The organism is Nocardia sp. NPDC049149 (genome assembly GCF_043197455.1).
In the GTDB taxonomy this organism is placed as follows: domain Bacteria; phylum Actinomycetota; class Actinomycetes; order Mycobacteriales; family Mycobacteriaceae; genus Nocardia.
Genome location: NZ_JBICTD010000007.1, coordinates 1 through 57671 on the forward strand (window position 1 = coordinate 1; position 57671 = coordinate 57671).

At 67.3% G+C, this 57671-nt stretch carries 49 protein-coding genes and 1 tRNA gene (1 of these 50 running past the window's edge); 17 read left to right on the forward strand and 33 right to left on the reverse strand.

The annotated features are described in order from the left end of the window. Nucleotides 1–403: 403 nt before the first annotated feature. Entirely contained in the window at nucleotides 404–1804 is a 1401-nt protein-coding gene (locus ACGFNJ_RS27690; RefSeq protein ID WP_393454230.1) for a pentapeptide repeat-containing protein, read from the reverse strand. 156 nt (nucleotides 1805–1960) lie between these two features. Between ACGFNJ_RS27690 and ACGFNJ_RS27695 the strand changes: the two genes are divergently transcribed. Beyond that, nucleotides 1961–2365: a hypothetical protein gene (locus ACGFNJ_RS27695; RefSeq protein ID WP_393454233.1), complete on the forward strand. Its 405-nt coding sequence runs from the start codon at nucleotides 1961–1963 to the stop codon at nucleotides 2363–2365. Between the two features lie 40 nt (nucleotides 2366–2405). Continuing rightward, nucleotides 2406–3341: an FAD-dependent oxidoreductase gene (locus tag ACGFNJ_RS27700; RefSeq protein ID WP_393454236.1), complete on the forward strand. Its 936-nt coding sequence runs from the start codon at nucleotides 2406–2408 to the stop codon at nucleotides 3339–3341. Between the two features lie 44 nt (nucleotides 3342–3385). Here ACGFNJ_RS27700 and ACGFNJ_RS27705 read toward each other — a convergent pair. After that, nucleotides 3386–3460, reverse strand: a tRNA-Gly gene (locus ACGFNJ_RS27705). A 93-nt stretch (nucleotides 3461–3553) separates the two neighbouring features. Continuing rightward, a complete protein-coding gene (locus tag ACGFNJ_RS27710; protein WP_393454239.1) occupies nucleotides 3554–4774 on the reverse strand; it encodes an MFS transporter in 1221 nt (406 codons plus the stop codon). A 93-nt stretch (nucleotides 4775–4867) separates the two neighbouring features. Between ACGFNJ_RS27710 and ACGFNJ_RS27715 the strand changes: the two genes are divergently transcribed. Beyond that, nucleotides 4868–5203: an ArsR/SmtB family transcription factor gene (locus tag ACGFNJ_RS27715; RefSeq protein ID WP_393454242.1), complete on the forward strand. Its 336-nt coding sequence runs from the start codon at nucleotides 4868–4870 to the stop codon at nucleotides 5201–5203. A gap of 45 nt (nucleotides 5204–5248) precedes the next feature. On the opposite strand, the gene ACGFNJ_RS27720 is transcribed toward ACGFNJ_RS27715, so the two are convergent. The 4 genes from ACGFNJ_RS27720 to ACGFNJ_RS27735 form a co-directional block, all read right to left on the reverse strand. After that, a complete protein-coding gene (locus ACGFNJ_RS27720; protein WP_393454245.1) occupies nucleotides 5249–6544 on the reverse strand; it encodes a M16 family metallopeptidase in 1296 nt (431 codons plus the stop codon). 86 nt (nucleotides 6545–6630) lie between these two features. Further along, nucleotides 6631–8910: a polyribonucleotide nucleotidyltransferase gene (locus ACGFNJ_RS27725; protein ID WP_393454248.1), complete on the reverse strand. Its 2280-nt coding sequence runs from the start codon at nucleotides 8908–8910 to the stop codon at nucleotides 6631–6633. 525 nt (nucleotides 8911–9435) lie between these two features. Beyond that, nucleotides 9436–9705, reverse strand: a complete 270-nt coding sequence (gene rpsO / locus ACGFNJ_RS27730) for a 30S ribosomal protein S15 (protein WP_069167715.1) — start codon at nucleotides 9703–9705, stop codon at nucleotides 9436–9438. A gap of 154 nt (nucleotides 9706–9859) precedes the next feature. After that, nucleotides 9860–10831 (reverse strand): bifunctional riboflavin kinase/FAD synthetase, encoded by a 972-nt coding sequence (locus ACGFNJ_RS27735; RefSeq protein WP_393454252.1) that lies wholly within the window; start codon nucleotides 10829–10831, stop codon nucleotides 9860–9862. Between the two features lie 283 nt (nucleotides 10832–11114). Here ACGFNJ_RS27735 and ACGFNJ_RS27740 point away from each other — a divergent pair, with 283 nt between their 5' ends. Continuing rightward, nucleotides 11115–11783, forward strand: a complete 669-nt coding sequence (locus tag ACGFNJ_RS27740) for a metal-dependent transcriptional regulator (RefSeq protein WP_393455325.1) — start codon at nucleotides 11115–11117, stop codon at nucleotides 11781–11783. 126 nt (nucleotides 11784–11909) lie between these two features. Here the strand turns inward: ACGFNJ_RS27740 and ACGFNJ_RS27745 are convergent, their stop codons facing one another. The 6 genes from ACGFNJ_RS27745 to ACGFNJ_RS27770 form a co-directional block, all read right to left on the reverse strand. After that, nucleotides 11910–12356, reverse strand: a complete 447-nt coding sequence (locus tag ACGFNJ_RS27745; protein ID WP_393454255.1) for a hypothetical protein — start codon at nucleotides 12354–12356, stop codon at nucleotides 11910–11912. A 117-nt stretch (nucleotides 12357–12473) separates the two neighbouring features. Then, nucleotides 12474–12896, reverse strand: a complete 423-nt coding sequence (locus tag ACGFNJ_RS27750; protein ID WP_393454258.1) for an EF-hand domain-containing protein — start codon at nucleotides 12894–12896, stop codon at nucleotides 12474–12476. Between the two features lie 93 nt (nucleotides 12897–12989). Beyond that, nucleotides 12990–13394 carry a DUF4345 domain-containing protein gene (locus tag ACGFNJ_RS27755; protein WP_393454261.1) on the reverse strand — a complete coding sequence of 135 codons (405 nt, stop codon included), beginning with the start codon at nucleotides 13392–13394 and terminating at the stop codon, nucleotides 12990–12992. 742 nt (nucleotides 13395–14136) lie between these two features. Next, on the reverse strand, nucleotides 14137–15042 hold the full coding sequence (gene truB / locus ACGFNJ_RS27760) for a tRNA pseudouridine(55) synthase TruB (protein ID WP_393454264.1): 906 nt from the start codon (nucleotides 15040–15042) through the stop codon (nucleotides 14137–14139). Beyond that, nucleotides 15042–15710 (reverse strand): 4'-phosphopantetheinyl transferase Npt, encoded by a 669-nt coding sequence (gene npt, locus ACGFNJ_RS27765; RefSeq protein ID WP_393454267.1) that lies wholly within the window; start codon nucleotides 15708–15710, stop codon nucleotides 15042–15044. Before npt ends, truB begins: the two co-directional genes overlap by 1 nt. A gap of 66 nt (nucleotides 15711–15776) precedes the next feature. Next, nucleotides 15777–16733, reverse strand: a complete 957-nt coding sequence (locus tag ACGFNJ_RS27770; RefSeq protein WP_141718153.1) for a metallophosphoesterase — start codon at nucleotides 16731–16733, stop codon at nucleotides 15777–15779. Nucleotides 16734–16859: 126 nt separating this feature from the next. Here ACGFNJ_RS27770 and ACGFNJ_RS27775 point away from each other — a divergent pair, with 126 nt between their 5' ends. Then, on the forward strand, nucleotides 16860–17279 hold the full coding sequence (locus ACGFNJ_RS27775; protein WP_393454270.1) for a hypothetical protein: 420 nt from the start codon (nucleotides 16860–16862) through the stop codon (nucleotides 17277–17279). 1114 nt (nucleotides 17280–18393) lie between these two features. On the opposite strand, the gene ACGFNJ_RS27780 is transcribed toward ACGFNJ_RS27775, so the two are convergent. The 8 genes from ACGFNJ_RS27780 to rimP form a co-directional block, all read right to left on the reverse strand. Further along, nucleotides 18394–19731 (reverse strand): MATE family efflux transporter, encoded by a 1338-nt coding sequence (locus ACGFNJ_RS27780; protein ID WP_393455329.1) that lies wholly within the window; start codon nucleotides 19729–19731, stop codon nucleotides 18394–18396. Between the two features lie 741 nt (nucleotides 19732–20472). Then, on the reverse strand, nucleotides 20473–21474 hold the full coding sequence (locus tag ACGFNJ_RS27785; RefSeq protein WP_393454272.1) for a bifunctional oligoribonuclease/PAP phosphatase NrnA: 1002 nt from the start codon (nucleotides 21472–21474) through the stop codon (nucleotides 20473–20475). Between the two features lie 13 nt (nucleotides 21475–21487). After that, nucleotides 21488–21928 carry a 30S ribosome-binding factor RbfA gene (gene rbfA, locus ACGFNJ_RS27790; RefSeq protein WP_069167977.1) on the reverse strand — a complete coding sequence of 147 codons (441 nt, stop codon included), beginning with the start codon at nucleotides 21926–21928 and terminating at the stop codon, nucleotides 21488–21490. 74 nt (nucleotides 21929–22002) lie between these two features. Next, on the reverse strand, nucleotides 22003–22293 hold the full coding sequence (locus tag ACGFNJ_RS27795; RefSeq protein WP_069167978.1) for a DUF503 domain-containing protein: 291 nt from the start codon (nucleotides 22291–22293) through the stop codon (nucleotides 22003–22005). A gap of 81 nt (nucleotides 22294–22374) precedes the next feature. After that, the gene (gene infB / locus ACGFNJ_RS27800; protein ID WP_393454276.1) at nucleotides 22375–25419 is read right to left on the reverse strand and encodes a translation initiation factor IF-2; all 3045 of its coding nucleotides are present in this window, start codon (nucleotides 25417–25419) and stop codon (nucleotides 22375–22377) included. A gap of 110 nt (nucleotides 25420–25529) precedes the next feature. After that, entirely contained in the window at nucleotides 25530–25889 is a 360-nt protein-coding gene (locus ACGFNJ_RS27805; protein WP_393455332.1) for a YlxR family protein, read from the reverse strand. A 68-nt stretch (nucleotides 25890–25957) separates the two neighbouring features. Beyond that, complete coding sequence (gene nusA / locus ACGFNJ_RS27810) at nucleotides 25958–26989, reverse strand: transcription termination factor NusA (protein ID WP_069167613.1); 1032 nt, start codon at nucleotides 26987–26989, stop codon at nucleotides 25958–25960. Beyond that, a complete protein-coding gene (rimP, locus tag ACGFNJ_RS27815) occupies nucleotides 26986–27660 on the reverse strand; it encodes a ribosome maturation factor RimP (protein WP_393454280.1) in 675 nt (224 codons plus the stop codon). The genes nusA and rimP overlap by 4 nt, the downstream gene beginning before the upstream one ends. A gap of 262 nt (nucleotides 27661–27922) precedes the next feature. Here rimP and ACGFNJ_RS27820 point away from each other — a divergent pair, with 262 nt between their 5' ends. Both ACGFNJ_RS27820 and ACGFNJ_RS27825 read left to right on the forward strand, forming a co-directional pair. After that, nucleotides 27923–28516 carry a hypothetical protein gene (locus tag ACGFNJ_RS27820; protein ID WP_393454283.1) on the forward strand — a complete coding sequence of 198 codons (594 nt, stop codon included), beginning with the start codon at nucleotides 27923–27925 and terminating at the stop codon, nucleotides 28514–28516. Between the two features lie 76 nt (nucleotides 28517–28592). Beyond that, complete coding sequence (locus ACGFNJ_RS27825) at nucleotides 28593–29027, forward strand: ferritin-like domain-containing protein (protein ID WP_393454286.1); 435 nt, start codon at nucleotides 28593–28595, stop codon at nucleotides 29025–29027. Nucleotides 29028–29124: 97 nt separating this feature from the next. On the opposite strand, the gene ACGFNJ_RS27830 is transcribed toward ACGFNJ_RS27825, so the two are convergent. Both ACGFNJ_RS27830 and ACGFNJ_RS27835 read right to left on the reverse strand, forming a co-directional pair. Continuing rightward, complete coding sequence (locus ACGFNJ_RS27830; RefSeq protein ID WP_393454289.1) at nucleotides 29125–30876, reverse strand: acyl-CoA dehydrogenase family protein; 1752 nt, start codon at nucleotides 30874–30876, stop codon at nucleotides 29125–29127. 312 nt (nucleotides 30877–31188) lie between these two features. Further along, nucleotides 31189–32946, reverse strand: coding sequence for a proline--tRNA ligase (locus tag ACGFNJ_RS27835; RefSeq protein ID WP_393454292.1), 1758 nt, complete (start codon nucleotides 32944–32946; stop codon nucleotides 31189–31191). 58 nt (nucleotides 32947–33004) lie between these two features. Between ACGFNJ_RS27835 and yaaA the strand changes: the two genes are divergently transcribed. After that, the gene (gene yaaA / locus ACGFNJ_RS27840) at nucleotides 33005–33748 is read left to right on the forward strand and encodes a peroxide stress protein YaaA (protein ID WP_393454295.1); all 744 of its coding nucleotides are present in this window, start codon (nucleotides 33005–33007) and stop codon (nucleotides 33746–33748) included. A 112-nt stretch (nucleotides 33749–33860) separates the two neighbouring features. Here the strand turns inward: yaaA and ACGFNJ_RS27845 are convergent, their stop codons facing one another. Then, entirely contained in the window at nucleotides 33861–34493 is a 633-nt protein-coding gene (locus tag ACGFNJ_RS27845; RefSeq protein WP_393454298.1) for a metal-dependent phosphohydrolase, read from the reverse strand. Between the two features lie 216 nt (nucleotides 34494–34709). Here ACGFNJ_RS27845 and ACGFNJ_RS27850 point away from each other — a divergent pair, with 216 nt between their 5' ends. After that, complete coding sequence (locus ACGFNJ_RS27850) at nucleotides 34710–35441, forward strand: hypothetical protein (protein ID WP_393454301.1); 732 nt, start codon at nucleotides 34710–34712, stop codon at nucleotides 35439–35441. Between the two features lie 450 nt (nucleotides 35442–35891). On the opposite strand, the gene ACGFNJ_RS27855 is transcribed toward ACGFNJ_RS27850, so the two are convergent. The 5 genes from ACGFNJ_RS27855 to ACGFNJ_RS27875 all read right to left on the reverse strand — a co-directional run bounded on the left by ACGFNJ_RS27855 (nucleotide 35892) and on the right by ACGFNJ_RS27875 (nucleotide 41876). Continuing rightward, nucleotides 35892–36872, reverse strand: a complete 981-nt coding sequence (locus ACGFNJ_RS27855; protein WP_393454304.1) for a DMT family transporter — start codon at nucleotides 36870–36872, stop codon at nucleotides 35892–35894. Beyond that, nucleotides 36845–37894, reverse strand: coding sequence for a hypothetical protein (locus tag ACGFNJ_RS27860; protein ID WP_393454307.1), 1050 nt, complete (start codon nucleotides 37892–37894; stop codon nucleotides 36845–36847). Before ACGFNJ_RS27860 ends, ACGFNJ_RS27855 begins: the two co-directional genes overlap by 28 nt. Next, complete coding sequence (locus ACGFNJ_RS27865) at nucleotides 37881–38930, reverse strand: hypothetical protein (RefSeq protein WP_393454310.1); 1050 nt, start codon at nucleotides 38928–38930, stop codon at nucleotides 37881–37883. The genes ACGFNJ_RS27860 and ACGFNJ_RS27865 overlap by 14 nt, the downstream gene beginning before the upstream one ends. A gap of 607 nt (nucleotides 38931–39537) precedes the next feature. Beyond that, the gene (locus tag ACGFNJ_RS27870) at nucleotides 39538–40215 is read right to left on the reverse strand and encodes an NADPH-dependent F420 reductase (RefSeq protein WP_393454313.1); all 678 of its coding nucleotides are present in this window, start codon (nucleotides 40213–40215) and stop codon (nucleotides 39538–39540) included. A 71-nt stretch (nucleotides 40216–40286) separates the two neighbouring features. Next, complete coding sequence (locus ACGFNJ_RS27875) at nucleotides 40287–41876, reverse strand: PucR family transcriptional regulator (protein ID WP_393454316.1); 1590 nt, start codon at nucleotides 41874–41876, stop codon at nucleotides 40287–40289. A 142-nt stretch (nucleotides 41877–42018) separates the two neighbouring features. Between ACGFNJ_RS27875 and ACGFNJ_RS27880 the strand changes: the two genes are divergently transcribed. The 3 genes from ACGFNJ_RS27880 (at nucleotide 42019) to ACGFNJ_RS27890 (ending at nucleotide 45411) form a co-directional block, all read left to right on the forward strand. Next, complete coding sequence (locus ACGFNJ_RS27880; RefSeq protein ID WP_393454319.1) at nucleotides 42019–43509, forward strand: CoA-acylating methylmalonate-semialdehyde dehydrogenase; 1491 nt, start codon at nucleotides 42019–42021, stop codon at nucleotides 43507–43509. Nucleotides 43510–43566: 57 nt separating this feature from the next. Further along, nucleotides 43567–44931, forward strand: coding sequence for an aspartate aminotransferase family protein (locus ACGFNJ_RS27885; protein ID WP_393454321.1), 1365 nt, complete (start codon nucleotides 43567–43569; stop codon nucleotides 44929–44931). A gap of 66 nt (nucleotides 44932–44997) precedes the next feature. Continuing rightward, nucleotides 44998–45411, forward strand: coding sequence for a PPOX class F420-dependent oxidoreductase (locus ACGFNJ_RS27890; protein WP_393454324.1), 414 nt, complete (start codon nucleotides 44998–45000; stop codon nucleotides 45409–45411). A 17-nt stretch (nucleotides 45412–45428) separates the two neighbouring features. Here the strand turns inward: ACGFNJ_RS27890 and ACGFNJ_RS27895 are convergent, their stop codons facing one another. Continuing rightward, entirely contained in the window at nucleotides 45429–46889 is a 1461-nt protein-coding gene (locus ACGFNJ_RS27895; RefSeq protein WP_393455335.1) for an MFS transporter, read from the reverse strand. Between the two features lie 74 nt (nucleotides 46890–46963). Then, entirely contained in the window at nucleotides 46964–48238 is a 1275-nt protein-coding gene (gene cobA / locus ACGFNJ_RS27900) for a uroporphyrinogen-III C-methyltransferase (protein ID WP_393454326.1), read from the reverse strand. Nucleotides 48239–48416: 178 nt separating this feature from the next. On the opposite strand from cobA, the gene ACGFNJ_RS27905 reads away from it, so the two are divergent. Further along, a complete protein-coding gene (locus ACGFNJ_RS27905) occupies nucleotides 48417–49385 on the forward strand; it encodes a hypothetical protein (RefSeq protein WP_393454329.1) in 969 nt (322 codons plus the stop codon). A 91-nt stretch (nucleotides 49386–49476) separates the two neighbouring features. Continuing rightward, a complete protein-coding gene (locus ACGFNJ_RS27910) occupies nucleotides 49477–50865 on the forward strand; it encodes a purine-cytosine permease family protein (protein ID WP_393454332.1) in 1389 nt (462 codons plus the stop codon). A gap of 1583 nt (nucleotides 50866–52448) precedes the next feature. Here ACGFNJ_RS27910 and ACGFNJ_RS27915 read toward each other — a convergent pair. Then, complete coding sequence (locus tag ACGFNJ_RS27915; RefSeq protein ID WP_393454335.1) at nucleotides 52449–53984, reverse strand: PucR family transcriptional regulator; 1536 nt, start codon at nucleotides 53982–53984, stop codon at nucleotides 52449–52451. A gap of 84 nt (nucleotides 53985–54068) precedes the next feature. On the opposite strand from ACGFNJ_RS27915, the gene ACGFNJ_RS27920 reads away from it, so the two are divergent. Together ACGFNJ_RS27920 and ACGFNJ_RS27925 are read left to right on the forward strand one after the other, a co-directional pair. After that, on the forward strand, nucleotides 54069–54542 hold the full coding sequence (locus ACGFNJ_RS27920; RefSeq protein ID WP_393454338.1) for a nucleoside deaminase: 474 nt from the start codon (nucleotides 54069–54071) through the stop codon (nucleotides 54540–54542). Continuing rightward, nucleotides 54539–55498, forward strand: a complete 960-nt coding sequence (locus tag ACGFNJ_RS27925) for an isopenicillin N synthase family dioxygenase (protein ID WP_393454341.1) — start codon at nucleotides 54539–54541, stop codon at nucleotides 55496–55498. Before ACGFNJ_RS27920 ends, ACGFNJ_RS27925 begins: the two co-directional genes overlap by 4 nt. Before the next feature lie 6 nt (nucleotides 55499–55504). On the opposite strand, the gene ACGFNJ_RS27930 is transcribed toward ACGFNJ_RS27925, so the two are convergent. After that, nucleotides 55505–56893, reverse strand: a complete 1389-nt coding sequence (locus ACGFNJ_RS27930) for a DoxX family protein (protein WP_393454344.1) — start codon at nucleotides 56891–56893, stop codon at nucleotides 55505–55507. Nucleotides 56894–57227: 334 nt separating this feature from the next. On the opposite strand from ACGFNJ_RS27930, the gene ACGFNJ_RS27935 reads away from it, so the two are divergent. Beyond that, on the forward strand, nucleotides 57228–57671 hold the start of the coding sequence (locus ACGFNJ_RS27935; protein WP_393454347.1) for a phosphotransferase family protein. The gene runs 687 nt beyond the window's last position; only the first 444 of its 1131 coding nucleotides appear in the window; the start codon lies at nucleotides 57228–57230; its stop codon lies beyond the right edge, outside the window.

The window sequence follows — 57671 nt, forward strand, 5'->3', positions numbered from 1 at the left end:
GGTTGAGCCGGGGCTGCCGGTCTCGCAGGTGCCAGTGATCCCGGTATGTGGGATCGAAAGGGGTGGCTTCGGGCCGAGGGGGTAATGGTGCAGGTGGCTTCTCGGGCGATGCCTACACCAGTACTCCCTGATCAACCGACCAACTCCACAACCGGTGCGCATGCACGGTAGGTGTGCGGATTTCGGGGTGGCGGCACGGCGAGCCCACGGGTGCCGGTCTCATGGAGACCTGCGGTCCCGGCATGTGGGAGCACAGAGGGTGGTTTCGTGCTGAGAAGACATTGGCGGCGGGGGCTTCTCGGGCGGTGCCGCCACCAGTTCCCACTGATCAACCGACCAACTCCAGACCGGTGCGGATCTACGGCGAGGGGCGGATTTGGCTCGTGGGGTGGGGGCGGAATCCCTAGTCGTCGGGGGGTTCTGGGGGCCAGGGGTTGGGTTTGATGTTGGCTGGTTTGCGGGTGGGGATGTCGTCCCAGTCGAAGTGGGTGCCGACCCAGGCTTTGGGGCGGTCGAAGGTGATTTCGGCGGCGGTGAAGCGGGTGCCGACGAAGGTGATGTCGCCGAAGAAGTCGGCTTCGGTGAAGTCGACCGAGCGGCCGGCGAGGGTGGTGCCCGCGAAGCTGACGGTGCCGTGGAATTCGGCGCCACGGAAGTCGGTTTCGCGGGTGCCGCGGCTGCGCATGCGCGGCTGGGAGCCGATTTTGGTTTCGTCGAAGGCGACGGTGCCTGCCTCGAACTGGGTGCCTGCGAAGGTGATTCGCGGACTGGAAATGTCGGCGCCGGTGAACGCGAGGTGCTGGCCGTCGAGGGTGGCGCGTTCGAACGAGGTGAGGTCGGCTTGGAAGCTGGTGTCTTGGAAGGAGGTTCGGGCGCCGGTGCAGCGGGTTTCGATGAAGGTGGTACGCGGGCCGACGAAGGTGGCCTGCTCGAAGGACACCGAGCAGTCGAAGTGTGCGCCGTCGAAGGTGGTGCCGTAGCCGATGCGCTCGACCTTCTCGACCCGGGTCGAGCCGAAGAGTGCGTGGTCGAACAGCGCTGGGCCGCCTTCGAACCGCGCCTCCCGGAAGGTCAGGTGCGGTCCGGCGAAGATCGCGTGCTCGAAGGTGGTGCGCCCGATGAACACCGCGCGGGCGAACGAGGTGTGTTTGCCCGCGAACACCGCCGACCGGAAGTCGGCGCGCTCGAACACGGCGTTGTTGAGGTTGAAATCGTAGTAGGACCAGGAGATGTCGGCCGAACGGTTCAGATGGTCGGCGATCACCTTGACGATGGTGCGGCGCACCTCGCGGTCGTTCTGCCGGAACTGGTAGACCCGCTCCACTTTCAGCCCGGAGTCGTCCACGGTCTCCGCCTGCGACACAAGGTGATTGGCGCCGGCGACCGGATCGTAGGGCAGCCGGAGGTAGCCGCACAGCACGTCGATGCACTGCTGGCGCCGAGCAGTGCGGAACTCGTCGGCCAGCCCGGCCATCGCGTACACCCCGGCGATGCGGACCGCGACATCACCGTCACCGAGTTGCCGCGACGCCGACCCGAACAGGTCGGCGAACCGCCCACGTTCGAGGTCGCGCTGCCGTCGATAGGCCACCACCAGCGCGACGACGGCGCCGACACCGGCCGCCACCGCCAGCGCGATCTTGGTGAGGTCCAGCTGATTGGGTGTCTCCGCCTTCGCCCCGAAGGCCAACCACAGCAGCCACCAGGTGAGTGCCGCGATACCGAGTCCGCAGACAACCGCCACCAGCACCGCAAGCAGCAATGCCGCGCGGTGCAGTCGGTCGCCCAACCTCCGCCATCGCATTAGCGCATGGTAGCCGTATAACCGCCCTGCCACTACCGGACAAGATCGGCTACTCCTGCGCCCCAAACCATTTCGAATGTCCGCTACCGCTGACCGGAATTGGCCGCCACCGCGTGTCTGAGCTGCGGTGACCTGCCGCTCGAGTACCCTGCGGGCATGCCTGATACCGATGCGCTCGACCCGGAGGCCGAGGTCGTGGCCGTGCACCAGTTGCTGGCGACATGGCTGGGGACCGCCGCGAAACCGGACGTGCTCGAGCGCTTCGCCGCGACCCAGCACGACACGTTCTCGATGGTGACCACGGCAGGCACCCGGATCAGCCAGTCCGAGCTGCTGGCTGGGCTGCGGCGGGCAGGCAATTCCCGGCCCGGCCTCGATATCGAGATCTCCGAAGTCGAGGTGCTGCTCGAGGAAGGGCAGGTCACGGTGGTCCGCTTCCTGGAGCGGCATCACTTCGACGGCAAGCACAGCGATCGCTGGACGACCGCGGTGCTGACCGCGGAGGCAGCGCCACCCCGTTTCCGGTGGCGGGCACTGCACGAGACCCAGACCACCGACTGAAGCTCGCCGTCGCCGCACATTCCTGAGTACCGTCGCGCTCATGGCGAATGATGTGTTGGTGCTCGGGGCCGGGGTGATCGGCCTGACGACGGCGGTGTGTGTAGCGGAGGCGGGTCATCGGGTCCGGGTGTGGGCCGAATTGCTGCCTGCACAAACCACGTCGGCGGTGGCGAGCGGACTGTGGTGGCCGGGTTTCACGCCACGGGATCTGGCCTGGAGCCGGGTGTCGTTCGCCGAGTTGTCCCGGTTGGCCGAGCGGGGCGAAGGGGGCATCCATTTCGAACGCGGCCTGCAGTTTTCGGATCTTTCCACCGAGCCGCCGTCGTGGTTGAACGAGCTGGTGGACGCGCGGATGTGTCCGCCGGACGAGGTGCCGGACGGCATGCTGTCCGGATTGCGGTGCACGGCACCGATGATCGATCTACCGCGCTATCTGCGCTATCTGACGGACCGGCTGGCCGCGGCAAACGTCGAGATCGAGCAGCGCACGGTGCGTGATCTCACCGAGGCGACGGCCGCCGCGCCGGTCGTGGTGAACTGCACGGGTGTTGCCGCGGGCGCCCTGGTCGGCGACGCCGACGTGCAGCCGGTGCGCGGCCAGCATGTGATCGTGCGCAATCCCGGCATCACCGACTTCTACGCCGAGATGGTGTCGAATCCCGAATGGACGGCGTTCTTTCCGCACGGCGACCGGCTGATCCTCGGCGGCGCACGCCATGAAGGACGCTGGGACATGGCACCGGACATGGATCTTGCCGAGCGCATCCTCAGCCGTGCCATCAAGGTGGAGCCGCGGCTCGCCGATGCGGAGGTGATCGGCCACGAGGTCGGCCTGCGCCCAGGCCGCACGGCAGCGCGGCTGGACGAGGAGCGCATCGACGACACGAGGGTCGTGCACAACTACGGCCACGACGGCAAGGGCGTCAGTCTTTCCTGGGGCAGCGCCCGCGAGGTGGTGGATCTTTTGGCCGACTGAGTGCCGGAAATGCGAAACCCCGGCACCGAGGTGCCGGGGTTTCGTGGAGCGGATGACGGGATTTGAACCCGCGACCCTCACCTTGGCAAGGTGATGCGCTACCACTGCGCTACATCCGCATTCGCGTCTCGGGTGATCCGTGGCGCGAGAAGAAACTTTAGCGGATCCCCGACGGAAAATGCTAATCCGTGCGTGTGCAGCGCCGGGCGAGCTCAGCCAGCCTGCCTCGCCGCCGCGCGGTTGCGCCGGATGCCGAGCCCGGCGGCAGCCAAGCAGGCCAGCGCGACCACGACGACGAACCACGGGAACACCGCACTCAGACTCCATGTGGTGGCGGCCCACCCGGCCAAGATGGTCGGCAGCGCCATCGCCGTGTAGGCGAGCAGGTAGTAGGCCGACATGGTCTCGCCTCGTTTGTGTTGCGGCACAACCTCGGACAGGTGCCGCAGCGAGCCGCCGAAGCCGAGGCCGAAGGTCGCGCCGAGCAGCAGGCCCGCCGCCAAGACCAGGACCCAGTTGCCGGTGTGCAGTGCGGGCACGGTGAGCAGCAACGTGATCGCCATGCCGATGTCGCCGACGATCGCCGCGCGCCGGGCGGGGATCGCGGTCGCGAACAGCTGCGAGGTGGCCCCTGCCACCGCGGTCGAGGCGACCACCGCGCCGCCGAAAACCAGGTTGTGGATGCCGGTTTCGGCCGAGGCAAGCGACGGGTACAGCGACAGCAGCACGCCGAGCACCGACCAGGCCGCCATCACACCGAGTGCCGAGAACCAGAAGTCGCCGCGGATCTCTTGCGGTACAGCCGGTTTCGCGATTCGAATGCGACCGGCGATGCGGGCCGTGTGCGGCTCCTCCAGCGCGATGATGCCGATGCCGATGAGCAGGCACACGACGGTGATGACCACGTACGGCGTGCGCAACGGATGCGGCGCGTACTGCGCGAGCAGCGCCGAGCCCAGAATCGCCACCGCCATACCGACATTGAAGGCAACGCCGCTCAGCTGACCGGATCGCGCACCGTGCTTGGGCCGCAGGTCCAGCAGCGCCGCCGCGCCCGCGACCACTGTGGCGCCGACCGCGAATCCGTGCAGCGCTCGCGCGAGCAGCAGCATCGCTACGTTGTCGGCGAGCAGGAACACCGCGAGTCCTGCGATCATCGTCACAAAGGCGCCGAGCAGGACCGGCTTGCGGCCGACCACGTCCGAGATCTTGCCGGACACCACCACCGCGGCCAGCGCCGCGAACGCGTACACCGCGAACACAAAGGTCGTCGTCAACGGCGTGAAGTGCCATTCCTGCTGATACATGCCGTAGAGCGGGGCCGGTACGCCGGACACCCCGAGCGCAACCCCGCTGGCGGCGAGCACCAGCGCGTATGCCCACCGCTGCGTTGTCCGCTCGCTGGTTTCCGGCATCGCTACCGTCGCTGCCATCGAAACTCCGATCGGGTAGGTTTGATACTGATCGAACCGAATCCGACGATACATCCGGTACGAAGATCATCAAACCCCGGAGTGAGGTAGATCATGACTGAAACTAAAGAGGCAGCCACCGACGCCCCACCGGTGGCCGCGCTGCCCGCCGTGCTCGCCGCACTCCAGGACCCCATCCGACTGGAAATGGTGCGCAGGCTGAGCAACGCGGGCGCGGGCACCGCAGTACGCTGCAACTCGCTCTACGACGTGATCAACAAGTCAACGGCGACACACCATTTCAAGATCCTGCGCGAAGCCGGTGTCATCGAACGAGTGATCGTCGACGGCCAGATCTGGCAACGCCTCCGTGCCGCAGACGTCGAGTCGGCACTACCCGGCCTGCTGCCCTCCGTCGTCGAGGCCGCGAACCGCGCCTGCACGGAGTAGCTCACGGCCCCTCGGTAGTGCCCGCGAAGTAGTGCGCGACGCCGCTCAGTCGTCGACCATCCGCCGCACCGCGGCGGGTAGTTCCCGAGTTCGCTTGTACGGCCCCGCAACCGACACCCCGTACGGGCGCGCAAGCAACGTGGCCGCGACCGCGGACACCTCGTCGGTGGTGACGGCATCGATGCGGGCCAGGGTCTCCGACACGCTGCGATGGTTGCCGTAGCTGAGCTCGCTGCGGCCGATCCGATTCATCCGGGACGCGGAATCCTCCAGACCGAGGACCAGGCCGCCACGCAGCGAACCCTTCGCCCTGGCACATTCGGCATCGGAAATACCGTTGGCCGCAACCTCTTCGAGCACGCCACGCGCCAGACTCGCCACCTTGCCGAGGTTTTCGGGCTGGCAGCCGATATACACCGAGAATGCGCCGGTATCGGCGAAGGTGTCCACGCTGGAGTACACCGAGTACGCGAGCCCGCGTTCCTCCCGAATCGCTTGGAACAGACGGGAACTCAGCCCACCACCGACCACGGTGTTGAGCACCGAGAGCGGCCAGCGCCGCTCCCCCTCGTGCCGCCCGAACGCGCGCACCCCGAACGCCAGATGCGCCTGCTCACTGTCGCGGTGACTCCATTGCAGCTCGGGAGGGCTCATCGGCCGAAACCGGCCCTCGCGCCGCTTGGCGGGCGTCGCCGTGGGATCCAGCCGATTCTCGAACGCGCGATGCACCAGCTCCACCGTGTGATCGTGTTCCACATTGCCCGCCACCGCGACCACCATTCGGTCCGGCCGATAACGCCGCAGATGGAAGCCGCGCAACTGCGCCGCCTGCATCGACTCGATCGATTCGATGGAACCGATCACCGGCCGCCCGATCGGATGATCGCCGAACAGCGCGGACAAGAACGCGTCGCCGACCACGTCCTCCGGGTCGTCGTCGCGCATGGCGATCTCTTCGAGCACCACCTGCCGTTCCACGTCGACATCGACCGGACGGCACAGCCCGTTGAGCACCACATCGGAAACCATGTCCACGGCCAACGGCAGATCCTCGTCGAGGACGTGCGCGTAATAGCAGGTCTGCTCCTTCGCGGTGAACGCGTTGAGCTCGCCGCCCACCGCGTCCATCGCCTGCGCGATGTCCAGTGCGGTGCGCGTCGGAGTCGCCTTGAACAGCAAGTGTTCCAAGAAATGCGCAGCGCCGGCGACGGTAGGACCCTCGTCACGGGAGCCGACCCCCACCCAGACGCCGATCGATGCCGACCGCACGCCGGGCACGTGTTCGGTCACCACGCGCAGCCCGCCGGGTAGCACGGTGCGCTGTACGCCAGGATCGGTCATGTTGGCCCGCAGCTCCAGAGACGAACCCCCCTGCTCGCGGCGGAGCAGAGGGGTTGTGGTCTTCTTCGTCGTCACAGAGACAAGTACTACTCTGCCCCCGCCGCGCCCGCATCAACGGTCTCGACTTCGGCAGGCTCTTCGGCGTTCTCCTCCACCGGAACCAGCGAAATCTTGCCGCGGTTGTCGATGTCGGCGATCTCGACGCGCAGCTTGTCGCCGACGTTCACCACGTCTTCGACCTTCGCGACGCGCTTGCCGTTGCCCAGCTTCGAGATGTGCACCAGGCCATCGCGACCCGGCAGCAGCGAGACGAACGCGCCGAAGGCAGTGGTCTTGACGACCGTGCCGAGGAAGCGCTCGCCGACCTTCGGCAGCTGCGGGTTCGCGATGGCGTTGATCTGGTCGATCGCCGCCTGCGCCGCAGGGCCGTTGGTCGCACCGACGTAGACCGTGCCGTCATCCTCGATCGAGATGTTGGCGCCGGTCTCCTCGGTGATCTGGTTGATCACCTTGCCCTTGGGCCCGATCACCTCGCCGATCTTGTCGACCGGGATCTTGATCGCGGTGACGCGCGGCGCGTACTGGCTCATCTCGTCCGGGGTCGAGATGGCCTCGGCCATGACCTCGAGGATGGTCGCGCGTGCGTCGTGCGCCTGGCTCAGCGCGCCGGCCAGCACCTGCGAGGGGATGCCGTCCAGCTTGGTGTCGAGCTGCAGTGCGGTGACGAACTCGCTGGTACCCGCGACCTTGAAGTCCATGTCGCCGAAGGCATCCTCGGCGCCGAGGATGTCGGTCAGCGCGACGTAGCGCACCTCGTCCTCACCCTGCTCGTTGGTCACGGTGTCGGACACGAGGCCCATCGCGATGCCCGCGACCGGCGCCTTCAGCGGCACACCGGCGTTCAGCAGTGACAGCGTCGAGGCGCAGACCGAGCCCATCGAGGTGGAACCGTTGGAGCTCAACGCTTCCGAGACCTGACGGATCGCGTACGGGAACTCTTCCTGGCTCGGCAGCACCGGCATCAGCGCGCGCTCGGCCAGTGCGCCGTGGCCGATTTCGCGGCGCTTGGGCGAACCGACACGACCGGTCTCACCGGTGGAGTACGGCGGGAAGTTGTAGTGGTGCATGTAGCGCTTGCTGGTCTCCGGGCCGAGCGAGTCGACCTGCTGGGCCATCTTCACCATGTCGAGGGTGGTGACGCCGAGGATCTGCGTCTCGCCACGCTCGAACAGCGCCGAACCGTGCGCCCGCGGCACCACGGCAACCTCGGCGGACAGCGCGCGGATGTCAGCGAGGCCACGGCCGTCGATGCGGAAGCCGTCGGTCAGAATGCGCTGGCGCACAAGCTTCTTGGTGACCGAGCGGAACGCGGCACCCAGTTCCTTCTCGCGACCTTCGAAGTCGTCGCCGAGACGGGAGAGCACGTCGACCTTGATCTCGTCGATCTTGGTTTCGCGCTCCTGCTTGTCGGCGATCGACAGCGCCTCGCCCAGCTCACGCTTGGCGGTGCCCTCGACGGCCTCGTAGACATCGGCCTCGTACGGCGGGAACAGCGGGAACTCACCGGTCGGCTTGGCGGCCAGCTCGGCGAGATCGGCCTGCGCCTTGCACAGGCGGGCGATGAACGGCTTGGCGGCCTCCAGACCCTGAGCCACCACGGCCTCGGTCGGCGCCTGCGCGCCACCCTCGATCAGCGCGATGACCTTGTCGGTGGCCTCGGCCTCGACCATCATGATCGCGACGTCACCGGACTCGACCACGCGGCCCGCGACGACCATGTCGAACACGGCGCCCTCGAGCTGCTCGACGGTCGGGAACGCGACCCACTGACCCTCGATCAGCGCGACGCGCACGCCGCCGACCGGGCCGGAGAACGGCAGACCGGCGATCTGGGTGGACGCGGACGCGGCGTTGATGGCCACCACGTCGTACAGGTCGTTGGGATCGAGGCTCATCACCGTGACGACGACCTGGATCTCGTTGCGCAGGCCGTCGACGAACGACGGGCGCAGCGGACGGTCGATCAGGCGGCAGGTCAGGATCGCGTCGGTGGAGGGGCGGCCCTCGCGACGGAAGAACGAGCCGGGGATGCGGCCCGCCGCGTACATGCGCTCTTCGACATCAACCGTCAGCGGGAAGAAGTCGAACTGGTCTTTCGGGTGCTTGCCCGCGGTGGTCGCGGACAGCAGCATGGTCTCGTCGTCCAGGTAGGCCACGACCGAACCGGCGGCCTGACGGGCCAGACGGCCGGTCTCGAAGCGGACCGTGCGGGTGCCGTAGCTGCCGTTGTCGATCAGCGCGACGGATTCGAACACACCGGGCTCGACCTCGACGGCCGAGGACTTGCGTTCAGTTGTTTCGGACATTCTCTTCTCTCAACCTCTCGTCTTCGCCGGATCGAGCGCCCAATGGCGCGATCCGGCTCTTCGTCAGCCGCACCGGGTACGGACATGCGGCAACCCTCGTGGCTGCGGCACGCACACCCGGCCGAATCCCCTTGGATCACGGCGACGCGGAGGCGGTCATCGATCGAAGCCCGCCGGCGGTCTATCCCTGCCGGGAGGCCACTACCGAAGACCGACGCCACGGGGGCGGGTGCTTACGGCTGTGCAATGTTGTCGTGCGGCGGGGGCTCACCCACCGGGCTGTTGCCCATATACACGAATAGCCAACGGGGAGATTGTACGTCTCCCCGTTGGCCGAGCTTCGAGGGCCTCTGGTAACGCGGCAAGATCGATACAAGCCCAACCCGACCGCCACGCGCGAGGCTTTCGAGCGCCGTTCGTGGCCCGTCTCGTGTGGCCGAAGCGCATGCGCCGAAGGCGCGAGTCTCGGCCGCTCGGACACGAGACTAAGGAGGCCACGAACACGCCGCGCCCGCGCGGCCAAAATTACCGCCGCAGGCCGAGGCGCTCGATGAGCGAACGGTAGCGCTGGATGTCGTTGGCGGCCAGGTACTTCGAGAGCCGACGACGACGGCCGATCAGCGCAAGCAGGCCGTGGCGGGTGTGGTGATCGTGCTTGTGCGTCTTCAGGTGCTCGGTGAGGTCGGAGATCCGCTTGGACAGCAGCGCGATCTGGGCCTCCGGCGAGCCGGTGTCCTTCTCGTGCAGGCCGTATTCCTTGAGAATTGCCGACTTCTGCTCAGTGGTCAGAGCCATGGGGCATCCACCTTCTATTTCAGTGCCGCGCTCGAATTTCCGGTTACCCGGGCCGGGTGCCGCCGCGGACCGCAGCAAACCCGAGGATCTACCTTACCGGACCGGGCACGACGAACCGAATCGCGGTCGCCTCGCCCGGTCGGCGGTGGTTTTTCTAGCCGCCGTCGATCGCGGCCAGCACCTTTCTGGCGTTCTCCACATCGCGGCCCATCGTTTCGATGAGCTCGTCGACCGAATCGAATTTGCGTTGGCCGCGGACGTGGTCGACGAAATCGACCGCGACATGCTGGCCGTACAGGTCGGCTTCGCCGTCGAGCACATAGGCCTCGACGGTGCGGGCGCGGCCGGAGAAGGTGGGGTTGGTGCCGACCGAGATCGCGGCCATCGCCCGCTCGCCCGGTGTGACGGTGCCGATGGTCGGGCCGGGCCCGAGCACCGTGAACCAGCCCGCGTACACGCCGTCGGCCGGGATCGCGGCGTGCATCGGCGGTGCGACGTTCGCGGTCGGGAAGCCGAGCTGGCGGCCGCGGCCGTCACCGTGCACCACCACACCCTCGACCCGGTGCGGACGACCGAGCGCTTCGGCCGCCGCGGCCATGTCGCCCGCGTCGACGCAGGCACGGATGTAGGTGGAGGAGAAGGTGACCGCGTGCTCGCCGAGCAGCTTGACGCCGTCGACCTCGAAGCCCCAGCGGGTACCGAGTTCCCGCATGGTGTCGATGGTGCCCGCGGCCTTCTTGCCGAAGGTGAAGTTGTCGCCGACCACGACCTCGGCCACATGCAGTCGCTCGACGAGCAGATCGTGCACATACCGCGCGGGGGTCAGCTTCATGAACGCCTGGGTGAACGGCATGACGCAGAACACGTCGACGCCGAGTTCCTCGGCCAGCTCGGCCCGGCGGGTCAGCGTGGTCAGCTGCGCCGGATGCGAGCCGGGTCGCACCACCTCCATGGGGTGCGGGTCGAAGGTCATCAGCACGGCGGGAACCCCGCGTGCCGCAGCGGACTTCACCGCTCTACTGATCAACTGCGCGTGGCCGCGGTGCACGCCGTCGAACACACCGATCGTGAGGACACATCGGCCCCAGTCCGCGGGTACATCGTCGAGACTTCGCCATCTCTGCACAGTCCGCAGCCTACGCAAATGAGGTTGCGAACAGTATTCGGGCTCGCAACGTCTCTGGGCGGCACACACGGTGCCCCAGCCTGGCGCGCCCGCCGCTGTGTCACGCAACGCTTCCGGAGTTGTGTACGCCTGATGAATCCCTGGTTCCACTGTGCGGCGAGCTGTGTCATTCGGGTGCCATGTGCTTAAGCTCGAGTATGTGCCCGGTAAACGAGACATCGCCACCCGACGCGAGCTAGCCGACGCCACCGCGCCGAGCCAGGCCGGCGGCAGCACCGCGACGATCGCGCCGGTGCTCTCCTCGGTCGCGCAGGACTATCTCAAGGTGATCTGGACCGCGACGGAGTGGTCGCAGGAGAAGGTGTCGACCAAGCTGCTCGCCGAGCGGATCGGGGTGTCGGCGTCCACCGTGTCCGAGGCGGTGCGCAAGCTCGCCGACCAAGGGCTGGTCGAGCACGCCCGCTACGGGTCCATCACCCTCACCGAGGGCGGTCGCCTCGCCGCCATCGCGATGGTGCGCAGGCATCGGCTGATCGAGACGTTCCTGGTGAACGAGCTCGGCTACGGCTGGGACGAGGTGCACGACGAAGCCGAAGTGCTCGAACATGCCGTCTCCGAACTGCTCGTGGCGCGCATCGACGCGAAACTCGGCTACCCGGACCGTGATCCGCACGGCGACCCCATCCCGTCGGTCGACGGCGCGGTGCCGACGCCACCGGCCAGGCAGCTCAGCGACTTCCACGCGAACGAGTCCGGCCGCGTCGCCAGGATCTCCGACTCGGACCCGGACATGCTCCGCTACTTCGACTCGGTCGGCATCGCGCTCGACACCAGCATCACCGTCGTCGAACGCCGAGACTTCGCGGGCACCATCGCGATTCGCATCGGCGCCGCCGAAACGCCGACCGATCTCGGCAGGCCTGCCGCGGAAGCGATCTGGCTCACCACCTGATCCGTCGATCGTGCCGCATTGCTGGACAACCGATTAGTGGGAACTGAGGGCGGAACCCTCTCGGCCGATGCCGCCACCATTCCCACTGATCGACCGACCAACACCGGTGGCGCAACGGGATTCGGCTCAGCAGGCGATGAAGTAGTCCTGGAATCGGGGCGGGGCGCCGTCGGCGGTCGCCTTGATCCAGCAGACGTTGTGTGGGAAGACGACGTAGGTGGACCAGCGGTCGGCGGCCCTGCGCACGAGGCGCATGGTGTCGCCGGGGACATCCCAGGCGATGATCGCCCAGGTGCCGTCACAGTCGGAGACCGTGGCGTTCTCGTTGCCGAGATCGCCGATGTCGTCGAGGTCGCGCACGATCGTCTGCGGCGCACACTCCGGTTGCGGATTTCCGGGCGGCGGGCTGCTCGGCGGATCTCCCGCCGGCGCAACCGAACTCGGCAAACCAGCCGGTGTCGCAACCAAGCTCGGCGAAGGTGTCGTCGGGTCACCACCCCCGCCGCACCCCGAAGCCGTCACCACTACCGAGACCAGAACAGTCGCTCCGAACACGACCGCACGAGCGTTCATCGCCCCACCTCCCAATCAGGCCATCAAGCTACTCCGCCTGTCGCCCAACGTCGCCCATTGTTACCGCAGGTAAACCTGGTTTACCCGCGGCCGCGGCGCGACAGGGCAGGCCGGTGGTCAGCGGGAGAGAAAGTCGAGGAGCGTGCGGAATTCGGGGAGGGAGAGGTAGCCGTCGTTGTCCTGGTCGGCGGCGGCCAGCAGGACCTCGGCGGGCTCCTCGATGCGGCCCGCGCCGACGTGGCGGATGAGGGATTCGAGTTCCTCGACCGAGATGCGGCCGTCCTGGTTGGTGTCGAAGACCTGGAAGGCGGCGTCGGCATCGGTCACTTCGATCTGGCCGCCGACGAGCGCGGCGTCGAATTCGGCGCGGGAGACCAGGAAGTCACCGTTGGTGTCGGCGGCGGCGACCAAGCGCTCGATGGCATCGTCGTCGACGTCCAAGCCGAGGGCGCGGATGCCGCTGGTGATGTCCGCGACCGAGACGAGGCCGTCACCGTCACGGTCCCACAGCTCGAAGGTGTCGATCGGTTGGTCACTCATTGCGCACTGCCTCCCACTGCCGCAGGTTCACGCGGCCAGTGCACACTGTACGGATTCCGTTGTCACCGAGCAGCTCTGAGTCGAAACCGCAGCTCAAACGGTTGCTGTTGCTCCTACGGCGGCGCGCTTCTCGTCGGCGGTGGCGAGCCACAGGTACACGGGCGGGAGGACGATCTCGAGGGCGATCAGGACGATCTGGAACCAGTGCGGCCAGCCGTAGACGGCGATCGAGATGATCCGACCGACAGCGCCGAGGAGAAAGATCCCGGCAAGCCAGCGGATGAGGGTCGCGGGGATCGGGGACTGCCGGGCCGCCCAGATCCAGGCGACGCCGTAGCCGAGGAAGATCGCGCCGAAAAACCGGGTTTGGCTGTCGGCGGTGACGCCGGAGTCGCCCATATCGGGGATGCCGTCAATGCCCGCCGCCAGGTGCAGGATCCCGATCGCCACGCAGGCGTACCCCATCACCAAGGACAACCACTTGAGTGCTACGGCCATGTGTACCTCCCCGGGGTTCGGTGAATCCCACTGGCGCGCTGTCGAATCCAGCGACCGCCGGTTGGTTTGACGCGCTGCCTGCCTGTAGATACTACAACCCATAGTAGACAGACGTCGACCCTCAGCGCAGCATCAAAACGCGGGGTTGTTTGGGTGAGAGGGCACTGGTGTAAGTGGCCTCTCGCGCGATGCCGCCACCAGTGCCTCCTGATCTTGATGTTCGTCTGGTTGCTGCTTGTATTGGGAGGCCCGGTCGCGCAAGCGCGTGGTGCGGCGAGTACCGGCAAGCCGAGCCGCAAACTCAGCGGGCCCGCCCACCGACACTATGGCGCGGCCTATCAAAGCGGGCCGTTCTCGCTGACCGGAAACCGAAAGCCATGGGCGGCAGCGGGAGCGCACGGCTGGCGTGCAGTGCGGCCGGTACCCGCGAACCAAGCCGCAAGCCCGACTGCGCCCGGCCACCGGCACTATCGCGCGAACTATCAGCGGGCCGCTCTCACTGACCGGACAACCGAAAGCCATGGGCGGCTGCGGGAGTGCCCGGCTGGCGTGCCATGCGACCGGTACCGCGAACCGAGCCTGCAAGCTCAACGACACCTGACTCTGCGGGCGGTGCGGGGAGATCGAGCAGTTGCCAGCCGTGATCGCCCGCATATGCACCACGCTCGCACAGTGCATATGCGGGCGAGGCACGACGGGGGATCGGGCTGTTCCCGGCCGTAATCGCCGGGCGAGCGCGGCCTTACAGGTTGGAGGGGCGGACGACCATCACCGATGCGGCACGCTTGCCGCTCTCCTGCAGGAGGGCGATGGCTCGGCCCTGCGGGTCGATGGCCGCGTAGACGCCGCGCAGACCGATGGGCTCCAGCCAGCGACCGTTGCGGAGGTCGTCGGCCTGGGCGTCGTCGATGTCGCGGTGCGGGAACGCGGTTCGGACGGCGTTGTCCATGTCCAAGCTGAGCATGGTGGCATCCGATTCGGCTGCGGTCGCCAATTCGGCAAGGGTGCGGGCATGTTCGAGGGTGAACGGGCCGACTCTGGTGCGGCGCAGGGCCGTCAAGTGTCCGCCGACGCCGAGCGCCGCGCCCAGGTCACGAGCCAGGGCGCGAACGTAAGTGCCGGAAGTACATTCGACGACCACGTCGAGATCGACGAAGGCACCGTCCTCGATGTCGCGGCGCGCAAGAATATCGAAGCGGGAAACGGTGACCGGGCGGGCCGCCAACTGCACCTCTTCGCCGGCACGGTGCCGGGCATAGGCGCGTTCGCCGTCCACCTTGATCGCGCTCACGGTGGCAGGCACCTGCTCGATGTCACCCGTGAGTTTCGCTGTGTGCTCTGCGATATCGGCATCGGTGAGCGACAAGGCCGGTGCCGTCGAGAGGACCTCGCCCTCGGCGTCATCGGTCGTGGTGGCCTGGCCGAGGCGAATGGTCGCGGTGTAGGCCTTCGTGGTCAACGTGAGCAGGCCGAGCAACTTGGTGGCTCGCTCCACGCCGAGCACCAGCACGCCCGTCGCCATCGGGTCGAGCGTGCCCGCATGCCCGATCTTCCTGGTGTGCAGCAGTTTCCGGCACTTCGCGACGACATCGTGGCTGGTCATCCCGCCGTCCTTGTCGACGATCAGCAGTCCGCCGAGACCGTCCATCAGGCGTGCACGATCGCGGTGAGGATGAACCCGTCGGCGATCATCCACCGACCGTCGAACGAAACCAGCGGCGCGCCACCGTCGTTCGTCTGCCCGGGCACCAGCAGCTTGCTGTGGAAAGTGCCGTTGCCGGAATCGGCGGAGCTGCCCTCGATCTCGAAGGTGATGTGCGCATCCTCGAAGCCGAGCCAGCGCGACGTCAACGGCCACCACGCTTTGAACGTGGCTTCCTTGGCGCAGAACAGCAGCCGATCCAGGTGCAGCGACGTCGCGGTGGTCCGCAACCATTCGCGCTCCGGGGGCAGGCTCACCGAATCGAGCACACCTTCGGGTAGCACCGCGTGCGGCTCGGCGTCGATCCCGACCGAACGGAACCGCATCTTGTGCGCCAACGCCGCAGCCCGATACCCGTCGCAGTGCGTCATGCTGCCGACGATCCCGCGCGGCCAGATCGGCGCGCCGCGCTCCCCCTTGCCGATCGCCACCGGCGGCTCGCCGAGCTCTTCCAGCGCGAGCCTGGCGCAATACCTGGCTCCGATGAAGTCCCGACGCCGCTTCTCCACCGACTTCGCGATGAGATGCTCCTCCGCCGGATGCGCCTTCAGGTCCTCCGGGTACTCCAGCAGCTCAGCCGACGCCACACCGGCGGGCAGAATGTTCTCGATCATCAGCGACGAGCCTAGTCGAGGTCGTAATCTCGCCCCACGAGTCCCTGCTCACGCAGGCAACACCGATCACCGGCTGCGGCGACGCTCCGCTTTGGCGCGCATTTCCGCGGCCGCGGCTTCCATTTCCGGGGTGACCTGGAAGTGGCCGCCCCACTTGTTCAAGCTGCCCGGCGGGTACTCCGGGGCCGGGAGGATCTGGCGGAGCAGACGTTCCGGGAGACCGCGCCGCTGCCATTCGCGCGGATAGCCGAGCGAAACCTCTTCGAACCGGACACCGTCGTAATACGACGTGCGCGGAATGTGCAGGTGGCCGTACACCGAGCAGACCACGTTGTAGCGGGTGTGCCAGTCGGCGGTCAGTTCGGTGCCGCACCAGAGCGCGAACTCGGGATAGAACAGCACGTCGGTGGGCTGGCGCACCATCGGGAAATGGTTGATCAGCACCAGCGGCGTGCCTTCGGGCAGCGCGTCGAGTTTGCGCTTGGTCACCTGCACGCGGGCGTGGCACCACGCGTCGCGGGTCAGGTACGGATCCGGGGACAGCAGGTATTCGTCGGTGGCGACCACGTTGCGGTCTCGCGCGATGGCGAGTCCCTCGGCCTTGGTGGTCGCGCCCTCGGGCAGGAACGAGTAGTCGTAGAGCAAGAACAGCGGAGCCAACGTGACCGGCCCGCCGTATTCCTCCGCACCCGCACCGGTCCACACGGGGAACGGATCTTCGGGAGTGAGCACATCGAGATCGCGGCAGATCGACACCAGATAGTCGTAGCGGGCGGCGCCGGTCATCTGCACCGGATCCTTCGCCGTCGTCCACAGTTCGTGGTTGCCCGGCACCCAGATCACCTTCGCGAACCGGCCGCGCAGCAACTCCAGCGCCCACCGGATGTCGTCGGTCTTCTCCCCCACGTCCCCGGCCACGATCAGCCAGTCCTCCGGCGAGTCGGCGTGGATCTGCTCGACGACCGGCCGATTCCCCTGGTGCCCGACATGAATGTCGCTCACCGCCATCAACTTGGGTATCACCACACCCACCTTGGCACAACTGCACCGGTTCGCGCCCGCCACCCCGGCGCGAGCGGCCACTGTGCAGGTGCGCATCGATCCAGAAACCCGGTGAAACCGAGGACACCAGCCGGTAGGTTGCAGCGCATGATCGCACGCAGCACGTTCCGAGGGTTTGTCGCGGCATCATCGACCGCGGCAGCCATTGTCGTCGCTTCCGGCCTCGCCGGAGCAACCATCGTTCCCCCAAGTGGCGCGACCATACAAGTCTCCGGTGAAACGGTCACCGCAACACTGACCCAGATCAGCACCGATCTCGCAGGCGGCACCGTGCAGTGCACGCTGCTGGTCGACGCCGCGAACGCGCTCTCCAGCCGCGAACTCGCCCCGGCGAACTTCACCTTGAACATCAAGGTCCCCGAAGGCGACCACTTCGCCATCACCTACTGCGCCGACTTCCCCGCCGACTCCGACACAGCCAGCTCCTACCCGACGCTGGCGTGCGCCAAAGTGAACGTGCCCGCCGGGACGGTGGAGTCGTTACCGCCCGACAAGTGCTATGCGTAGTAAAGCCGACCACGAAACCCCGGGCGATACCCGGGGTTTCGTGCGCTATCACGTCGCGCGGCCCGGCAGGTCCATCCCCAGACCACCCAACGTTCCATCCCCACCCACCGCCGTGTCCCGTTCGCATGGCCGTCGTCGATGAATAGGCCGCAACCACCGCCATGTCCCGTTCCCTGAGACGCACTCTCACGAGTGGTACATGGTGGAGGCGTTTACGGCGTGTCGCCTCCACCATGTACCACTCGTGAACCGCTATCCGCGCGAACGGGACACGGCTGCAACAACTCTCGACCCATCCACACCCCTGAGCTCCAATCAACTGTCGCCCAATTCGGCGTGAGAGAAATGGTTGCAGAGGCTCGTCGACGTGAGAGAAGTGGTTGCGACGCCCAAGGTCGCGACACGCACCTTCTCTCTCACGCCAACACTTCAAGATCACCGTTCACGGATTCGAGTGGTTGCCGCCTGCGTTGACGGGAGTGAAATGGTTGTTGACCCGTTGACGGGAGTGAAATGGTTGCTGACCGTCGTTGGCGGGAGTCCTATGGTTGCCGTGCGCCTGAAAACGGCCACCATAGGACTCCCGTCAACTTCCCAAGATCACTTCTGAAAGATCTTTGGACCGGACCACAGCCAAGCAACCCGCCCTGGGACGAGAGAACGCGTGAGCGACTGCGGAGGTCAGCCGGGCACGGCACACGACGCCACCACGCTATCCAGTGCAAACCCCGAGATAGTCCCGCTCGCCAGGAAACCGTCCAACCCGCGGATAAACCACCACCCCAAACGCAACACGCCCTGCGAAACCCGCACCAACCCCCAACGCCGCGCCCGTCCAAAGCCGCACCCGTCCGAGGCCGCACCCCACGGGCCGGGTTGGACTGCGCTGGTGCCGCTTTGGGCTTGGCGAAGGCAGAGCTCCTTCGGGTCCACGGTCTCCTGTGAATTCGGCAGCCAAGGGTTTGCACCGGATTAGCGTGGTGGCTTCGCCTGCCGTACCCGGCTGACCTCCGCAGTCGGTCACGGGTTCTCTTGTCCCAGCCGGGTTACTTGGCTGTGCTCCCGTCTCGAGAACTTCGAGATCAAAGACTCTCAGTTGCATACCTTTTAGGGTTTACACCTTTGTTGGTATTTCGGCGCCGACCTGGGCCCAGCGGCCTGATGTGGCGCGCCATGACACGGCTGCTAGGCGTAGCAGCATGAAAGCGACTAGGCCGGACCAGATTCCGGCGATGCCCCAGTCGAAGATGAGGGCGAGCCAGATCGCCGGGAGGAATCCGAGGAGCGCCGCGCCGAGGGTGGTGGTGCGGAGGTAGGCGGCGTCTCCGGCGCCGAGCAGGACGCCGTCGAGGGCGAAGACGATGCCGGCCACCGGAATGAGGCAGACGAAGAACCACCAGGTCACGTGGGTGCGGTTCAGTACGTCGGGGTCGTCGGTGAACAGTCGCGGGATGAGGCCCGCACCGGCGGCGAAGCATGCGGCGAGCCCGAGGGAGAAGATCTCGGACCACTCGGTGACGCGGCGGGCCAGGCGGCGCGCACCTGGCGCGTCACCGGCACCGAGCGCCGCACCGGCCAGTGTCTGCGCCGCGATGGCGAGCGAATCCAAGGCCAGCGAAAGGAAATTCCAGAGTTGGAGGACGAGTTGGTGGGCGGCAACCGACGCGGCCCCGAATCGGGAGGCGACGGCGGCGGCCGAGACGAAGCAGGCTTGGAAGGCGAGGCTGCGCACGATCAGGTCGCGACCGAGCACGAGTTGCGCACGCATCACCGACCAGTGCGGTGCGAGCGAAACGCGCTGCCGAACAAGGGCGTACAGGAACAGTCCGGCCATCACCAGCTGCCCGGCCACGTTCGCGACGGCCGACCCGGGCAACTCCATCCGCGGCGCCCCCAGCAGCCCGTGTACCAGCACCGGACACAGCACACCCGAAACAACCAGCCCCGCAACAACATAGATGAGCGGTCGGCGCGTCTCCTGCACCCCGCGCAGCCACCCGTTGCCCGCCATCGAGATCAGGATCAGCGGCACCCCGAACAACGCGACCCGCACCCACGCCAACGCCTCCGCCGCAATATCCCCACCGCCCGCGATCGCGCTGGTCAACGGCACGGCAAACACCTGAACCAGCACAAGAATCAGCGCACCGACCCCGATCGCCAACCACGTCGCCTGCACTCCCTCGGCGACCGCCCCCGGCTCGTCGCCCGCCCCGTGCCTGCGCGCGGCCCGCGCCGTCGTGCCATACGACAGGAACGTCAACTGCGTACTCGCCTGCGCCAGAATCAATCCTCCGACCGCCAACCCGGCCAGCGCCAGCGCCCCAAGCCTGCCGACCACAGCAAGATCGAACAGCAGATAAACCGGCTCAGCAACCAACACCCCCAACGTCGGCAACGCCAACCCAAGTATCCGCCGCGGCCCCGCACCCGCCGCCGCCCCCGCAGGCAAACCCGCTACCTCACCTGAACCGTCCCCCGCACCCGACACTCCCACGAAGTCCGCCCGCACCGCAGCGCCAGCGCCGCCTCCCTCGCCAGAACCATTTCCCGCACCCGGCACCCCCGTAGCCTTCGCACCCACGAAGTCCACCCTCGCCTCTGCATCCGCGACCTCTCCTTCGCCAGAACCATCCCGCACACCGGAAACCCCCTCCACACCAGCACCCCTCGCACTCACGAAGTCTCCCCGCCCCGCCGCACCAGCGACCCCTCCCTCGCCGAAACCGCCCCCTGCACCCGACCCTCCCGCACCCTTCGCACTGACAAAGTCCGCCCTCGCCCCTGCACCCTCATCGGAACCGTCCCCGTCACCTGAAACCCCCTCTGCACCAGCACCCCTCGCACTGACAAAGTCTCCCTGCGTCGCGGCCGGGTCCTCACAACCTTCGGCCCTCTCCGCACCGCCAGAGGTCCGTACGTCTCCCGAGTTCCCCACACCATCAGCGGTCTCGGCGTGATCGGCGGCGACAGCGTCACCGGAAACCCCCACACCGCGGGAACGCCCTATGTCGCCCGAACCCCTCACGTCCACGAAACCTCGCCTTCACCGCCGCCTGTGAACCTGCTCAGCCAGACCTTGCCATGAGGCACCGACAATTCGGCTTGCCGAAAGCAGCCTGCTCGAACGGTTTCCATCGCACACCGGCGTGACCCGAGACTCGCCCATCGGGGACATCGCCAAGCCTCGCCATCACTCGAGCGCAGCCAGCAATCCAGCGACCAATTCCTCGGGACCCCCGTATGCCGTGTACCCCGCGGCGAATCGGTGCCCACCGCCCCCGAGTGCACTCGCGATCACGGCAACGTCCACCCCGTCCTGCGCCCCGGGTCGGCTGTCTCGCGACCGCAGCGACACCGTCCATCGATCGGCAACCGAGCGAGATTCCTTGAATACCGCGGCAATTCCCGCTTCCGAGGTGGTGCGCACGATATCGATGACGCTTTCCGCTTCCTCGGAGCTCACGTCGAGGGTGTCGGCGCGCCGCACGAACGCGTACACCAGCCCGATCCCACCTCGAACATCCGGTTCGATCCGCGCGGTGGCGAGCACCCGCGACAGCATCGTCAACCATCCGAAAGGGTGTGTGTCCAACAGGGTTCGGGCGATCTCGCCGCTGTCGATGCCGGTGGCGAGCAACCGCTCCGCCAACACGTGTGTACCGGGCCGCACCCAACGAAATGACCCAGTGTCGGTCACCAATCCGGCGTAAAGACAGTGCGCCACTTCGGCATCGATCGGCACACCCCACGCATCGAGCACCCGCACGAGGAGGCTCGTCGTCGACTCTGCCTCCGCGTCGATGACGTTGATATCGCCGAACCGGGTATTCGATCGATGGTGATCGAGCACCAAAGTCGTTGCGGCCCCGGATATCCGATCGACGAGCGCGCCGAGCCGCCCCGCACTCCCGCAGTCGACCGCGATCAGCAGATCGACTTCGGCGGGCACGTCGGCGGGCGCGACCAGATGCTGCGCACCGGGCAGCGACCGCATCGACTCGGGGAGTTCGGCGGGTTCGGCGAACGACACCCACACCGGAATCCCGCGCCGGTGCATGACCAGCGCGAGCGCGAGACCGCTGCCGACCGTGTCGGCGTCCGGTTGCACGTGGCAGACGATGGTGACCGAGCGGGCCGCCTTCAACGCCTCGACTGCACCGTCGAGGTCGACCGCGTCCCGCATCGTCGTCATCGTCTACCGCATGTCACTCGTCGTCGCGTTCGACCTTGTACGGGTCGGAATCGCCTGCATGCCTGGCGTTGGCCGCCACCTTCGCTACCGCTTCGTCCGCGGCCCTTGCCTTGGCCAGCAGTTCTTCCATGTCCCGTGCGACGTCGGGCACCTTGTCGAGCACGAACGCCAGGGTCGGCGTGAACTTCACGCCGGTGCCCGCGCCCACCTTCGAGCGCAGCACCCCCTTGGCCTTTTCCAGACCGAGGGCAGCACCCTCGTAGTCCGGCTCGGTGTCGAGCGTTTCGCCCAGCACCGTGTAGTACACCGTTGCGTCGCGTAGATCCCCGGTGACCTTGGCGTCGGTGATGGTCACGAAACCAAGACGCGGATCTTTGATCTCGTATTCGATCGCGGTGGCCACGATCGAGGAAATCCGCTTGGCGAGTCGGCGTGCCCTGGCTTGATCCACCATGGCTGAACCCTCACTCTCTGTTCAACGGCGGCGGAAACGACGGGCCCGGTCTCGGGCTGTCCTCTCCACCGCAATCAATCTTCGGGTCCGAAGATCCTGCGGCGCACTGCCAGCAACTGTAACTCCGGACGTGCCGCGACGTGCCGCTCACAACGGTCGAGTACCTGTGTCAGATGGTCCATACCCGAACTGACCAGGGCGACACCCACCAGTGAACGGCGATAGCGGTCTTGCTCTCCCCCTTCGGCGGCACTCACGCCGAAACGCTGCAATTCGGCCAGGATCGGCCGGATCACGGAACGTTTTTCTTTCAGCGAGTGCACATCGCCGAGCAGGAGATCGAACTCCAGCGCACCCAAGTACACCTACAACCCCTCCCTCGACACCGAAAGCCGTGACGCGCGTCACGCCGGGCGATTCGCCTGGCGTGACGCGCGGTCGCGAACTCAGTCGCGCGGCTTCTCGCGCAGCTCGTAGGCCTCGATGATGTCGCCTTCCTTGATGTCGTTGTAGGTCAACGTCAAACCGCATTCGAAGCCCTCGCGGACCTCGGTGACGTCGTCCTTCTCGCGCTTCAAGGAAGAGATCGTGACCGTCTCGGCGACCACCACGTTGTCGCGGAGCAAGCGCGCCTTGGCGTTGCGCTTGACCGAACCCGAGGTGACCATGCAACCGGCGATGTTGCCGACCTTCGACGAACGGAAGATCGCGCGGATCTCGGCGCGGCCCAACTCGACCTCTTCGTAGATCGGCTTGAGCATGCCCTTGAGGGCCTTCTCGATCTCGTCGATGGCCTGGTAGATCACCGAGTAGTACCGGATGTCCACGCCTTCGCGGTTGGCCAGCTCGGTCGCCTTGCCCTCGGCACGGACGTTGAACCCGATGATGATCGCGTTCGACGCCGACGCCAGGTTGACGTTGGTCTCGGTGACACCACCGACACCGCGGTCGATGACCCGCAGGCGCACCTCGTCGTCGATCTCGATGCCGAGCAGGGCCTCTTCGAGGGCCTCGACGGTACCGGAGTTGTCGCCCTTGAGGATCAGGTTGAGCTCCGAAGTCTCCTTCAGTGCGGCATCCAGATCTTCCAGGCTGATCCGCTTGCGGCTGCGCGCGGCCAGTGCGTTGCGCTTGCGCGCATTGCGGCGGTCGGCGATCTGGCGAGCGATCCGGTCCTCGTCGACGACGAGCAGGTTGTCACCGGCGCCCGGCACCGACGTGAAGCCGATGACCTGGACCGGCCGCGACGGCAGCGCCGCGATGACATCCTCGCCGTGTTCGTCGACCATGCGCCGGACGCGACCGTAGGCGTCGCCCGCCACGATCGAGTCGCCGACGCGCAGCGTGCCGCGCTGGATGAGCACGGTCGCCACCGGGCCACGGCCGCGGTCGAGGTGCGCCTCGATGGCGACACCCTGCGCGTCCATGTCCGGGTTGGCCCGGAGGTCCAGTGCCGCGTCCGCGGTGAGCAGGACGGCCTCGAGCAGCTGCTCGATGTTGGTGCCCTGCCTGGCGGAGATGTTGACGAACATGGTGTCGCCACCGTATTCCTCGGCAACCAGGTTGTATTCGGTCAGCTGCTGGCGGACCTTGTCCGGGTTCGCGCCTTCCTTGTCGATCTTGTTGACCGCCACCACGATCGGCACGTCGGCCGCCTGCGCGTGGTTGATCGCCTCCACCGTCTGCGGCATGACGCCGTCGTCGGCGGCGACCACCAGGATCGCGATGTCGGTGGCCTTCGCACCACGGGCACGCATGGCGGTGAACGCCTCGTGACCCGGGGTGTCGATGAAGGTGATGAGCCGGTCCTGATCGCCCAGGTGGGTGAGCACCTGGTAGGCGCCGATGTGCTGGGTGATGCCACCGGCCTCGCCCTCACGGACGTTGGCCTTACGGATCGTGTCCAGCAGTCGGGTTTTACCGTGGTCGACGTGACCCATGACGGTCACCACCGGCGGACGCTGCTCGAGGTCCTCTTCGCCGCCTTCGTCTTCGCCGTAGGTGAGGTCGAACGATTCCAGCAGCTCGCGGTCCTCGTCCTCGGGGCTGACGACGTGCACGACGTAGTTCATCTCGCTGCCGAGCAGCTCGAGGGTCTCGTCGTTCACCGACTGGGTCGCGGTGACCATTTCGCCGAGGTTGAACAAGGCCTGCACCAAGGCGGCCGGGTTCGCGTCGATCTTCTCCGCGAAGTCCGACAGCGAGGCGCCGCGGGCGAGACGGATGATCTCGCCGTTGCCGCGGGGCAGCCGGACGCCGCCGATGGCGGGCGCCTGCATGCTCTCGTACTCGGCGCGCTTCGCCCGCTTCGACTTACGGCCACGACGCGGGGCGCCACCGGGGCGACCGAACGCACCGGCCGCACCGCCACGGCCACCGGGACCACCCGGACGACCACCGCCGCCACCGCCACCGGGACGACCGCGGAAACCACCTGCGGCACCACCGGCACCGGGTGCACCGGTGCCTGCACCGGCACCGCCGCCACCGCCGGGCGCGCCGCCACCGCGGTAGCCACCGCCACCGCCGCCGCCACCGGGACGACCTGCGCCGCCACCGCCGCCGGGACGACCACCGGGGCCACCGGGACGACCGCCACCGGGACCACCCGCACCGCCGGGACGTGCCGCACGCGACGGCATGGCACCGGGGTTGGGGCGCGGCGGCATCGAGCCGGGGCTAGGCCGCGGTCCACCGGGACGCGGGCCACCCTGGCCGGGCGCGGGGCGCGAACCGCCGCCACCCTGGGCCGGAGCACCCGGACGCGGGCCGCCCTGGGCCGGACCCGGACGGGGACCGCCCTGAGCCGGACCCGGACGCGGGCCACCCTGGCCGGGGGCCGGGCGCGGCGCGGGCCGCTCGGGCGCCGAGGAATACGGATTGTTGCCCACCCGAGGGGTTTTCGGGCCGGGACGCGGACCGGAGCCACCGGGCCGCGGTGCGTTCTGCGCCGGTGTACCCGGACGCTGCTGCTGACCAGGACGGGCCGCGTTCGGCGTCGGGCGCGGGCCGGACTGCGCGGAGCTCGTCGGCGTCTCGGCGGCAGCCGAGGCGGCGGGCGCCGGAGTCGACTCCTTCGCGGCGGCGGGCTTCGGCGCGGACTGCGGGGTCGGACGCGCGGCGGGTCCCGGCTTCACGGCCGGTCCCTCACTGGACCGCGGTGCCGGGGTCTCGCGCACGGTCTCCTGCGGTGCCGCGGCCGCCGGAGCGGGCGTGGGGGCAGCCGGACGGGGACCGGGACGCGGGCCGTTACCTGCGGGCTTCGCGGCCGGACGGGCCGACCCTGACGGTGCGGGGCGTGAACCCGACTTGGTGCCGTTCGACGGGGTTGATTTCGCGAACGACTCACGCAGCCTGCGCGCAACGGGAGCTTCCACCGTCGACGACGCAGACTTAACGAACTCGCCCTGATCCTTCAGCTTTGCGAGTAGTTCCTTGCTGGTGACACCGAGTTCTTTGGCCAACTCGTGCACGCGGGCCTTGCCTGCCACTGCTCTCCTCACTGAGAGGTCGAGCAGGTGCACCCGTTATTCAGGGACGGGGCCCGCACGACCTCGGGTTATCTCCGATGGACGTTCATCGTTGGTGCTTCACGGTGTGCTCATGAGTGCTCGTGCCTGTTCTCGAGGTACTTCTCCACGGCTGAGATATCCAGATTTCCGGACACTCGTAGTGCTCTGCCGAATGCTCGGCGTCGTTCTGCCACGGTCAGACAAGCCGAGACGGGGTGCAACCAGGCACCCCGTCCGGGAAGTCTGCGCCGCGGATCGGGAACGATCATGACGCACGAGGCACCGTTTCCGGTAACCATTTCCTGCGCCACGACTCGCAACAGATCGACGGCCAACTCGCGCTTCCGGCATCCGATACAGGTCCGAATCGGTTGCGCGTGCTGAACCTGTGTCCACTCTACCGCTGCCCCGGTCGGATCACCGAACCGCTCCCCCGCGGAAGTTACCAACATGTCATCCCGATGGTCCGTTTCGTACCCCGGGATGTCGACCGCACGGCGCGCCGCGTCGGCTTCGGTCAACTCCGGTGCGCCTCCGTCCGAACCGAGCCGCCGCCCATGTCAGGGGCGGCGTCGCTGCGGATATCGATGCGCCAGCCGGTCAGCCTGGCGGCCAGGCGGGCGTTCTGCCCCTCCTTGCCGATGGCCAACGACAGCTGGAAGTCCGGCACCACCACCCGTGCGGCGCGCGCCTCCGGATCGACGATGGTGACCGACACCACTTTCGACGGCGAGAGCGCGTTGCCGACGAACGTCGCCGGATCCTCGGCGTAATCGATGATGTCGATCTTCTCGCCGGCCAGCTCGCTCATCACGTTGCGCACGCGCTGCCCCATCGGGCCGATGCAGGCGCCCTTGGCGTTCACGCCGGACACGGTGCTGCGCACCGCGATCTTGGAGCGGTGCCCGGCTTCCCGCGCGACGGCCACGATTTCGACCGAGCCGTCGGCGATTTCGGGCACCTCGAGCGCAAACAGCCGCCGCACAAGATTCGGGTGCGTGCGCGACAGCGTGATCTGCGGGCCGCGCGGTCCGCGCGAGACACCGACCACGTAACACTTGATCCGGTCGCCGTGCTCGTAGGTCTCCCCAGGCACCTGTTCGGCGGGCGGGATCAGTCCCTCCGCACCGTGCAGCTCGCTGCCGATGCGGACCACGATGGTGCCGCGCGCGTTGGCGCGGGCATCGCGCTGCACCACGCCGCCGACGATGTCGCCTTCGTGGGTGGAGAACTCGCCGAAGGACTTCTCGTTCTCGGCGTCCCGCAGCCGCTGCAACACCACCTGCCGCGCGGTGGTCGCCGCGATCCGGCCGAAACCCTCAGGGGTGTCGTCCCATTCGGAGATCACGTTGCCGTCGGCGTCCAGCTCGCGGGCCATCACCCGGACCGTTCCGGTCTTCTGGTTGATGTCGATGCGCGCGTTGGGCTGGTGGCCCTCGGTGTGCCGGTAAGCGGTGAGCAGCGCCGACTCGATCGCGGAGATCACGGTCTCGATCGAGATCCCCTTGTCGGCGACGATCGCACGCAGGGCTTCGATTTCGATGTTCATTCCACGATCCCTTCGGTCGGCGAATCGGACGCTGGTACTGATTCGGCTAGTTCATCTGGTGTTCCTGCAATATCCGGGGCGTCGACCGCCGGCACATCATCTTCCTGGCCAGGCACCGGGCGGCCGGGAATCACGCCGCCGGCGAGTTCCATTTCCCGTGGGCCCGGCTTGCCGAACTCGACCTGCACCACCGCTTCGGCGATGTCGGCGAGTGGGACTTTCACGCGGTGTGGCTTGTGCTTTCCGCCGAGTACCAGCGCAACTGTATCGCCGTCGAGCTGTCCGACCCGTGCCTCGAACTTCGCCGAGCCACCCGGATCCGGGGCCGGAGCTCCGGCACGGAGGTGGATCCGGACCTTTCGGCCTTGCGCGCGGCGCCAGTGCCGGTCCGCGGTGAGCGGGCGGTCGACGCCGGGGGTGGTGACCTCGAGCAGGTACGGCGTCTCGCCGAAATCGCCTGCCTCGTCCAGCAACTCCGAGAGTTCGGTGCTGAGTTTCGCGATGGTGTCCAGGTCGGAGGGGCCGTCGCTGTCGACGGTCACCTGCACGCGAGCCTGCACATCCGCATTCTTGCCAGCCGTCGAAATATCGACGCCTTCGAGGTCGAATCCTCGGCGTTCGACGAGCCCAGCTATGAGCTGGCTCAGCCTTTCCTCGGTCGGCATCGGCATGTGGGGCGGCTCCTGGTTCAGTTGTCACGATGGTCGGAAATTTCTTCTACCGAGGGTCTAGCGTAACGCGCCCAGAGAGTGTAAAGGACCGGCGGGCAGGCAGTACGCGCGCCACAAGTGGCGGGTGAGAGATGGTAACTCGCTTCCATCGGGAAACAACGCGCGCCACCGCGACGAGGGCTCTGCGACCGATCACGAGGCACGCGATCCGAACACCGGTGCCTGGTCCGGAGGCGCCTCGCGAATCTGGCACGATGGTGCCGTGCCCATCCGCCTTCTCGCCGCGCCGCCTGCTGCGTGCACCCCCTCCGACCGGCACGATTCCCGGTTCGCACTGGACCGCCGCAGCGTCTTACGACTCGCGGGCGGCGGCACGATCGGGGTCTTCGCACTCGGCGCGGCCGCGGGATGTGGCGCCGAGGACACCGTGTACGAGCCGGATCCGCTTGCCACGCAAGAGGTTCAGGCCCGTGCCGACGCCGCGGCGGCGACCGCCGCGATCGCGCTCGCACCGCAGCGACACACCGCGCTCACCGTGATCGCGTCCGAAAGGACCGCGCACGCAGAGGCTTTGAAGGCCGAGATGGACCGGGTGATCGGCGTGTACGGCGACGGCACCACGCCGGTCCACCGCACCCGCACGAACGGCCCCGCCGCCTCGGGACCGTCCGCGGTGGCCTCCGGGTCGGCCGTGCCCCCGACACCGCCGCCGAGCGTGGACACGTTGCGCGCCCAGCTCACCAAGTCCCGGCAGTCCGCCGCCGACCTGGCCCGCACCCAATCCGGTTACCGGGCAGGGCTGCTCGCCTCGATCAGCGCGGCCTGCGCCGTCCAGACGGGGGTGTTGCTCGGATGATCGACACCATGCCGCCGCTCGACACGGTGCGGATGATCGACACGGAGCTGCCGGAACCGACAAGCGAGGTGCGGGCATGAACGACACGGAACGCCAAGCACTGCTCGACGCCCTGCACGCCGAATACGGTGCGGTGTACGCCTATGGCGTCATCGCCGCCTACGCCTCCCCCGAGCGCGCCCGCCTCGTCGCCGAGCACACTGCCGCACATCGGGCCCGCCGCGACACCACCATCGACGCCCTCACCGCAAGCGGTATCGACGCACCGGCCCAGAACGCCGCCTACACGGTCCCGTTCCCGGTCACCGACCCGATCCCGGCGGCCAAGCTCGCCGCGATCGTCGAATCCGACTGCGCCGTCGCCTGGCGCGCCGTCGTCGAACACGGTGCGGCCGAGACCCTGCGCGGGATGGGCGTCGATGCGCTCACCGAAGCCGCTGTGCGCCTTGCCACCTGGCAGTCGATCCTGGGCACGAACCCGCCGACGATCGCGTTCCCGGGCAAGGTCTAGGCCGAGCGCCCGCCCGGGCGGCAGTGTGTCCGGATTCACTGAACGCCAACAGCATTCATGGCCGCGCAGCAACGCTGCGCGGCCATGAATGTGTCACTTACGGACGCATCTCGTAGGCGCCGTCGTACGCGACGACCTCGCCCCACACGCGGTCGAAGCGGGCCCGGTCGGCGACCGGAGGACGCAATGCCGAAGCGGCCCAACCCTGCTGGTCGGGGGTGGCGGACGGCTTGCCGTACAGCGTGGTGGCGTAGGTGTTGAAGTCACGGATCTGGAAGTCGAAGATCTGGTCGAGCAGATCGCGGTCCAGGCCGGTGATCGCCGCCTGCTCCAGCACCAGCTGGCCGTAGACCACCAGGGAGAACAGGTGGCCGATGGTCAGCATGAAGTCCAGGTCCTTCTGCTGAGCGGCATCGGGGGCCGCCGTGCTGAGCAGCGTGCGCAGCGCCTGCGCCTGCTCGAAGAAACGCCCGACGTTCGGGATGTCGGCGTGCTTCTCGTAGGCCGGGGTCCAGTCCGCGAACTGCACCTTGCCCGCGCCGCGCGCCGGACCCTGATGCCAGAAGAATTCGTCGTCGGCCGCGTCCTGGCGGGTGCCGACCTCCGGGTAGTCCTTCGGGTTGAACAGGTAGTTCGGCATGAACTTCAGGATCTGCCCGACGTTCACGTGCACCGTGCCCTCGAGCCTGGGCAGCGTGTTGATCAGGCGCTGCACCTCGGCGAAGTAGGTGTTCTTCTCGAATCCCTTGGCGGCGAGCACATCCAGCAGCAGCGTCATCACCGTCTCGCCCTCGGAGGTCACCTTGGACTTCGTCATCGGGTTGAACAGCAGGTAGCGCCGGTCCTCCAGGCTCGCGGTGCGGAAGTAGTCGACGGCGCGGTCGCTGAACAGCTTCATCGCCACGATGCGGGCGTAGGCGTCGACGAAATTCGTGCGCACGTGCGGGAAGTCGGTGACCGGGTTGCCGTACAGGATCCGGTTGTTGGCGTGCGTGATCGCCTCGTAGAAGGAGTGCTCGACCATGCCGATGCCGCCGTGGCACAGGTTGAACTTGCCGACGTTGACGGTGTTCAGCGCCGCAGAGAACGCCTCGGGGCCGGTGTGCAGGATGTCGGCCGCGGTCACCGGGTAGTTCTCCAGGCGGAACGTGCTGACATACATCTGCTGGTGCACGACATTGCCGAGCAGCCGGTAGTTTTCGTGGCGGGAGTCCGCGGCGAACCACACGTAGCCGTCGGCGCCCTCGATGTCGGCGCGGCGGGAGAACACCGAAACCATGCTCGCCACATTGCCGTTGCCGATGTAGTACTTCTCGCCGTTGGCGCGGAACAGGATTCCAGCCTCGGCGTCGGCGCTGCCCGGCTCGGTCGGAGTGAGCACCAGGTCGGTGTTGTAGATGTCGGCGCCGTGCGTCTGCTCGGACAGACCGAACGCCATCACCTGCCCCTCGGCCAGGTCGGCGGCCGCCTTGCGCTTGGCTTCCTCGTTGTCGCTCTGCCAGATCGGGCCGAGGCCGAGGATGGTCACCTGCTCGGCGTACCAGTAGGCCAGGCCGTAGAAGCCGAAGATCTCCGAGAGCGCGGCGTTGCGGGCCGCGTCCCAGCGCCGGTTCTCGTCGCCGTCGGCGTACGCGGCGGGGGTCAGGAAGGTGGCGAACAGCTTCTCCTTCGCGACGAAGTCGAGAAAGTCCGCCGTCCACACCGCGTCCGCGTCGTCGACCAGCAGCTGCTGCTTGCCCCGCGACTCGAACCACTCGATGGTGGCGCGCAGCAGGCGCCGAGTCTCGGCGTCGAACTGCTGCGGGTCGTAGGTGGCCGGGTTGAACAACAACGCATCGGTGCTCGTCATGCCGTTAACTTACCAGCGAGTAACAGCAGTCCGAAGCGGGTCTACCCCACTTCACAAAGCAAATCTCCCCTACGCCACCGTAGGTCCGTGCCCAGGCCCGCTGATGTCACCGGAGGCTTCGACGAGATCGACAAAGCGCCGCAGGATCGGCCATGGCACTGAGCTACCCGACGTCGAAACGTGCCAGTGATCACCCGACCAACTCCGGAAGTGGGCGGGTGCGTGGATTTCGTGGCGGAGCTCGGGTGGTTGGGGCGCGAAGTGCGAGCGGCCCCGGTGGAAGTCCACCGGGGCCGCTCGGTTCGAGTGTGACTAGCCGCGCACCCTGGCGACGACTGTGGTGACTGCCGCGTCGGCGGGGATTTCTTCGGACTCGCCGGTGAAGCGGTTGCGGAGTTCGACCTTGCCTTCGGCCCAGCCGCGGCCGATGACGAGGACCAGTGGCATGCCGAGCAGTTCGGCGTCCTTGAACTTCACGCCCGGCGAGGCGGTGCGATCGTCGAAGAGCACGTCGAGGCCGTTGGCGTGCAGGCCTGCGACCACCTCTTCGGCGCCGGCGCGGGCCGCGTCGTCCTTGTTCGCGATGACGACGTGCACGTCGAACGGCGCGACCGCGGCGGGCCAGCGCAGGCCCTTGTCGTCGTGCTGCTGCTCAGCGATCACCGCGACCATGCGCGAGACGCCGATGCCGTAGGAGCCCATGGTGAGCCGTACCGGCTTGCCGTTCTCGCCGAGCACATCGACGTCGAACGCGTTGGTGTACTTCTGGCCGAGCTGGAAGATGTGGCCGATCTCGATGCCGCGGGCGGACACCAGTGCGCCGCGACCGTCGGGCGACGGATCGCCGTCGCGGACCTCGGCGGCCTCGATGGTGCCGTCCGGCACGAAGTCGCGCCCGGCGACCAGGCCGACCACGTGCTTGCCCTTGGCGTCGGCGCCGGTGATCCAGGCCGTTCCGGTCCCGATGCGAGGATCGACCAGGAAGCGAACACCGTTGGCCTGCAACGCCTTCGGACCGATGTAACCCTTCACCAGGAACGGGTTGGCGGCGAAGTCGGCGTCGGTGAGCAACTCGACCTCGGCGGGTTCGACGGAGGCGCCGAGCCGCTTGTCGTCGACCTCACGGTCGCCGGGCAGGCCGATGCCGACGATCTCGGACTTGCCGTCCGGGTGGCGCAGCTTCACCATCACGTTCTTGAGGGTGTCGGCCGCGGTGACCGGACGGCCGAACTGCTTGTCGATCCCGGCGCTGTTGGCCCAGTCGACGAGGGTCGCGATGGTCGGCGCATCCGGGGTGTCGTGCACGACGGCCTCGGGCAGCCCGTCGACAGGCAGCGGCGCGGGCGCAGGCGTGATGACCGCTTCGACGTTGGCCGCGTACCCCGATTCGAGGCAGCGCACGTAGGTGTCCTCGCCGACGGGGCTGTCGGCCAGGAACTCCTCGGACGCACTGCCGCCCATCGCGCCGGAGGTGGCCGCGACGATGACGTACTTGACCTGCAGCCGCTCGAAGATGCGCTGGTAGGCCTCGCGGTGCGCGTTGTAGCTTGCCTTGAGCCCGTCCTCGTCCAGGTCGAACGAGTACGAGTCCTTCATGATGAACTCGCGCCCGCGCAGGATGCCCGCGCGGGGCCGCTCCTCGTCGCGGTACTTGTTCTGAATCTGGTAGAGGGTGACCGGCAGATCCTTGTAGGAGTTGTATTCGCCCTTCACGGTGAGCGCGAACAGCTCCTCGTGGGTGGGGCCGAGCAGGTAGTCGGCGCCCTTACGGTCCTGCAGCCGGAACAGGCTGTCGCCGTACTCGGTCCACCGGTTGGTCGTCTCGTACGGGTCGCGCGGCAGCAGCGCGGGCAGTGAGATCTCCTGGGCGCCGATCGCGTCCATCTCCTCGCGCACCACGTCTTCGACCCGGCGCAGCACGCGCAGCCCGAGCGGCAGCCAGGAGTACACGCCCGGCGCGATGCGCCGCACGTATCCGGCACGGACGAGCAGTTTGTGGCTGGGCACCTCGGCGTCGGCGGGATCGTCGCGCAGGGTACGCAGGAAAAGTCGAGAGAGGCGGGTGATCACGGATGCACAGGGTAGTCGCTGACAAGACGATGCTCGAAGCGCATTACCGTATTCGCTCGTGCTGGTGCTGCTGCCTCCCTCCGAAACCAAGTCCGACGGTGGTACGGACGTACCGCTCGACCTGGCTGCCCTGTCGATGCCGCAGCTCACGGCGGTGCGCGAGCGGCTCGTCGACGAAGTGATGAAGCTGGCCACCGACCCGGCGGCGAGCCGTGCCGTGCTCGGGCTCGGCAAGGGGGCTGATACCGAGATCGCCAGGAACGCGGCGCTGCGCACGGCACCGACGCGGCCCGCGCTGGAGCGCTACACCGGCGTGCTCTACGACGCGCTCGACGCGAGCTCGTTCACCAAGCCGCAGCGCGCCAAGGCATATGCGCGGCTCGGCATCGGCTCCGCGCTGTTCGGCGCGGTCAGGGCGAGCGATCCGATCCCGGCCTACCGGCTCTCCGGCGGCTCGAAACTGCCGGGCCTGCCGACCCTTTCCGCGGTCTGGCGCGATTCGCTCGCCGACGCGCTGCTGGCCGAGGCCGCCGGCGATCTCGTCGTCGACCTGCGCTCGGGCACCTATCAGCAGCTCGGCCGGGTGCCCGGCGCGGTCACCGCCAACGTCCTCACCGAGCATCCCGACGGCAGCCGAACCGTGGTGAGCCACTTCAACAAACACCACAAGGGTCTGCTCGCCCGGGCCCTCGTGCTCACCCGCGCCGAACCCACCGATGTGCGCGGTCTCGCCCGCGTCGCCGACAAGGCGGGCCTGCGCACCGAGATCGCCTCCCCGACAGAACTTTTGATCATCACCTGAGCCTCGAACTGCGGATTTCGCACACCTTCTGTGGATTCGCACTCGTTCTGGGCCTCCAGAAGGGGTGCGGATGCGCACAAGGGGTGCGGATTTCGGATCGCGAGGCGACGCGTCAGTCCGCGGAGGTGAGGGTCGTCAGCTCGCGGGCCAGGTTCGCGCGAGCTGCGGTCTCGTAACGGGTTCGCGCCGTTGCGGTTCGGAAGAGCCTGGGCTGCTGCACCAGCCCTTGCAGTACCGCGGCACGGCCTGCTCGGAACAGATCGTCGGGCACGTGCCGATATTCGGCGCGAACCGCGGCGGTGTACTCGGCGTATCCCTGTTCGTCCGCAGCAAGCACCGCAAGGTCGGCGTCGCACAGCACACCGCCGTTCCGGTCGTCGTCTGCCGGATCGTGCCCAGCGGTGAGACGCACCAATCTGGCCACCTCCCGAACGAGTTCCGGTGCCGCGCCCAGTGATTCGAGAATGTTTTCGGCCAGCACAGCACTGGCTTCCTCGTTGTCCGCACGATCGACCGCATACACCGCATCATGAAAGAACGCCGCATATCGCACCGCGTCGACATCATCGGCATCCCCGGCCAGTTCATCGATGACACCGAGCATCGCCGCGAGGTGGGTCACCGTGTGATACCGCCGATGCGGCTCCTGATACCGCCCGATCAGCTCCTGGCCGACCGTCGACGCCTGTGCCCCAGCGAGTTCCGCCCACCGCGCGAGCAGATCCGCTTCCTTCGATGTCCCCATCCGCACAGTCTGACGAACCACCCCCGCACTCGACAATGCCCCTTGCCGTGTGGTTTCCGGCACGTGCACCGACGGAGCGGCAATAAATGAGATGCGGCGAGCCACGGCGGCTCGGTACCGTGGCTCCAGCGCTCGGGGCGTCCGGAACGGGAGGATTCGGATGCCTCGGGCCTCATGTTGGTGCACCGCGCGGATCGCGCGGCGGGGAGGTTGTGAATGACGAAACTCAATCAGATCATTGCGGTGGAGAAGGGCATCAAGAGCGACGCGCTGCGCGAGCTCGCCGAGGCGCATGGTTCGCTGCAGAAGGCGCCGTTGCTGGCCGGTATCGCGCGCACCTATCAGCCGAAAGACGAAGAGGGTGAGCAGCTTCCGCCGGAGTCGACCCGGGTGCAGGTGAAGTCCGAGCAGGTGCTGCGCGAGACCGCGACGACCCTGACCCGCCTGTTCGATGTCACCGCGACCAAGGATTGGGCGAACACCGAAGCCAACGCCGACGTGACCGTCGACGGCGAGACGTTGCTGCGCGCGGTGCCGGTTTCGTACCTGTTGTTCCTGGAGAAGCAGCTGGCCGACCTGCACGCGTTCGTGAAGAAGCTGCCGGTGCTCGACGCGGCCGAGTCGTGGTCGTTCGACGACTCCACCGACACCTGGCGCACCGACACCGTGCGCACGATCCGCACCAAGAAGGTGCCGCGCAACCACGTGAAGGCCGAGGCGACCGAGAAGCACCCGGCCCAGGTCGAGGTGTACTACGAGGACATCGCGATCGGCTACTGGAACACGGTGCGGTTCTCCGGCGCGCTGCCTGCTCGACGGGTCAACGAGCTGGCCGACCGCGTCGAGAAGCTGCAGCGGGCAGTGAAATTCGCGCGGGAAGAGGCGAACGGCACCGAGGTCACCGACCGCAAGACCGGTGAGGCGATCTTCGGATACCTCTTCCGCTGAGACCGGCCCGGGGCGATACTCGTCCCGGGCCCCACGAACTCCCCCGCCGCGGGCGGGGGATGCGCAAAGAGCGCAAAACTCAAACTGAAGCTCAAGCTGAAATACACGGCGTCAGTGGGGGTTCGAGTCCCCCTCCGGGCATCCATGCTCGGGTAGCCCAACTGGTAGAGGCAACCGTGCCAATCTCAGACTCTCGCTCCAGCACGAGTATTCGCCGCCGAACAGCGCAGCACGAGGAAAGGACATGCCCGCGACGAGATGCCGGTTCAACACCGGTCTTCCGCGCCCATGCGGAGGTGGTCTAAACGTATGACGCGTCGCTGTTTGTGAACCTCATCCGATCCCACCGCTGCGGTGTGCGAATTGGGCGGCATTGCTGGAACCCGGGAGCAGGCTACGCTCCCGGGTTCCCCAATATCCGCGACATCGCCGACCGGCAACGCCCATCGATCAACCAGCGCCGCTCCGGCCGACCGAACCCGCGTCCCCTGATCTATACGCGGGCTCGACATCGACACGCACCGGCTCTGGTTCCCCCTGCGGCCCTTGACCTTCCAGAGTCTCGTGCCGATCGATGGCGTACTGCAACGCCAGCGCGGCGAATATCACTGCCGCACCGAGAATCTGATGCGCGTGCAGCACGTCACCGCGCACCCCGATACCGAGTCCCACCGCAACCAACGGCATCAGATAGAACGCGAGACCCGCCTGCAACGGCCCGACCGTCCCGATCAACCAGTAGTTGAGCAGGAACGCCACCGCCGTGCCGACGCCCATCGCGACCAGCGAACCGACCACCGCGGCAGTGGGATCCATCGGCCGCGCCAACTGCGGCGCCGTCACCACCAGCATCAGCAGCCCGGCGACGATCGCCTGGCTGGCCGCCAACGCCACCTTCGAGTAGCCGAGCGTGCTGATCAGATGCTTCGCGTACGCGTAGGCAATGGCGTAACAGACGGCGCCGGCCAGGCAGGCAAGCTGCCCCGCCAGCGACGATCGCGACGTCTCGCCCCACGGCGCCATCAACACGATGATCCCGCCGAACCCGAGCACCGAGGCGACCACCTCACCCCGACTCCCCTTGTGCCGCAACAACAGCCAGACCACCGGCAGCGAAGCCAACGGCGTCACGCTGTTGTAGATGCCCGCCGTGCTCACCGACACCTGCTGCTGCCCCCAAGCGAACAGCAGCCACGGCAACGCCTGCCCGAGGACACCCATCAGCAGCAGCCGCGCCCAGATTCCCCAGCCACGCGGCAACTGCCGCCGCATGACCAGGCAGCAGACCAGCAGGATGGCGCCGCCCAGCCACAGTCGTGCTGCCACGATCTGCGCCGGATCGGCGCCCTCCAACGCCACATCGACCAGCAGGAAGTTGGATCCCCAGATAGCCGCAAGCGCGATCAGAGCAAGGCGGCTAGCGGCAAGCACGTCAATGCCTTTCCCGTCGCCACGGGATAGGAGTCGGTGAAGATCCGCAGCCCACCGTCGGCGTACCAGGACATGATCTGCCCATCGAGCCGCGCCCGATGCTCGATGATGTCGACCACCGCCTTGGCGCATTCGTTGAGCTCCTCGTGCCCGACGAACGAGAATTCGGCGAGCAGATCCAGGCTGACGGCCTCGTGTTCCTCGTCCTCGTTGACGCCGGAGTGCGCGGCGATCGGCTTGAAGAACTCCTCGGACAGATCGTTTTCCCGGCAGCGGGCCAGGAACAGGTCGAGGAAGTCCGGTTCCGGCTCCTCCATCGGGAACAGCGTGCTGATGATGCCGAGCGGGAACTGGTAGGCATGCACGCCCATCGACGCCATGATCGACATCGTCGCGGGCAGCGGCTGCATCTGCAGCAGCTGTTCGCGAGTGATACCAACGGCTTTCAGCGACTTCTCCAGCATCCGATCATGGTTGCGTTCGGCTTGATAGAACGCCATGAACTGCTGCCAGACCTCGATGCCGATGTCGTCGCGCGCCAGCAGCGGAGCCAGCGCACGCGGGCACAGGTGCGTGACATGCCAGTACTCGATCGCATACCCGATGATCTGGTCGCGGCTGACCGTCCCCGCTTCCAGCGCATCGGTGAACGGGCTGTTGATCGTCGCGCGCGCGGTGTCGGCCGCCCGCTTGAGGTGGGCATACGCGCCGACACCGGTGGTTCCGCTCGCCGGCGCGACCGGCGCGGAGTCCACCAGCATGCCGTGCTCGTCGAGCGCGGCCAGCACCGCACCGAATTCTTCGCGGCTGCCGGGGAATTCGGCGGCGAGCTGGTCGGCGGAGCTGGTGCCCGCCGCCAAAGCGTCGAAGAAACGCCGTGATTCGTCGGTACGTCCTTCGAGGTACTCCAGCTCGATCCAGTGCCGGTCCGCCAGATACGACAGCCGGACACCGTCGCCGGTCTCCTTGCGCTCGACCGCAGCTCGCAAGGTCGGGCGCCGCAGCAATTCATGACCGGCCATCGTCAACTCCTGCCGTCGTGATCAGAGTCGATGCGCTGAGCGTGCGCACCAGGGGGCGAGCCGCATTGCCGTAGTACTCGAGCACCCCGTTGAAGAACTCGGCGTACGCCTCGACGAACAGATGCGCCTTGCCGACCAGGCGTGCGGTGGTGCCCGCGGGCAACGGAGGCAAGGCCGCGAAGAACTCCCGGCTCACGCTGCCGTGATCGTGACCCGCGTTCACTTTCGCGTGCTGACGCATCGGCTCCACGAAATGTGCTGGGATTCCTGCGATTCCACAGGCGCGCAGGAACGAGTCGTAGGTCGCGCCTTCTTCCTCGCTCTGTTCGAGGCGTCCTTCGAGAATCCCGATGGTCGCAATGAAGAACAGCGGATCGGTGCGCGCCCACCAGGACAGCAATTTGATCAAGCCCGATGTGGTGGACAGCGGCCTGGCCGAAACCAGGTCTGCGCGCGCGATGCCGAGGCCTTCGAAGGCACGGACAACGATGTCGTCGTGCCGGTGTTCCTCGTGATAGAAATCGTTCGCCATGGTGCGGATCGCATCGCTGCTCGGATAAGCGAGGATCGCCGAGTCGAATTCGCATTCCCTGGACAGGAAGAACCAATTCTCCAGGCCGAACCCGTAATACACGTGCGGCTCGACCTGCTCGGGATGATCGAGTATCGCCCGCCAGAACGGCCCGTCGAAGACGAGCTCCTCCAGCAGCCGGTTCACGACGTGTTCGACACTGCCGAGAACGGCCATCGGCGCTTCGGCCGCTGGCTCGGCGCGGTCGGCGAGCAGGCCCGCGATCTGCGCGGGCAGCAGGATGGTGGTGAGCTGGTCCGGCGCGACGCCCGTCTTCGCCGAGATTTCGGCGAGCGACGCGGACCCGTCGGTCGAGCGCAGCACCGCACCCAGTTGCTCGGCGGTGACCTCCCCCTCCGGCTCGACCTCGAATGTCACCTCCCCGCTACGTAATTCGAGAGTGGCGGCGGAGGTTTCCGATACCTCCGCCAAAAGCTGTGGTTTGCCCGGGATTGTTCGAGTCACCGCGCCGTCGACCTTTCGTACAAAGAATTCACAGGGCGGGTGGGGCGCCCCACGAGGGACCGCCCCATCCTTAACTCAGCTGCTGACTCAGAGGTGAACTGCGGTCAGAGCAACAACTTTCGAAGTGCGACGAATTTTCATGACACCTCCCCTCAGGGACCTGCGCCCATGCCTTCGCTTCGCTGACGCTCAGCTCCGGCATAACCGCATGGCGGCTGTGTTTGATCGCTCGCTTCGCTCGCCAGGCGCCAACCGCTTGGGGGCTGATGCCGAGCGGCTAACGAGTTGTCCGATGATCGGACGACAAAAGACTATCGCAATGATTCAAAAATTATGCCAAATCCATTGGCCTGCTTGACATTAGAGCGAAAGCACCCCCAGTTCTATGGGCATGACATTCACGGTTCCTTCATCCGCGAAAGTTGCATGCCGGATTTTGCGCGGCGAACTATGCAAATGCGACAGCAGACCACCGCAAGGTGAATGAGCGATCACAAACCATACGCACTCACCTATCGATGACGCCGGTAAACAAGCCCCGACCGGAACGGGTCGAGCCCGGGAGCGGACTGCGCTCCCGGGCTCGATTGTGCTGTGCGGCTGTGTACTACCGCTCGACGGCGGCGAGCAGCTCGCGAATCTTCGCGGCGCCGACGGGCGTCCCGCCGTTCTCCCAGAACGGAAGTGCCTTCGCGTACACGTCGGCATAGGCGGAGGTGCCCACCTGGAAACGCCAGCTCTCACTCAGCGGGCCCGCATCGACGGCGTCGTAGCCGAGGACGTCGAGCAGTTGCGTCACAGCGGCTTTCGCATCGGCGTCATCGCCTGCGATCGGCAGCGCGGTGCGGTCCGGCGATCCGGCAGGCGTAGCCAACTGGCCGAGGTGCAGGAAGTAGATGTTGTTGAACGCCTTGACCACCTTCGAGGTCGGCAGGTGCTTCTGCAACAGCTCACTGGAGGTGATCGTGCCCTCTTCCAGTTCGGGGAAGGTGCCGTCCCGATCCGGGTAGTAGTTGTTGGTGTCGATCACGACCTTGCCCGCCAACGGGGCGACCGGCACCTGCTGGTAGTTGCGCAGTGGCACGGTCACCACCACGATGTCCCCCGCCGCGGCCGCCTCGTCGGCGGTCGCCGCCCGAGCGCGTGGCCCGAGCTCCGCGACAAGATCGGTGAGGGTCTCCGGGCCGCGCGAGTTGCTCAGCACGACATCCAGTCCTGCGGCGATGGCAAGTCGCGCCACCGTGCCGCCGATGTTCCCGCTACCGACCAATCCAAGGGTTGTCATACACCGTCGAACGGCCCGACGACCTGCGATGTTCCGGTTTGCCCTGTCCTGTGCCGTTTACCACACCCTGATCACCGGGCGTTAGCGGTGAGGTCGCGGATGAGCAGGGCGGCGTGCAGCGAGGTGCGGGATTCGCCGTTGTCCAGATCGACGGCGAGGATGCGTTCGATGCGGGCCAGCCGGTCGTAGAGGGTCGGCCTGCTGATGTTGAGCCTGCGCGCGAGATCGGTCTTGTTGCCCGCCAGATCGAGGAACTGGCGCAGCGTGGTGGTCAGGTCGGCGGCGTACCGAATGTCGTAGCGCAGCAACGCACTCAGCTCGGTTTCCGCGAACCGCTGGACGCCGGGTTCGTTGCGGATCAGTGAGAGCAGCCCGCGCAACCGCACGTCGCCACTGCGATAGAACGGCCGAGGCACCGAATCCGCCAGCGAGAGGGCCACTTCCGCGACGTGCGCGGCATGCGGCAGCTCGTGTGCGGTGTCGAGCAGCGAATCCGATTCCGCGCCAACGCCGATCACCACCCGCTGGACGCCGTCGACCCGGCGCACCTCGCCGGTGAGCGTCGTGCACGCGATCGTCAGGCTCTCGTCGAGGTCGCTGCGCGGCAGCGCGAGGATCATCCCGACCCGGTCGCCCTGGTCGGCGGCGGTGAGCGCGGTCACTTTCGCCAGTCCGAGCCCATGCGTGACGGCGTCCAGGATGCCTGCGGCCCGTCGCTGCCTGGCCACCGGATCGGTCTCGTCGACCGCGGCGATGTCGATGGCAAGCGGCACATAGGCGGCCCGCCGGGCCACACCGAGCGCGGCGGCCCGCGCCACCGCGTCCCGTTCGTCCAGCACCCGGCCGTTGACCATGTCGTCGATGAGCCCGGTCTGGGCCTGCCGGTGCAGGCCGAAGCGGTCCTTCTCGATCATCCGGTGCAAGGTGAGTGTCTGCGCGGCCCGCTCGAGCACCATCGTGGCGCGGGCGGTCGGCACGTCACCGGCCCGCAGGATCAGCCGCCCCCAGCGCTGCGGATGCGGGCCGACCGCCACCGCGTCCCACCCGTCGGGCAGCAGCCGCGAGGTGGTCTCCCAGTCGTCGAGCAGCGCCGAGGTGGACGCGTGCTTGGCCGTGAAGGTGAGCACCCGGTGCGCCAGATCCTCCAGCACCACCGACGAATCCAGAATCCCCGCAGCGGTTTTCACGATCTCGGCGAGCGAGGCGCGGCGCACGCTGAGGTCGGTGAAGGTCTCGTGCACGGTGCGCGCGAACTCGAGCTCGGCGTACTGCTCGGCCACGATGACCCGGTGCACCGCCTCGGTGATCTCGACGAAGCGGGTGATCTGATGCAGCGCGATCACCGGCAACCCGAGCGCGTCGGCGGTCTGGCCGACGATCGGCGCGAGCACCGGAACATAGCCACCGAGCTCGATGACCAGCCCCGCCACTCCGGCGGCGGCCAACGCGGTCAGATAGCCGACCGTCGCGATATCGCCGTGACTCATGGCCTGCCCGGTGGTCAGGATCAGTTCCCCACCGACCAGCAGTTGCGCCACGTCCGCGACGTCGCTGACATGCACCCAGCGCACCGGCCGGTCCAGCGATCCGCCGCCGACGATCTCGGGCTGCCCGGCCCGCACCACCGGCATCGCCAGCACATCGGCCACGGAGGGAAGCACCGACGAATCGTAATACGAAATCCGAAAACATGTACAGATCGTCGGCCCGTCCAGCAGGGTTCATGGCGGAGAGTGGTAACCAAGCAGGCGTCCGTCCGCCGACGCATCGCGACACGCACGGATCGAACCGAAACGAGGAGAAATGCAGACAATCGCGCACTGGCTCGACGGCAAGGCTTTCGCTGGCAGCAGCGAGGCGACGGCCCCGGTGACCAACCCGGCGACCGGCGTGGTGACCGGGCAGGTCGCCCTGGCGAATGTCGCGGACACCCGCGCGGCGGTCGACTCGGCCGCCGACGCCTTTCCCGCCTGGCGCGACACCTCGCTGGCCCGGCGCACCCAGATCCTGTTCCGGTTCCGCGAGCTGCTCAACGAGCGCAAGGAAGAGCTGGCAAAACTGATCACCGCCGAGCACGGCAAGGTGCTCGCCGACGCGATGGGCGAGGTGAGCCGCGGCCTCGAGGTGGTCGAATTCGCCTGTGGTGTCCCGCATCTGCTGAAGGGCGGCTACACCGAGAACGCGTCGACGAAGGTGGACATCTTCTCCATCCGCCAGCCGCTCGGCCCCGTCGCGGTGATCTCGCCGTTCAATTTCCCTGCGATGGTGCCGATGTGGTTCTTCCCGCTGGCGATCGCGGCGGGGAACACGGTGGTGCTCAAGCCGAGCGAGAAGGATCCGTCGGCGTCGCTGTGGCTGGCCGAGCTGTGGGAGGAAGCGGGTTTGCCCGCAGGCGTTTTCAACGTCGTGCAGGGCGACAAGGTCGCGGTCGACGAGCTGCTGGACAACCCGCGCATCAAGGCCGTCTCGTTCGTCGGCTCGACGCCGATCGCGCAGTACGTCTACCAGCGCGGGACCGCGGCGGGCAAGCGGGTGCAGGCGCTCGGCGGCGCGAAGAACCACATGGTGGTGCTGCCGGACGCCGACCTCGACCTGGCCGCCGACGCCGCGGTCAACGCCGGATTCGGTTCCGCCGGTGAGCGATGCATGGCGATCAGCGTGGTGGTCGCGGTCGGTGGTGCGGGCGACGAACTGGTCGGCAAGATCACCGAGCGGGCTCGGACCATCAAGACCGGCGACGGCACCCGCGACACCGACATGGGTCCGCTGGTCACCCGCGCGCACCGCGATCGGGTCGCCGAGTACATCGCGGCGGGCGAATCCGCAGGGGCCACGGTCGTTCTCGACGGCCGCGGCATCGAGGCCGACGGCGAGTCGGACGGATTCTGGCTCGGCCCGACGATTCTCGACCACGTCGGCACCGAGATGAGCGTCTACTCCGACGAGATCTTCGGCCCGGTGCTGTCGGTGGTGCGGGTGGACAGCTATGACGACGCGCTCGCGTTGATCAACGACAATCCGTACGGCAACGGCACCGCCATCTTCACCAACGACGGCGGCGCGGCCCGGCGCTTCCACAACGAGGTGGAGGTCGGCATGGTCGGCATCAACGTGCCGATCCCGGTGCCCATGTCCTACTACAGTTTCGGCGGCTGGAAGAACTCGCTGTTCGGCGACTCGCACGCGCACGGCACCGACGGCGTGCACTTCTTCACCCGAGGCAAGGCGGTCACCACGCGCTGGCTCGACCCGAGCCACGGCGGGATCAATCTCGGCTTCCCCGAGAACAAGTAGCGAAAGCCCCGACAACTACCGTTGGTCGATAACCCACTGACGCAGGAGAATTCGCCGATGACCCTCCCGAACGGATTGACTCCGGAGGCCGCAAGCCAGCAGGCGGCCCGCGCGTACGAGCTCGATCGCCGCCACGTCTTCCACTCCTGGTCCGCCCAGGCACAGATCAACCCGATGACGATCACCGCAACCCAGGGCTGTTATGTGTGGGACGGCGACGGCAATCGGCTGCTCGACTTCTCCTCGCAGTTGGTGAACACCAACATCGGCCATCAGCATCCGAAAGTCGTTGCCGCGGTGCAGGAGCAGGCGGCCACGCTGTGCACCGTCGCACCGCAGCACGTCAACGCGGCACGGTCGGAGGCGGCGCGGTTGATCGCCGAGCGGACCCCCGGTGAGCTGAACAAGATCTTCTTCACCAACGGCGGCGCCGAGGCCGTCGAGCACGCGGTGCGGATGGCCCGGCTGCACACCGGTCGCTACAAGGTGCTGGCCCGCTACCGCTCCTATCACGGTGGCACCGAGACCGCGGTCAACCTGACCGGCGATCCGCGACGCTGGCCCAACGATCACGGCAATGCCGGTGTCGTGCATTTCTTCGGACCGTTCCTCTATCGCACCCAGTTCCACGCGAGCAACGAAACCGAAGAGTCCGAGCGCGCTTTGGCCCATCTCGAACAGACCATCGCGTTCGAGGGGCCGAGCACCATCGCGGCGATCGTGCTCGAATCCATCCCGGGCACAGCGGGAATCATGGTTCCGCCGCCGGGATACCTGGCAGGCGTGCGGGCACTGTGCGACAAGCACGGCATCATCCTCATCGCCGACGAGGTGATGTCCGGCTTCGGCCGCACCGGAAAGTGGTTCGCGATAAACCATTTCGACGTCGTGCCCGATCTGCTGACCTTCGCCAAGGGCGTGAACTCCGGGTACGTGCCGCTCGGCGGCGTGGCGATCTCCCCCGCCATCGCGGCCACCTTCGATGATCGAGCCTACCCCGGCGGCCTCACCTATTCGGGCCACCCGCTCGCGACCGCGGCCGCGGTCGCGACGATCACCGCGATGGCCGACGAACGAATCGTCGAGAACGCCGCCGACATCGGCGCCGAGGTGCTCGGCCCCGGCCTCCGCGAACTCGCGGCACGGCATCCGAGCATCGGCGAGGTCCGCGGCACCGGCGTGTTCTGGGCGCTCGAACTCGTCCGGGATCGCGCCACCCGCGAACCGCTCGCCCCGTACGGCGGGACGAGCCAGGCGATGACCGAGCTCGCCGCGGAATGCCGGGCCGCGGGGCTGCTGGTGTTCATCAACTTCAACCGGCTGCATGTGGTGCCGCCGTGCGTAGTGAGCGCGGCCGAAGCCAAGGAGGGCCTGGCCCTCCTCGACCAGGCGCTGACCGTGGCGGACCGGCACACCGTGTGAGCACAGGACGGCATTCCGGCCTGCCCGGCCGGAATGCCGTTCGCCACCGGGTTGTTTCAGCTAAGCGTGACCGATACAGCTGCGCTTTCCGAGGATCTGAAGAAGTACGTGGACGAGTCCAAGGTGTTCGCGACGGTGGCCACCGTCGGCGCCAACGGGCATCCCCACCTGGTCGTCACCTGGCTCATCCGAGACGGTGAGGACCTGCTGTTCTCCACAACGACCGATCGCCAGCAGGGCAAGAACCTGGCCAGGGACCCGCGGATCACCGTGCTGGTCAACCCGCCGGAGAACCCGTACGTCTACGCGGAAATTCGCGGGACGGCGACGCTGACGCCGGACCCGGAACGGACGTTCGCCGACGTGATGTCGATGAAGTACTCGGGCCAGAAGTACCGGGACTTCAACCCGGCCTCCGTCAACGACGGTCCCCGCGTCATCGTCCGCATCACCCCGAAGAAGATCACCGGCCGCCTCTGATCCCGCGCCCAGCGGGCTCAGGCCTGCTGGGCCTCTTCCTGCGCATGCTGCGCCTGCGCCGCCTCCGCCGCCGTGTATCGGATGGCGAGGGCGATCAGCAGGGTGAGCAGCACACCGACGCCGCACAGGAACAACGCGAGGGTGTAGCCGCTGCTCAGCGCGTCGAGCTGAGAATTGTTCATGGCGCTCGGCTTGATGGTGTTGCTGCCGCCCTTCGCCAGGGTGCGCGAGACAACGACCGGACCGAGGAAGCCGAGCGCCAATGCCGGTCCGAACGCGAGCAGCATCTGGCCGACCGCGCTCAGCGGGCCGATCTCGGTGGCCTCGACGCCGACGATCAAGCACAGCGGCACGATAACCAGCACGATGCCGACGCCGGTGCCGATCACCAGGAACAGCACGAGCAGCGTCGGCAGATTCGCGGTGCGGTCCAGGGTCGAGCCGAACACCAGCGCGACGGCCGCCAGGCCCGCGCCCGCGGCGATCAGGATTCGCGGCGCCACCCGCATGACCAGCTTGGAGGTCAGCCCGCCGCCGACGCCCATGCCGATGGTGAACGGAATGAAGATCAGACCGGCTTGTAAAGCGCTGTAGCCCAGCACATTCTGCACGTACTGCGCGCCGAAGACCGAGATGCCGCCCATCACGCCGCTAGCGAGCAGCACCGCGAGCAAGGTCGCGACCCGGTCCCGGCTGCTGAACAGCGACCAGGGCAGCAGCGGGTTGTCCACATTGCGCTCCGACAGGATGAAGGTGATCAACAGGACGCCGCCCGCGACGAGCGAGCCGATGATCACGGGGTGCCCCCAGCCCAACACGGGACCTTCCATGCCGCCGAACACCAGCGTGGCGACGCCGATCGTGGCGAGCACCGCACCGCGCACGTCGAGGGTGAGGCGATGGTGCTCGGTGTCCCGCAGGCAGCGCATCGCACCAACGAATACCAGCACGCCGATCGGCACATTGATCAGGAAGATGCCGCGCCACCAGACATCGGCCAAGGCACCGCCGACCACCAGGCCGCCGACCGAACCGACACCGACCATCGCGCCGAAGATCGCGATGGCCTGATTGCGCGCCTTACCCGGCGCGAAGGTGGTTGCGACCAAGGCCAACGCAGTGGGCGAGGCGAAGGCCGCGCCGACACCCTGCAGCGCCCGCATGCCGATCAGCATGCCGCCGTTGATCGCCAGACCGCACAGCAGCGAGGAGACGGTGAACAAGCCGACCCCGAGCAGGAACATCTTCTTGCGTCCGAACGCGTCACCGACCCGCCCGCCGAGCAGCATGAGCCCGGCATAGGTGAGTGCGTAGGACGTGATCACCCAGTTCGCACTGGACGAGGTCATGCCGAAATCCGCCTGCAGGCGCGGGACCACCAGAATCATGACCGTGCCGTCCAGCACGCTCATCAGCTGCATCCCACTGAGTACGAGAATCGCGAGCCCGAAAGCTCGCTGCGTCACGGGATACTGCATCGGCGCAGCGGGGTTCTGGAGCACAGTGAGCCACTGTAATTGATTCCGGTCGGCACCAGACTTCGGCTGCGTGCTCAGCCTGCCGTCGACTCGTCCCCGGAGAATCCGGCCGTCGGGCCGATCACCACGATCGCGGGCGGCCGGATGCCTTCGGCACGCACGCGCGCGGCCACCGTGCCGAGGTCGGCGCGCAACACCCGTTGGGTGCGCAGCGTGCCTTCCTGGATGACGGTCGCCGGCGTGCTCGCGGCGCGCCCGCCGTCGATGAGCGCGGTCGCGAACTGCTCGATCCGCTCCACCGCCATCATCAACACCAGCGTCCCGCGCAACCGGCCGAGCGCGGGCCAGTCGACCAGCGAATCCGGGTGATCCGGCGCGACATGTCCACTCACCACCACGAATTCGTGGGTGACCCCGCGATGGGTCACCGGAATACCTGCGGCCGCAGGCACCGAGATCGGGCTGGTGATGCCCGGCACCACGGTCACCGGGATCCCGGCATCGACACACGCTTCGAGTTCCTCGAAGCCACGGCCGAACACGTACGGGTCGCCGCCTTTGAGCCGCACCACGAACTTGCCCGCTTTGGCGCCTTCGATCAGCGCGGCATTGATCGCATCCTGCGCCATCGCCCGCCCGTACGGAATCTTCGCCGCGTCGATCACCTCGACCTCGGGGCCGAGCTCTGCCAGCAGTTCCGGCGGCGCCAGCCGGTCGGCGACCACCAGGTCCGCGCGGGCGAGCAGCCGCCGTCCGCGCACCGTGATCAGATCCGGATCACCGGGCCCACCGCCGACCAGCGCGACACCGGGCGCGATCGGCGTCGAATCATCGGTCACCACACCGGATTGCAGCGCTTCCAGCACCGCGTTGCGCACCGCGGCCGAGCGCCGGTGCTGACCGCCGGCCAGCACGCCGAGGGTCATCCCGTCGTAGCGCGCCGTCGCGGGCGTCACCGCGGTGCCGAGTCGCGCGGTATCCGCACGCACGCAGAAGACCCGCCGCCGGGTGGCTTCCGCGACCACGGCCGCGTTGGTCTCCGGCTCGTCGGTGCACGCCATCGCATACCAGGCGCCGTCGAGGTCGCCGTCGGCGTAATCGCGCAGCGTCAGCGTGATCTGCCCGGCGGTCGCCATGCCCTCAACCGCGGGGGTGACCTCGCGGCTCACCACGTGCACCTGCGCACCGGAGGCGATGAGCAGCCCGAGCCTGCGCTGTGCCACCGTGCCGCCGCCGACCACGACGACGCGGCGGCCGTCGAGATCGAGCCCGACCAGATAGTTCGGATCCCCGTGCTTCGGGGAGGCGGATACCGCCTGGTCATCGGGGGCTTCTGGGGTGTTCGACACAGTTTTCGAGCCTACGGCCTCGCGTTGCGGCCACCGCAATCGACTCGGTCACGACAGGTACGGCGCCGTCCGCACCCGGGCACACCGCGCTCGACCAGCGGGAAATGGTCGAGGCCGACGCGCGGGTCACCCTCTGGCGGTGGCGCGGAAGCGGCCGGGCATTCCTATACTCGGGCGCATGAAGCGCTGGCGTCGGGCTATACGAATGATGGCGATGATGTTGATCTGCGTGCCGATGACGGCCGTGGTGGCGAATGCTGAACCCGCGCCTTATGTTCCGGCGCCGGGGATCGAAGCGAAGTACTTCGAGCAGGGGCCTGCGGCGGTGACCGAGCGGATCGGATTCGCGTGTTGTGACAGCACCGGGGCGAAGTTCGACGTGTGGTATCCGACGGATCTGGGTACCGCGCGCCATCCGATCGTCGTGTGGGGCAACGGAACCAACGCCGTGCCGAGCCAGTACACCTACCTGTTGCGGCATTTGGCGTCGTGGGGGTTCGTGGTGATCGCCACCGAGAATCAGCGCACCGGATCCGGGGTCGACATCCGCAAGTCGCTGGACTATCTGCTTGCCAGGGACGAGGATCCGGCCAGCGAGTTCTTCGGGAAGCTCGATCGGACCGCCGTCGGCGCGATGGGGCATTCGCAGGGCGCGTCCGGCGTGCTCAACGCGATGCGCGATTCCGCAGGGGCCATCAAGACCGTTGTACCGCTGGAGCTTCCGGCGCAGACCTGGTGTTCGAATTCGATCGCCTGCGCCGATACCCGTTCGCTGACATCGGGATCGGTGTTCCTGGTGAACGGATCCACCGACGCACTCATCTCCCCGTCGCATCAGGCACTGCCGTGGCAGACGGAGGGGTTGCAGTCGAATCAGGGCTACTACGAAGCGACTCCGGCGAACGTGTCGAAGGTGTGGGCCACGCTCGACGGCCCGAACCACAACGATGTTCAAGGCCAGCCCGGCTGTTACGGCGCGTCGTTCCCCTGCACCACCGGGGTCTACGGATATCTCGGCTACCCGACGGCCTGGTTGCTGGCTCAGCTGACCGGCGATGCCACCGCGCGCGCCGCCTTCCGCTCCGGCGGCGAGCTGTTCGGGCCGTCGCCCAATTGGCACAACCAGGTCGGCGGCGTCACCGACTGAAGCGAGGGCGGGCGAACTGTCCGCTAGGCGGCGCCGATTGACGTACAGTTCGTCCGTTGCCGATGCGGTCACCACCGACGAGTGTTCATACATGGCTACGACCGATGACCCGCCGCTGGCCGCCGAATACGCCGATCGCGTCATCGCGGTAGAGCCTGGCGGCAACGAGTACATCCCCGACGAGGCCAGGCACGGCCGCCCCCGGCAGCTGTTCTGGACCTGGACGTCGCCGAACCTGGAGTTCGCGACGATCTTCATCGGCGTGCTCGCGGTCACCGCGTTCGGCATGAACTTCTGGCAGGCGAGCCTCGGCCTCGCGGTGGGCGTCGGGCTCGGCGCCGCCGCGCATGCCGTGCTGTCGGCGCGCGGGCCGGTGCACGGCGTGCCGCAGATGGTGCTCGGCCGCTTGGCCTTCGGGTACCGCGGCAATGCGCTGCCCGCCACATTCATGTCGATCATGTGCGGGGTCGGCTGGTTCGCCACCAACAGCGTCAGCGGGGCGTTCGCGCTGAACAGCCTGACCGGCATGCCGAAACTCACCGCGCTGGCCTTGATCGTGGTGGCGCAGACCGGGTTTGCCGCCTTCGGCCACAATCTGGTGCACGCGTTCGAACGGATCGTGTTCCCGGTGCTCGCGGTCGTGTTCGTCCCGGTGACCGTGGTGATCTTCGCCAAGGCCGACCTGGGTGCCGCCGCACCGGCGGGCGGAGTGGGTGGCATCGGCGGGTTCTTGCTGACCGTCGGCACTGCCTTCGGCTACACCGGCGGCTGGAATCCGTACGCGGCGGACTACTCTCGCTACCTGCCACGCAGCGTGTCGCGGGTCGCCACCGGCGGGTATGCGGCGGCCGGACTGTTCGTCTCCTGTCTCTGGCTGTCCGCCCTCGGCGCAGCTTCGGCCACCATCGTCAGCACGGTCAATGGCAGCCCAACCGACATCTTCACCGCGAATCTGCCGGACGCACTGGCCAAGCTGACCCTGCTCGCCATCGCGCTCGGCGCGGTCGCGGCCAACGCGTTGAATGTGTATTCGGGCGCAATGGCATTCGTGACGATCGGCCTGCGGCTGCCGATCCGCACCCAGCGCGCCGTCGTCTCGATCGGCTTCGGCGCCATCGGTTTTCTGGTCGCCTGGTGGGCCCTCCCGGATGCCGCCGCCAGCTACGAGGCGTTCCTGCTGATCGTCGCGTACTGGATCGGCCCATGGTTGGGCGTGATGCTCGTCGACCAATACCTGCGTCGCGGCCGCACCATCGATGACCTCCTGTATGACCGCCGGTACACCAATTGGCCTGGCGTAGCAGCATTCCTGTTCGGCCTGGCAGTCTCGGTCCTGCTGTTCTCCCACCAGGCCAAGTTCACCGGCTACCTGGTCCGCCAACTCCCCGACCTCGGCGACATCACCTTCTTCGTCGGCTTCCTACTCGCCGGCGCCGCCTACGCAGCCCTGGCAACCCGCCCGCCACGTCCCACTCAGTGAGCCGCACGCTCACGAGTGGTACATGGTGGAGGCGACACGCCGCAAACGCCTCCGTCATGTACCACTCGTGAACCTCCTTCCGCGCGAACGGGACATGGCTGCACCAACTCTCGCGCCGGAACCACGCCGAGGCGGCGAGCCTCGCATCGACGTGAGAGAAGTGGTCGCCGACCCGCATTGACTGGAGAGAAATGGTCGCAGAGCGGCGTTGACGGTAGCCGAATGGTTGCAGATTCCATTGAGAGTAGTCCAATAGTTGCCGAGCCACATTTGGCGGGAGAGAAATGGTTGTTGCCCCATCGACGGGAGTCAAATGGTTGATCAACTTCATCGACGGTAGTCATATGGTGGCAGTACGCACCGAGACGCCCACCATTTGACTCCCGTCGATTTCTTTCAAGATCTTTGAACCGGACCACAGCCAAGCAACCCGGTCTGGAACAAGAGAACCCGCACCTGACAGCGGAGGTCAGCCGGGTACGGCACACGACGCCACCACGCTATCCAGTGCAAACCCCGAGACCGTCCCGCTCGCCAGGAAACCGTCCAACCCGCGGATAAACCACCACCCCAAACGCAACACGCCCTACGAAACCCACACCACCCCCCAAAGCCGCGCCCCTCCAAAGCCGCGCCCGTCCGAGGCCGCGCCCGTCCGAGGCCGCGCCCGTCCGAGGCCGCGCCCCTCCGAGACCGCGCCCCTCCAAAGCCGCGCCTGTCCAAGGCCGCGCCTGTCCAAGGCCGCGCCCGTCCAAGGCCGCGCCCGTCCAAGGCCGCGCCCCTCCAAGGCCGCGCCCCTCCAAGGCCGCGCCTGTCCAAGGCCGCGCCTGTCCAAGGCCGCGCCCGTCCAAGGCCGCGCCCGTCCAAGGCCGCGCCTGCCCGAGGCCGCGCCCGTCCAAGGCCGCGCCCGTCCAAGGCCGCGCCCGTCCAAGGCCGCGCCTGCCCGAGGCCGCGCCTGTCCAAAGCCGCGCCCGTCCGAGGCCGCGCCCCTCCGAGGCCGCGCCCCTCCAAAGCCGCGCCTGTCCGAGGCTGCGCCAGTCCAAAGCCGCGCCCGTCTGAGGCCGCGCCCCACGGGCCGGGTTGGTCTGCGCACGTGCCGCTTTGGGCTCGGCGAAGGCAGAGCTCCTTCGGGTCCACGGTCTCCTGACGAGTACGGCAGCCAAGGGTTTGCACCGGATTAGCGTGGTGGCGTCGTGTGCCGTACCCGGCTGACCTCCGCAGTCGATCACGCGATGTTTCGTCCCAGCCGGGTCGCTTGGCTGTGGTCCCGTTTCGAAACCTTCAAGATCAAAGACTATTTCCCGCATACCTTTTGATTTCTCGCATACGATTTCGCATGCCATTTCGTGTGCGGGAGCTCAGAAAGTGTGCGGGAAGGCAAAAGGTGTGCGGGAATCGAGGGGTTCGTGATCGAAGGACTCGAATCTTCGCTTCCAAGCCCGTGCACACCGAAAATCCGCACCCCTTCTGTGGTTCCGCACCCCTTCTGTGGTTCCGCAGCCGGGGTCCACAAACGTTCCGTACGGTTCACAGAGGCTGTGGGGTCTGTGAACCGTATGGAACCTCTGTGGAACACAGAGCTTTCATGTGTAGGTCGCGAGGCGGTGGGCGCATAGGGCCAGTAGTAGCGTTCCGGCTAGGGCGGGGGTGCTGGGGTCGTAGCCGAGGAGGTCTCGGATGCGGTCGAGGCGTTGGTACAGCGATTGGCGGCCGATGTGGAGGGCGGCTGCGCTGCGGGTGGGGCTGCCGCCGTTGCGGAGGTACACCTCCAGGGTGCGGGCGAGGTCGCTGTGATGGGTTGTGTCCCAGTCGATCAGCGGCGCAATTGTGGTGGCGATGAGGCGGGTGCGTTCAGTGGCGGGCAGGGATTCGACGACGAGTTCGGTGGCCAGTTCGCGGCAGGTGGAGATGGGGCTGGTCGCCAGCCAGTCGCGGCGGTGGCGGGTCGCCAAACGCAGGGCGGACCTTGCCGCTTCCAGCGAGCCGGTCAATGCGGCGGCGGTGAATTCGCATGGATCACCGACCACCAGGGTGACACCCTCGGTGCTGTTGCCAGCGAAGGCGTTGCGCAGCACGCGCACCGATTCGCCGACCGGATCGGCTATCGCCTTGTCCATGGCGAGTATCCCGAAGGTGGTCGCATGGACCTCGGCGACCAACGCCTGCGTACCGAGTTCCTTTGCCGCGGTGTCGATCAGCCGGGCCGCGATGCGCGCATCCGGCGCGTCGGCCGCCACCGGAACCAGCGTGCGCCCCGCGAGACCCGGTCCGCCCGCTGCCGCTGCCCTGCGCTTCAGGTCGGCCTGCCGGATCAGCTTGGCGTCCAGCAGATCCGCGAGCAACGTCGCCGCCGCGACCTGCGGGCGCCCGGTCGGCGTCCCCGAATTCGCCAGTGCCAGGCCGAGGCTCGGGGCCGACTGGTCGACGATCGCGGCGAGCGTCGCACTGTCCACCGCGGCACCCTGGCCTGCCGTCAGGGTCCCCCACACGTTGTCCCGCGCGTGAATCTGCGCCGAGGCCGCCGCGGATTCCACTGCGGCCCAGGCGGATCGATCATCGTCGACGCCGTGTGCGGCGATCAGCGCGCCATTGCCGCTCGTGACGATCAACGCAGACTGCGTCACCGCACCGATCCTGGCGAGCAGCTGCGCGAGCCCGCTACCGGCCGCGAGCTCGCCGACGAGATCCTGTGCGAGCGCGTTGAGCAGCCGCAGCGACCGCACCTCACGCGACACGATCTCGGTGTTCGCGGCGCGACACAGATCGATGAACGGCACCACGGTGCGCAACGCCACCAACGGCAGGCTGTGCCGCGACGCCTCCGCCACCATGTCCGGCGGGATGGCATCGAAGGTGCGGCCGAGTTCCACCACCACCCCGGCGACCGCACGCCCGGCGATCTCCCGCAGATAGTGCCGCCGCGTCCCCGCGTCCACCCCGGCCAACCCGAGGCCGGTGGTGAGCAGTAACTCACCACCGGACAGCAGCGGGCTGATCTCGTAGATCTCGCTCGAATGCACCCAGCGCACCGTCCGATCGAGTGCGCCGTGACCTGCGAGAACCTGTGGATCGGCGGCCGCGAACTGATCGTCGAGCAACTCACGCACGGTGGGCAACATACGGTCATCCTGTCATCTCGGACCGCCTCCGAGGTTGACGATCTGTACGTTGCGATCGAGCCGCCCGCCTTGGAGGCTTGACCCATGACCCAGGCGATACCGGCACGACAACTGCTCGAGGTGGCCTATGACGAGGCCATGCATGGACTCGCCGAGGGCGGCATCCCGATCGGCGCGGCACTGTTCGCCGCCGACGGCACGCTGCTCGGCCGCGGCCACAATCGCCGGGTGCAGTCCGGCGATCCCAGCATCCACGCCGAAACCGACGCCTTTCGGGCCGCGGGCCGTCGCCGCGACTACGGCTCGACGATCATGGTGACGACCCTGTCGCCGTGCTGGTATTGCAGCGGGCTGGTCCGCCAGTTCGGCATCGGCACGGTCGTCATCGGCGAATCGCAGACCTTCCACGGCGGACACGACTGGCTTGCCGAGAACGGCGTCGAGATCGTGCTGCTGGAGGACGACCGTTGCGTCGAGATGATGACCTCGTTCATCACCGACCATCCGGCGCTCTGGCACGAAGACATCGGTGTCGCCGACGAAGTCGACGTGCCGTGAACGCGATCGCGTCCATCGACCTGTCCCGTTGGCGCGCGGGCGGTGCGGCGGCCGCCGAGGTCGAGCGGACGGTGGACGAAGGGCTGCGGCGGGCAGGGTTTCTGCTGGTCTACGGTCACGGCGTGCCGGAAGGATTGGCCGGGCAGGTGCGTGCGGCCGCGCGCCGCTTCTTCGCGCTGCCCGATGCGGTGAAGGAACAGTATGCGGTCACGGTCGGCGGCCGCGGCTGGATCGGGCCAGGCAAGGAGGCCAACGGCTACGCGGAGGGTACCGAGACGCCGCCTGATCTGAAGGAGACGTTCGCCGTCGGCGCGCACACCCCGGTCGGCGATCCGCGGGTCGACGACGCCTGGTTCCTGCCTAATGTGTGGCCTGCGGAAGTGCAGGAACTGCGCGAGCTGACGACGGCCTACACCGACGCGGTGCGGGTGCTTTCCGATGAATTGCTTGCGTTGTTCGCCGCGGCACTGCGGTTGCCCGCCAATCCTTTTCGTGACCTGGCCGCCCGTCCTACCTGGACCTGCAACATCAACCACTATCCGCCGTTGACCGTCGTCGGCGCACCGGAGCCCGGCCAGTTCCGGATCGGCCCGCACACCGACTTCGGCACGGTCACCGTGCTCGATCGGGAGCCGGGTGCGGGCGGGCTGCAGGTCTACACCGAGGAGGGTGGATGGGCCGACGCGCCTTATGATCCCGCGGCGGTGACCGTGAACATCGGTGACCTGCTTGCCTATTGGAGCGGTGAACGGTGGCCGTCCGGGCGGCATCGGGTGCTGCCACCGCAGGCGCAAGCACCTGAGGAGGATCTGGTGTCGCTGATCTACTTCTACGAACTCGATCACGACGCCGTCGTCACCCCGTTGCCGCCGCCCGTCGGCCGAGTGGCTGGCTTGCCGCCGGTGGTGTCCGCCGAGTTCCTGCGAACTCGGCTGGACGCCATCACGATTGGTTGATCCTGCTCAGCCGAAGCGCGGTTCGTCTGACACCCAGCGGAAGCCGGTGCTGCGCAACGGGAAACTGCGCAGGTCGGTCTGTTCCAGCGTCACGGTAACCGGGCGACCGCCGAGTTGTCCGTCGAGCCGCAGCCGATCCGGTGCGGGCTGGGTAAAGGTGAACGCGCCGAACGGTTCTGCTGCCTGCGCGACCGCCAACGGATGCGCGGTGGGCTTCGCGTCCGCGAGGGTGAGGGTGCCTGCCGAGGTGTCGACCGCGGCGACCACCGGGACCAACGTGCCGTCCATCTGCTGGTACGCCGTGCCGGTCACATCGAATACCAACCGCTGCCAACGGTTTGTATCGGTGGTCAGCGGCGGCACCGGCTGACCGTCTTCGGTGAACTCCGACACCGTCCAAATCCCGTACAGCGGCGGCTTTGGCGCCCCACCGCTCTCTTTCCAGAACTGCCAGTCCGTCTGGATCAAGCCGACGATCACCCAAGGTATGAGCAAGAACTGGACGGCGACCGCGACGCGCCGGACCCGGCGGGAGTGGAACGGCTCCGGCTGCGTGGCCGGTGCCGACGGACGTTGCAGCACAAACATGTTCGCCAGCCGCCCGGCCTGCGGCGCAAGCAGCACCAAGGACATCAGCACGAGATGACCCGCCAGGATCTTCACCGGCACATCGAAGGTCATGTTCAGCACGAACACCTGCGCGATGCTGACCAGGCTCAACATCGCGCCCAGGGTCGCGGTCCGTGGCAGGAGCACCAGCACGCCGCCGAGCACCTCCGCGGAGCCGAGCAGGATCTGGTAGACGGGTGACGAGCCGACCTGCGACCAAAGCACCGCCATCGGCGTGAAGTGACCGTATGGCGTGAGCAGCGCCATCAGCGACGGCTCCGGCATCTGCGTCGGAATCACCTTGGCCATCCCGTAGAAGAACATCTGCCCGCCGAGGGCCAACCGCAGGAAAAGCAGGAACCAGGCATGCAGCCGCGGGTAGCTCGGGCGCCGCCGGTCCAGCACCGTCCACACCAGGGTCACGGCCGTGGCGATCACCAACGCACAGAACAGGAATATCCAGATGATCGTCTGGTCACCGCTGCCGGTTTCCAGGTGTAGCGCGGCATCGACGCCGAACACGTGCCGCCCGACCCACGCGAAGATCGGCTCGAGTATTTCGAGCGTCCACGAAATCGCGTTGTCCGGTAGCAGCTTCGTGCCGACGATCCCCAAGTACACGTAGAGGAACTGCGGAAACACCACACAGAACACGCTGAAATAGACGAAGCAGAAGCGGAACACGATGCGGGTCAACGGATTCCACCGTGTGGGTGCACTGTCGACGAATTCACCCCGCTCGGCGACCCTGTCCCCCTGGACCGACTCTGTACTGACGACGCTCACCACTACCCTCCCGACCCGATTCCTCCACGTGAGCGGAACGGTATCGGGGATCGCAGTAGGCAAGCCTCCAGGAATTCCCTGGTTTTCTCCTCGCCAGAAAGTCGTACGTGCTATCCACACCATCAGGGGTTTCGTCCTACGCCGCGCCCGTGCTGTCGACAAGATAGCCGCATGTCAAGGCCCGGTTCCGGCCAGTGAGCGAGGTTCGGCGACCTCGATCGTTTTCCTTTCCCCGACGTACTGAAACGCGTTACTGTCGCGTATCGCGGCGCCCCGCCGCCGATGCGGGCTGTGCGCACGCGCGCCCGCGCTTCATCGCGTCAGGAGGACAACGATGGCCGACGATCCGGATCCCGCCAAGCGGCAACAGCTGACCGTCAGCGAGCGCGATCTCGACGTGCTCGCCGAGGATCTCGCGCGCTGGCTGGATTCGAAGGTCTCTGCCGATCATCCGCCGAAGGTCTCCGGGCTCTCGCGGCCGCAGTCGGGTGGAATGTCGAGCACGTCCATCCTTTTCGATGCCGAATGGAGCGTCGACGGGCGGCACGAGAGCGGGTCGTTCGTGGCGCGGATGGCGCCGGAAGCCGGGTCGTTCCCGGTGTTCGAGACCTACGATCTGGCCACCCAATACCAGGTGATGTCCGGGGTCGCCGAGCACACCGACGTGCCGGTGCCCGGCCTGTGCTGGCTCGAAGAAGACGAGAAGGCGCTCGGCGCACCATTTTTCGTGATGCGGCGGGTCGACGGGCGGGTACCGACGGACAATCCGCCCTACGTG

What these genes read in the sequence shown, in the direction of transcription:
- ACGFNJ_RS27690 (WP_393454230.1), bottom strand. Translation starts at nt 1,804, where the DNA reads ATGCGATGGCGGAGGTTGGGCGACCGACTGCACCGCGCGGCATTGCTG.
- ACGFNJ_RS27695 (WP_393454233.1), top strand. Translation starts at nt 1,961, where the DNA reads ATGCCTGATACCGATGCGCTCGACCCGGAGGCCGAGGTCGTGGCCGTG.
- ACGFNJ_RS27700 (WP_393454236.1), top strand. Translation starts at nt 2,406, where the DNA reads ATGGCGAATGATGTGTTGGTGCTCGGGGCCGGGGTGATCGGCCTGACG.
- ACGFNJ_RS27710 (WP_393454239.1), bottom strand. Translation starts at nt 4,774, where the DNA reads ATGGCAGCGACGGTAGCGATGCCGGAAACCAGCGAGCGGACAACGCAG.
- ACGFNJ_RS27715 (WP_393454242.1), top strand. Translation starts at nt 4,868, where the DNA reads ATGACTGAAACTAAAGAGGCAGCCACCGACGCCCCACCGGTGGCCGCG.
- ACGFNJ_RS27720 (WP_393454245.1), bottom strand. Translation starts at nt 6,544, where the DNA reads ATGACCGATCCTGGCGTACAGCGCACCGTGCTACCCGGCGGGCTGCGC.
- ACGFNJ_RS27725 (WP_393454248.1), bottom strand. Translation starts at nt 8,910, where the DNA reads ATGTCCGAAACAACTGAACGCAAGTCCTCGGCCGTCGAGGTCGAGCCC.
- rpsO (WP_069167715.1), bottom strand. Translation starts at nt 9,705, where the DNA reads ATGGCTCTGACCACTGAGCAGAAGTCGGCAATTCTCAAGGAATACGGC.
- ACGFNJ_RS27745 (WP_393454255.1), bottom strand. Translation starts at nt 12,356, where the DNA reads ATGAACGCTCGTGCGGTCGTGTTCGGAGCGACTGTTCTGGTCTCGGTA.
- ACGFNJ_RS27750 (WP_393454258.1), bottom strand. Translation starts at nt 12,896, where the DNA reads ATGAGTGACCAACCGATCGACACCTTCGAGCTGTGGGACCGTGACGGT.
- ACGFNJ_RS27755 (WP_393454261.1), bottom strand. Translation starts at nt 13,394, where the DNA reads ATGGCCGTAGCACTCAAGTGGTTGTCCTTGGTGATGGGGTACGCCTGC.
- truB (WP_393454264.1), bottom strand. Translation starts at nt 15,042, where the DNA reads ATGGACGGTCTCGGCGGACTGCTGATCGTCGACAAGGACGGCGGGATG.
- npt (WP_393454267.1), bottom strand. Translation starts at nt 15,710, where the DNA reads ATGATCGAGAACATTCTGCCCGCCGGTGTGGCGTCGGCTGAGCTGCTG.
- ACGFNJ_RS27775 (WP_393454270.1), top strand. Translation starts at nt 16,860, where the DNA reads ATGATCGCACGCAGCACGTTCCGAGGGTTTGTCGCGGCATCATCGACC.
- ACGFNJ_RS27785 (WP_393454272.1), bottom strand. Translation starts at nt 21,474, where the DNA reads ATGACGACGATGCGGGACGCGGTCGACCTCGACGGTGCAGTCGAGGCG.
- rbfA (WP_069167977.1), bottom strand. Translation starts at nt 21,928, where the DNA reads ATGGTGGATCAAGCCAGGGCACGCCGACTCGCCAAGCGGATTTCCTCG.
- nusA (WP_069167613.1), bottom strand. Translation starts at nt 26,989, where the DNA reads ATGAACATCGAAATCGAAGCCCTGCGTGCGATCGTCGCCGACAAGGGG.
- rimP (WP_393454280.1), bottom strand. Translation starts at nt 27,660, where the DNA reads ATGCCGATGCCGACCGAGGAAAGGCTGAGCCAGCTCATAGCTGGGCTC.
- ACGFNJ_RS27825 (WP_393454286.1), top strand. Translation starts at nt 28,593, where the DNA reads ATGAACGACACGGAACGCCAAGCACTGCTCGACGCCCTGCACGCCGAA.
- ACGFNJ_RS27830 (WP_393454289.1), bottom strand. Translation starts at nt 30,876, where the DNA reads ATGACGAGCACCGATGCGTTGTTGTTCAACCCGGCCACCTACGACCCG.
- ACGFNJ_RS27845 (WP_393454298.1), bottom strand. Translation starts at nt 34,493, where the DNA reads ATGGGGACATCGAAGGAAGCGGATCTGCTCGCGCGGTGGGCGGAACTC.
- ACGFNJ_RS27850 (WP_393454301.1), top strand. Translation starts at nt 34,710, where the DNA reads ATGACGAAACTCAATCAGATCATTGCGGTGGAGAAGGGCATCAAGAGC.
- ACGFNJ_RS27860 (WP_393454307.1), bottom strand. Translation starts at nt 37,894, where the DNA reads ATGGCCGGTCATGAATTGCTGCGGCGCCCGACCTTGCGAGCTGCGGTC.
- ACGFNJ_RS27870 (WP_393454313.1), bottom strand. Translation starts at nt 40,215, where the DNA reads ATGACAACCCTTGGATTGGTCGGTAGCGGGAACATCGGCGGCACGGTG.
- ACGFNJ_RS27880 (WP_393454319.1), top strand. Translation starts at nt 42,019, where the DNA reads ATGCAGACAATCGCGCACTGGCTCGACGGCAAGGCTTTCGCTGGCAGC.
- ACGFNJ_RS27885 (WP_393454321.1), top strand. Translation starts at nt 43,567, where the DNA reads ATGACCCTCCCGAACGGATTGACTCCGGAGGCCGCAAGCCAGCAGGCG.
- ACGFNJ_RS27895 (WP_393455335.1), bottom strand. Translation starts at nt 46,889, where the DNA reads ATGCAGTATCCCGTGACGCAGCGAGCTTTCGGGCTCGCGATTCTCGTA.
- ACGFNJ_RS27905 (WP_393454329.1), top strand. Translation starts at nt 48,417, where the DNA reads ATGAAGCGCTGGCGTCGGGCTATACGAATGATGGCGATGATGTTGATC.
- ACGFNJ_RS27910 (WP_393454332.1), top strand. Translation starts at nt 49,477, where the DNA reads ATGGCTACGACCGATGACCCGCCGCTGGCCGCCGAATACGCCGATCGC.
- ACGFNJ_RS27915 (WP_393454335.1), bottom strand. Translation starts at nt 53,984, where the DNA reads ATGTTGCCCACCGTGCGTGAGTTGCTCGACGATCAGTTCGCGGCCGCC.
- ACGFNJ_RS27920 (WP_393454338.1), top strand. Translation starts at nt 54,069, where the DNA reads ATGACCCAGGCGATACCGGCACGACAACTGCTCGAGGTGGCCTATGAC.